Source organism: Polaromonas sp. P5_D5 (assembly GCF_054049435.1).
The window spans coordinates 1-52,161 of record NZ_JBFUMJ010000011.1 but is presented as its reverse complement, the minus strand read 5'-3'; the positions used below and the strand labels follow the sequence as shown (position 1 = coordinate 52,161).

The following is a 52,161-nucleotide window of genomic DNA, read 5'->3' as shown; positions in this document are numbered from 1 at the left end:
GGCGAGTCCTGGTTTCTTCTGGTATTCCGGGTTTTGTCTTCGGTTGTTTGGTATTCCTGCCTCCACCCCCTTCTGTCTGCGCCGAGGAGCGCAGGTTCAGGCGGATCAGGGATCGCGATTGTCTGAGCCGAAGGCGAGTTCGAGCGAGACCCCGCCTGGACCGAGCACCGCAGGTTGCCCGTAGCGAAGCGAAGGGACGTAGACAGCAGGGTCGCCTTTTCTTTTGCTTACTTTTCTTTTGGCGACCCAAAAGAAAAGTGAGTTGCCGCCGGGCAACCCCCGGCCAGCTACCCTCAGCAAAGAGCACGTAGCCGGAGCAAGAACCGGCCACTGTCCTGCCCCGTCTAAGCCGGATAGACCGCCCCCAGCACCCGCAACCCCTTCGCCCCCGTCACGCTTGGCAAATTACCGGGCCGGCGCAACACCGCCTGCTGTGCCAGCCACGCAAAGGCCGCCGCCTCCACCTGCAAAGGTGGCAAACCATGCTGGCCGGAAGTCTCAACCTTTAACTGCGGCAACCCGGCCTGCAGGCGCCCAAGAAGATGGGTATTGAACGCGCCGCCGCCGCAGACGATCAGCAGGCTGCTGGCTTTTCCATGGCTGTTGACGTCCGCCGCGCAGGCGCTGGCCGTGAATTCAGCGAGGGTGTTCTGGACATCTTGCGGCCGCGCCGCAGAAAAGGGCGCGAGTTTGCCGGCCAGCCAGGTCATGCTGAAAAGATCGCGGCCGGTGCTTTTGGGAATCGGTTGCGCAAAGTATGGTTCGTCCAGCAGGCTGGCCAGCAGGTCCGGCAACAGCTTGCCCGTGGCCGCCCAGGCGCCGCCGGCGTCATAAGACTGACCGGTGTGTTGCAGGCACCATGCATCCATCAGGGCGTTGCCCGGTCCGCAGTCAAAACCCAGCACGGGTGACGACGCGCCAGGCGGCAGCACGCTGAGGTTGGAAATGCCACCCAAATTCAGCACCGACACCGTGGCGTCGGCATGGCCGAAAACGCCCTGATGAAATGCCGGCACCAGAGGTGCGCCCTGGCCACCGGCCGCCACATCGCGACTGCGAAGATCAGCCACCACATCGATGCCCGTGAGCTCTGCCAGCAAAGCCGGATTGTTGAGCTGGAGCGTGTAGCCTGCGCCCGCCGGGTCGGGGGATGTTCTGTGCGGCTGGTGCCGCACGGTTTGGCCATGCGCGCCAATGGCGCGAACCTGCGAGGCGACGATCCCCTGTGCAGCAGCCTGGACAAGCAGCGCAGCGACGACTTTGGCATACGCCGCCGCGATGTGATTGGCAGCAACGGCGGCCCGGTGCAGTTCGTTGTCCGTGGGCGAATTCAGCGCCAGCAGCTCCGCGCGAAACACACCATCAAAGGATTCCGTCGCCGCGGCAAGGACGCGCAGCTTTCCACCGGAAAGATCGACCAGCACACCATCGGCACCGTCGAGCGAAGTGCCTGACATCAGGCCAATGTAGTAATCGGACATTTGCCTATTCTGCCGCAAGGCTCCCATCTAGCGGAGCTGCAGACACGGCAACCTTCAAGAGGCAGGAGCTACACGCAGTGGGCAAAGGATTCCGGTTTTTGCCAGCCGGGGCCGCGGGACTGGCTTTGCCAGACCGCAGGCGCAGCGCCCCTCGGGGGGCAGAGAGCTACACGCAGTGAGCGAACGTGGGGGCTCTAGCTACTCAGCGCGGGTCTGGGTGATGGTCGAGGCTGCCAGAAGCTGAGTCTTCACGCCCGCTGAGAGCTCCCTGAATGCCGGCATGGCAGCCGTAGACACGGGAATGGTCTCGCTCTGCTTGGCGATCGTCATTGGGTCCTGCTGGGTGCCGTTGACGCGGAACTCGAAATGCAGGTGTGGGCCGGTGGCCCAGCCGGTGGAGCCGACGAGACCGATGGTCTGGCCCTGGCTGACGTTCTGGCCGCGCTGCACCATGATTTTGCTCAGGTGGGCATAAACAGTTTCATGGCCGTTGCGGTGGCGAACGAACACCACGTTGCCATACCCGTTTTGGACACCCGAGAACTCCACCACGCCATCGCCGACGGTACGTGCAGGTGTTCCCGTAGCCGCTGCGAAGTCGGTGCCCAGGTGGGCGCGCCATTTTTGCAGGATGGGGTGAAAGCGCATTGAAAAGCCGCTGCTGATGCGCGAGAACTCGACGGGCGAGCTCAGGTAGGCGCGGCGCAGGCTCCGGCCGTCGAGCGTGTAATAGCCGCCCCTGTTGGCAGCGCCCGTGGCGTCCACGCCCGGAGGCTGGAACCACATGGCCTGGTAGGCCTTGCCGGCGTTGACAAACTCGGCCGACAGCACGCGACCGGTGCGCAGCGGCTCGCCGTCGGCTTCCAGGCTTTCATAGACCACGTTGAAGCGGTCGCCCTTGCGCAGTGCGCGGCGAAAATCAATGTCACTGGAGAAAATTTCGGCGATCTGCACCGCCACGCCGTCGGGGATGCGGGCGTCGTCGGTGGCGGCGAACAGCGAGGTCTGGATGCTGCCGCTGGACAGGCGCGCAGTAGCCACGTACGGGGCGGTTTCAATGCGCGAGCTGAAACCGGCGGCGCCGCGCTCGACCACCAGGCGCTTGAACATCGTTTCGTCGTCAGTGGGCCAACGCATGCTGAGCTTGAGCAGTTGCTGGCTGTCGCTGGCTTCGGCGGTTACGTTCTTTCCGGCACGGCCCGACAGCAGCAGGCGCGCATTGGCGTCGCTGCGCAAAAAGGCGGCTGCGGCGCTGTCGTCGATGTTCAGGCGCTTGAGCAGGGTGTCGGCGGTATCGCTGCTGCGGGTGCTTTCCGTGCGGAACAGCTTGAAACGGAAATCGGTGAGGGAATCGGTCTGTATCTGCGTGGGCAAAGGCTCGACCGCTTCGAGTATCTGGCGGACCGGCAGGTTGGCCGCATCGGGTGCCAGGGGCGCAACGCCGAATGCGGTGACACCTGTGCCCAGCAGCAGCGCTGCAAGGCTGGCGGTGACCCGTTTGGGATGGCGACGGAGGCTGTCGGCGATCGGCAGCAGTATCTGGGAGGGAGATGGCAGTGGCAAAGCAGTATTCCCAACAAAAGTGCATCGGGCGCTGCGCGAGCACCGGACTGCTGTATAAAAGGTGGAGAGCTTTGGCGGCCAGCCCTGGATGCAGGGGTGGGGCCGGAGCCATCCGGTTATGAGTTTCCTGATCAGCAAATTGCAGGCCAACTAAAATGGCTCCGCCGCTGCAGGAGAGCCGCCAGTATATCTGTCGGACAATTCCCCGACATGTGAAAAACCCTTATGAATCAAGAGCTTGTTACAAAATTCCCCGTCACCGACCGCGTCAGGGAGGCCCTGGCTGTGTCCCTGCGCGGCTGCGATGAGCTGATCCCGGAAAACGATTGGATACAAAAACTGGCCAAATCGGAGGCCACGGGCGTCCCGCTGCGCATCAAACTGGGGCTGGACCCGACGGCGCCTGACATTCATGTCGGACATACCGTGGTGCTGAACAAAATGCGTCAGCTCCAGGATCTGGGCCATACAGTCATTTTTCTTATAGGCGACTTCACCAGCCTGATCGGCGACCCGTCCGGGCGCAACACCACACGACCCCCGCTCACGCCCGAGCAGATCAAGGTCAACGCCGAAACCTACCGCGCCCAGGCCGACAAGATCCTGGACCCCGCCAAAACCGAGCTGCGCTACAACAGCGAATGGAGCGAACCGCTGGGCGCCACCGGCATGATCAAGCTGGCTTCGCATTACACCGTGGCCCGCATGATGGAGCGCAACGACTTCAACGACCGCTTCAAGGCCGGCACCCCTATTAGCGTGCACGAGTTTTTGTACCCGCTGATGCAGGGCTACGACTCGGTCGCGCTCAGGAGCGACCTGGAACTCGGCGGCACCGACCAGAAGTTCAACCTGCTGATGGGCCGGCACCTGCAGCAGGAATACGGCCAGGAGCCGCAGTGCATTTTGACCATGCCGCTGCTCGAAGGCCTGGACGGCATCGAGAAGATGTCCAAGAGCAAGAACAACTACATCGGCATCAGCGAAGACGCCAACACCATGTTCGCCAAGGTGCTGTCGATCTCCGATGTGCTGATGTGGAAGTGGTACACGCTGCTGTCGTTCAAAAGTGAAGCCGACATCGCCGCACTGAAGGCCGAAGTGGACGGCGGACGCAACCCCAAGGACGCCAAGGTCGCGCTGGCCAAGGAAATCACGGCACGCTTTCACTCGGCTGCAGCAGCCGACACCGCCGAGCAGGACTTCATCAACCGCAGCAAGGGCGGCGTGCCGGACGAGATTCCCGAGGTGTCGCTGTCCGGTTCGCCGATGGGGATAGGCGCGCTTCTCAAGGCGGCTGGCCTCGCGCCCTCGGGCAGCGAAGCCACGCGCCTGATTGAAGGCGGCGGCGTGCGGATTGACTCCAGCGTGGTGAGCGACAAGGCGCTCAAGCTGAACAGCGGAACGTATGTGGTGCAGGTGGGCAAACGCAAGTTTGCCCGGGTCACGCTGGCCTGAACTGCGGCACGGGGCGCTTTCCGCAGACTCGGGGCGGCGACCGAGCGCTACAGTTTTAATAGCTGCTTGCGCTTACCCCTATTGGTCTACAGGCATTTAGCCTGAACACCAGTCATCTTGTTACCGAACCTCGATGGCCACGCGCCGGTTGCGCGGCTCTTCCACCTCATCGGCGGTAGGCACGGCCAGGTCGCGTTCACCCCGGCCCGCCGCTTCGATGCGCTCCGCCGGAAACTGGCGGTCAATCAATATCTGGCGCACCTGCTGCGCCCGCTGGGCCGACAGCACGTCGTTGCTGGCCCCGGCGCCCACAGTGTCGGTATGGCCGGTGATCACGATGTCGCCGCCACTTCGGGCCAGCGCATCGACGAGCACGTCTTCCATGATTTTCTGCGACTCGGCCGTCAGCACCGTGCCGCCCGCATCAAAGTACACGGTGTAACGCTTGCCCCTGGGCGGCGCCATGTCATACAGCGCAGCGTTATCGGCGCGAACCTTGGCCGGATCAGCCTGGTCCACCCTGGGGGCACCCGTTGAACCCCGCGCTGCCGTGGCACGCTGGAAAGGCACGGACAGCACAGCTTCGCCGCCTGCGCCTTCCCTGGCGCGCACCACCACGGCAGACGGCGTTCCGTCTTCCTGCGTCAGCAGCACAACACGGGTGCCGGTGGAACAAGCCGCCAGCAGCGTGCTCAGGAGAATGGCGGAGAGAAGGGGGAAATGGATTCTCATGGCTGTGGGTCCGCCTGCACGATGAAGTCGGTGCCGCGAATGCCGATGAAAGCGGTCTTGGTCTCGATGCGCACAGTCTCGGGGTGGGCCTTGCCCACCAGGCCACTCATCATGCGCAGCGAACCCTGCAGCAGGGAGAGCAGCAGGCCGCCCTCTTGTGTGGTGGCATCAAAGCTGAAACCCTTGATGTCCAGCTGCGAAGCCGGACCCACCACCACCGTGGTGCCGTCGCGCAGGACCAGGCTGGCGGCGGAGTCAGCGCCTGTGACGATGCGGCCGGCGGGCAATACAGGGTCTCCGGCCTTTGCCGGCCGCGCTGCGCCGCCGGCCTCCAGCAGCTTGACGTCACCGCGCAGGGTTTTCAGAAAGCCGGCCTGCCCGGGGGCGAGTGGAGGTGGGGGCAAGGGTACAGAAGCGGTTGGGGCCGATGCCTCGGCTGGCGCGGCTGCCGGCGTGGCCGGAACGGCCGCGGCAGGCTCCGGCTGGGTTTGTGCGGCGGCTTGCACGGCTGCAAGCATCAGTCCGGCCAAGGCTGTCAGGTAGCGATGTTTCATGAAGACCTCTTTGGGCGGATTATCCATTACCTTTGGTTACGATTCGCCAGGCAAGTCTTGCCACCCCGCCGCCCTTCTCCGGTTTGTTACCCGGCATGCCCCCATACCTCACAATGCACAGATGAATTTTCCCGCCTGGCAGTCCCTGACGCCGCAGCGGCTGCTGCGCGCTTCCATCGCAGTGGCCGCAGTCACCATCGTCCTCAAGACAGCGGCCTGGTACATCACGGATTCGGTGGGCCTGTTGTCTGACGCCATGGAGTCTTTCGTCAACCTGGCCAGCGCCCTCTTTGGCCTGGCCATGGTCACGATTGCGCAGCGCCCTGCCGACGACGACCACCCTTATGGCCACCACAAGGCCGAGTATTTTTCGTCCGGCTTCGAGGGCGCACTGATCGTCGGTGCGGCTGTGGCCATCATCTGGGCTGCCGCGCACCGCGTGCTGGACCCGCGGCCGCTGCAGCAGCTTGGCTGGGGCCTGGCGTTGTCGGTGGGCAGCTCGGCGCTCAACGGCTTGCTGGCTTGGGCGATGTTCCGTGCGGCCCGGCTGCACCGGTCCATCGCGCTTGAGGCCGACGCCAGACACCTGGTGACCGACGTCTGGACCTCTGTCGGTGTGGTTGTCGGCATAGGCGCTGTCATGTTGACCGGCTGGCTTTGGCTGGACGCCGTGGTGGCGATCGGCGTGGCCCTGAATATCCTGTGGGAGGGCGGCCGGCTGGTCTGGCGCTCGTCACAGGGCCTGATGGACGAGGCGGTGGAGCCCGAAGTGCTGGCCGAGATCCAGAAAACGCTCGCAGGCTTCAGCCACCCCACCATCCGCTTTGACCACCTGAGCACGCGCCGCGCCGGCCAGCGGCGCTTTGTCGACCTGCACATGCACATGCCGGCCAGCTGGTCACTGGGCCGCGCGGCGGCCGTGCGCACCAGCGTTGAGCAGGCCCTGATGAGCGCCGTGCCCGGCCTGCGCGCCAGCATCCAGCTGCTGCCCAGCGATGTGGAAGCCCATTTCGACGACGAGGCCGACCTGATCTGACGGCCTGCCGCCCTCTTCCGGCCACCGATAATTTCCCCGACCTTCCGACCTTCTATCCATGAGTCCAGGAGCCTTGATGAAACGAACCCCTCTTACGTTTGCCGCCCGCGTCCTTGCCTGCGCACTGCTCAGCGCCGCCGCGCAGGCGGCGGAGCTCCAGGTGCTGAGCGCCGGTGCCATCGAGCCCGGCCTCAAGGCGGCCGCGGCCGCTTTTGAAAAGCAGACCGGCCACACCGCCAAAATCACCTTCAACACCGCACCCGAGCTGAAAAAGCGCATGGACAGCAATCCGGCGTTTGACGTGGTGATCGCGCCGCCCGCCGTCATTGGCGAATTTGCCGCGGCTAGCAAGCTGGCGGAAACGCGCGCCAACGTCGGCCGTGTCGGCATGGGTGTGGCGGTGCGCGAAGGCGCGCCTGTGCCCGACATCGCCAATGCCGAGGCACTCAAACGCTCGGTGCTGGCCGCCGACTCGCTGGTGTTCAACCGCGCATCCACCGGCTTGTACCTGGAAGGCCTGCTCAAGAAGATGGATGTGTATGCGCAGGTGGAAAGCAAAACCACGCGTTACCCCGACGGCGCCTCGGTGATGGAGCACGTGCTCAAGGGCAAGGGGCGCGAGATCGGCTTCGGTGCGATGACCGAGATTCTTCTGTACAAGGACAAGGGCCTGAAGTTCGTCGGGCCGGTGCCGGCCGAAGTGCAGAACTACACGTCGTACACCGCCGCGCCGCTGGCTTCCGGCAAACAGCAGGATGTGGCCCAGCAGTTCGTCAGTTTCCTTTCCGGCCCCGTCGGCAAGCCGCTGTTTGTGGCTGCTGGTGTGACTGACTGATGAAGGCCGTGCTGCAGCGCGTGGCCGAGGCCAGCGTGGTGATTGCCGGCGAGACCGTCGGCCAGATTGGCGGCGGGCTGCTGGTGCTGGTGTGCGCTGAGCGCGGTGACGCTGAAGCGCAGGCCGACAAGCTGCTGGCCAAGATTCTCAAGCTGCGGATTTTTTCGGACAGCGCGGGGAAGATGAATTTGAGCGTGCAGGACGTCAAAGGCGGGCTGCTCATCGTCAGCCAGTTCACCCTGGCCGCCGATGCCTCAGGCGGCAACCGGCCCAGCTTCACCGGTGCGGCCCCGCCTGACGAAGGGCGCCGGCTCTACGACTACTTTGCGGCCCAGGCCCGCAGCCTGCATCCGCAGGTCGAAACCGGGCAATTCGCAGCCGACATGCAGGTGCATCTGGTCAATGACGGGCCGGTGACGATTCCCCTGCAGGTCGTACCGGGCACATGAATTTGCTATCAATTCAATAGCTGCTTGCGCTCGTCCCTATTGGGTTACAGCCAAATAATCCTTGAACCTCAGCGGTAAGGATTTTGGATACCCAGGCCGGCCAGGATCTCGATTTCACGCGCTTCCATGGCTTCGGCATCGGCTTCGCCAGTCTCGTGGTCCCAACCCTGCGCGTGCAGCGTGCCGTGCACCAGCAGATGGGCGTAGTGGGCCTGCAGCGTCTTTTTGTTCTCTTTCGCCTCTTTGGCCACCACCGGTGCGCACAGCACCAGGTCGGCGGTCACCACGGGCTCTTGCGTGTAATCAAAGGTCAGCACGTTGGTGGCGTAGTCGCGCTGGCGGTAGTCGCGGTTCAACGCCTGGCCTTCTTCGGCGTCGACGATGCGCACGGTGATCTCACCGTCGTGCGCCAGCGCGTGGCGAATCCATCGGGCCACGCTGTGGCGCGGAAGGGCGGCGCGGTGGCGGGCGGCGTCCTTCAGGTCGCCAAACTGCAGCGACAGGCTGAGCTGCTTAAGAGCCATTGCGGCTCCGGGCGCTGGCGCGGCGGGCTGGGGCGGCAACGGGTTCCGCGTCGGCTTCGCCGGCGGGCCCGGCGGCGCCCGGCGATTTGTCATACGCATCCACAATGCGCGCAACCAGCGGGTGGCGCACCACGTCGGCACTCGTCAGGCGGGTGATCGCAATGCCCTTGACGCGCTTGAGCACGCGCTCCGCGTCTACCAGGCCGCTGAGCTGCGTGCGCGGCAAGTCCACCTGGCTGATATCGCCCGTCACCACAGCCTTGCTGCCAAAGCCGATGCGCGTCAAAAACATCTTCATCTGCTCGGGCGTGGTGTTTTGCGCTTCGTCGAGGATGACGAAGGCGTGGTTCAGCGTGCGGCCGCGCATAAAGGCCAGCGGCGCGATCTCGATCTGCTGGCGCTCGAAAGCTTTCTGGACGCGCTCAAAGCCCATCAGCTCATGCAGCGCGTCATACAGCGGGCGCAGGTAAGGGTCCACCTTCTGGCTCAAGTCACCCGGCAGGAAACCCAGGCGCTCGCCGGCCTCGACCGCCGGGCGGGTCAGCACGATGCGCTGCACCGTGCTGCGCTCCAGCGCATCCACGGCGCAGGCCACCGCCAGGTAGGTCTTGCCGGTGCCAGCCGGGCCGATACCGAAAGTGATGTCGTGGGTGGCGATGTTTTCCAGGTAGGTGCCCTGGTTGGTGGTGCGGGCGCGCAGGTCGGCGCGGCGGGTCGACAGCGCCATGGCGCCGTCGGGTGCGATGCTGAGCGCCGTGTCGCCGGCCAGCATCAGCTGCACGGTTTCAGGTTCTATGGGCCGCTGGGCGATTTCGTACAGGGCCTGCAGGACTTCCAGCGCCTGGTTGGCCTTGACCTTGGTGCCGTCGATCTTGAACTGCTCGAAGCGGTGGGCAATCGTGACATCCAGCGCCACTTCGATGGTGCGGATGTGGCTGTCCATGGGACCGCACAGGTGGCCCATGCGGGTGTTGTTCGGCGGCGTGAAGGTGTGGCGAAGAATCAAGGCGGTGGTTTTCCTGGAAAAGAGGTCCAATACGGGCGATGGCGCCGACTGGAACGTAATTGTCCGCCCAAACAGGCGCCTGCGCCTGACTGATAAGATTTGGCCATGATAGGAAGACTCTCAGGCCAGCTGGCCGAAAAAAATCCCCCGGAAATCCTGGTGGACTGCAACGGCGTCGGCTATGAAGTGCTGGTACCCATGAGCACCTTCTACAACCTGCCCGGCCTGGGCGAAAAAGTCAGCCTGTTGACGCATTTTGTGGTGCGCGAAGACGCACAAATCCTCTACGGTTTCGGCAGCGCCACCGAACGCGCGGCCTTTCGCCAGCTCATCAAGATCTCCGGCGTGGGCCCGCGCACCGCGCTCAGCGTGCTCAGCGGCATGAGTGTTGAAGAGCTTGCCCAAGCCGTCACCCAGCAGGAAGCCGGCCGCATCATCAAGGTGCCCGGCATCGGCAAAAAGACCGCCGAACGCCTGTTGCTGGAACTCAAGGGCAAACTGGGCGCCGACATCGGTATCCAGGTCAGCGTCGCCAACGATGCCCAGTCAGACATCCTGCAGGCCTTGGTGGCGCTGGGCTACAGCGACCGCGATGCGGCGCTGGCACTGAAGGCACTGCCCAAGGACATTGGCGTGAGCGACGGCATCAAGCTGGCATTGAAGGCCTTGGCTAAATAGCCGAAGTAGTCCAGCATGACCATTCAGACTGACGACTTCTCTCCGGGTGATTTTCCGCCCACCAAGCGCGTGATGTCGGCCGCGCCGGCCTCACCCGGTGAGGAGGCGATCGAGCGCGCCTTGCGCCCCAAGCTGTTTGACGAGTACGTCGGCCAGACCAAGGTGCGCGACCAGCTGGAAATTTTCATTGGCGCGGCCAAAAAGCGCAGCGAGGCGCTGGACCACGTGCTGCTGTTCGGCCCGCCCGGCCTGGGCAAGACCACGCTGTCCCACATCATTGCGCACGAACTCGGCGTGAACCTGCGGCAAACATCGGGCCCGGTGCTGGAAAAGCCCAAGGACCTGGCCGCACTGCTGACCAACCTTGAAAAGAACGACGTTCTCTTCATCGACGAAATCCACCGCCTGAGCCCGGTGGTCGAAGAAATCCTCTACCCCGCGCTGGAGGACTACCAGATCGACATCATGATCGGCGAAGGCCCGGCGGCGCGCAGCATCAAACTGGACCTGCAGCCCTTCACGCTGGTGGGCGCCACCACGCGCGCCGGCATGCTGACCAACCCGCTGCGCGACCGCTTCGGCATCGTCGCGAGGCTGGAGTTTTATACGCCCGACGAACTCGCGCGCATCGTGCGGCGCAGCGCCAAGCTGCTCAATGCGCCCATGGATGAAGAAGGCGGTTTTGAAATTGCCCGCCGGTCACGCGGCACACCGCGCATCGCCAACCGCCTGCTCCGCCGCGTGCGCGACTATGCCGACGTGAAGGGCACCGGCCACATCTCGCTGGACATCGCCAACAAGGCGCTTGCCATGCTCGACGTGGACCCGCAGGGCTTTGACGTGATGGACAGAAAGCTGCTGGAGGCTGTCATCCACCGCTTCGACGGCGGCCCGGTGGGGCTGGACAACATCGCCGCCAGCATCGGCGAGGAGCGCGACACGATCGAAGACGTGATCGAACCCTATTTGATCCAGCAGGGCTATCTGCAGCGCACGCCGCGCGGGCGCATCGCCACGCTGGCCGCCTACCGCCACCTGGGCGTGGCGCCGCCGCAGCAGGGACAGGACTTTTTCGGCGCGTAACACCTTTGAAAAACAGGCCCGCTCACCGGGGTGGCAAGGGCAGGAGGGGGAATAATGGAATTTCCGGATACCGTTCCGTCGGCAGAGCTGAATGGCGATGTAGCTGCCGGCGCCACTCTCGATGCTTATGTGCGTGAGTTTTCCCCATCGTGGCGCAGCACGACGGGTACCTTGACGATCCTCTTTTTGTTCCTCGCGGCCATTCCGGCCTTGATGCTCGTGTTTGTCCCGTTCACCGGCTTTCCGGGGTGGCGGGTGTTCTCCCTGGGTGGCCTGCTGTGGTTTGCCTGGCTTCTCGGGCGGCAGCTTGTCAGCAAGCGTCCCGCGCTTCGCGTGGGTCCGGAAGGCATCAGCGCCGCCGTATTGAAAAACAGGTGCATCGCGTGGTCCGAGGTTTCCGACATTGAGTCGCAGACTGTGCAAGGCAACACGTCGATCATCGTGTCGCTCGCGCCGCACGTGAACGAAAAATGGTGGTGGGGCAGCCGTAAAAAGCGCCTCGGTGTTCCATTGAGCAGCATCAAGACCAAAGACCACACCCAGGCAATAGCGGCTGTGACGCAGGCCTTTGCCGCTTACGGCGGGCGCGGCTTCACGCAGGCCATGGCACAACGAACGGCAGAACTCAAGGCGGCCGAGGACTTTGAGGCCCGGCTCAAACAGCTCACGCCCGTGACGTGGGCGCTTTACCTGGTCGTGTGCCTGAATGTTGCCGTTTGGCTGGCCAATCTGGGTTCCGGATTGAACGCATTGAAGCCCTTGCCGTCGGAGCTTCTGGCCTGGGGCGCCAATTCGGCGGCCTCGGTAGTGGAAGACCGGCAATACTGGCGCCTGCTGACGGCCGCTTTCCTGCATGGCGGTTTTTTGCATCTCGCGCTGAACATGCTGGGCCTGTGGGAGGCCGGCAGGCAACTCAACCGGCTTCACGGCAATTTCCAGTTCCTGCTGATTTATCTGGCCAGCGCACTCACCGGTAGTGCGCTCAGCCTGCACTTTTCCGCACAGCAATCGGTTTCAGTGGGCGCTTCCGGCGCGGTGTTCGGTGTCCTGGGGGCCTTGCTGGTCGCGATGCACCAGCACCGCGGGCAGATACCCGGTCTCACCACCAAGAAGGTGATGACCAGCCAGGGGGTTTTTCTGGCCTATGCCCTTGTCCAGGGTTTCAGCCAGCAGGGCATCGACAACGCCGCTCACGTGGGTGGCCTCGTTGCGGGATGTGTACTGGCCTGGCTGCTGACAGAGAAGATCGCTGATGCGGTCACGCCGGCGCGGCGGCTTTCAACGGCAACCATCGGTGCGCTGGTGTCGGCCATGGCGGTGGCCGCACTGGTAGTCACAACACCCACCCCTTCCGTGCACCATCGGCAGCTGTTTGAATTCCAGGCCGGGTTGACCCGCATTTTGCCCGCGATGCAAGCCGCGGAGAAAGCCTTTCAGGCCGACGTCAAAGCTTTTCGGGAAGGCAAGATGCCGGAGCCTGAATTTGTCCAGGCGATAGAAGCACGGCACCTGCCGGGTTACCAGGCCGTCCAGCGCGCCCTGGCCCCGCTGGACATTCCCGCCAATGACAAAATCGGCGCCGGCATGCGCGACGTCAAGCGCGCCAACAATCTGATGGTGGAACTGATGCAAATCCAGCTGGCCACTGCACGTGCCGTGCAGGGCGATGTCACCGCCGCAGCCGGCCAGGCCCGCGTACGGGTGATCAGCGCGGAGCTCAAGGCCATTGATGCGCGGATTTCCGAGCGTGTGAGTGCCGCCAAGCCCAAATCCAAATCCAAATCCAACCCCTGAGAAAAATAGCCATGTCTCGCCGTTCCCTGATTTCGCCGGGCCTGATGTTTTGTTGGGCAATGGCGGTCGGGGGCTGCGCGGTCCCGGCACCGGGACCGCGCACGCCCAATCCAGCCGTGCCTCTCGCTTCCACGTCCAGCCTGCCGGAATTCCCCGAGCTGTTCCGGCAGATGGGAAAACTCTACGCTGATCATCCGCAGGCGCCACAGATGCAGGACGGCGACGGTATGGGGCAAAAAATTTCCATCGCGCGCGTGCGCAAGCCCGGCGCGCTCGACGCCTTGCAGGCTTACCGTGCGCAGGGCATCCATGGCCGCGTCGTCGTGATCACACTGCTGGACGCCGAGGGCAAGCTGCTCGATGCGCGGGTGCTGTCGTCCACACATGCCGAGCTCAATGGGGTCGTGCTGCAGTCGGCACGCGAAGCGGAGTACCGGGGCGGGCGCATCAATGGCGCGCCCTCGCCGATGTATGCAGTCTACGGCGTGAACTTCTAGGCGCGCTGTTTTACGCGCAGGGGAGTCAGGTCAGCGCGCCGCGGGCGTCGACCTGGTAAATGCGCTGCACCGTACCGTGGCGCAGGCCACCGGCCACGCCGATCATGGCGTCGTGCAAATTCACGGTAGGGTCGCAGTGGCCGGGAATCAGCCACAGCATGCTACCCAGGCCCGGCAGGCGCTTGCTGTCGCCCGCGGGCCGCAAGATACCGTGCTCGTCGCCGCCATTGAAATAGGCCAGCTCGCTTTCGCTGTCAAAGGCATGCACCAGCGGCAGGCCGGAATCAATGGCGTGGCTTTTGTGGCCGGCGTCGCACACCGCATGGCTGCCGTGCGTGCTGATCACCTGGGTTTTGACGAACAGTGCGTGTTCGAACTGCGGCTGCGACGGGTCCCGTTCGTTTTGGGCGTAGTCGGCGTCCATGAACATGAAAGAGCCGGCCTGCAGTTCGCCGTAGACGCCGCTGGCGGCCTCCAGCATCAGGCTACCGGTGCCCGCACCCGTAACCAGGTCTACCGTGATGCCCTGGGCTTCTACCAGTTTGCGCGTCAGGAGCACGGCCTCCACCGCCCTGGCAATGGCGTCGCGCCTTTCCTGGGCGCTGCGCATGTGCTGGGCCTTGCCGTGGTAGGCCTGCAAGCCGGCAAAACGCAGCGCAGGGTGTTTGCGGATTTCCAGCACCAGCGTGACGGCGGCGGCGCCGGGCTCGACACCGCAGCGCCCCTGGCCGACGTCGATTTCCACAAACACGTCGATCACGGTGGCACCCGCATTCTTGTTGTTGATGCGGGCCTCCGTCATGGCCTGCGCCAGACGGATCACACCCTCGGTGCTGTCCACCGCAATAGCAAGGTGGCCGCCTTGGGCCGCGACTTTTTGGGTGAGCGCCGCCACACGGGCCAGCTTGGCCGGGGCGATGACCTCATTGCTGATGTAGACGTTGTACACACCGCCAGCCACCATAATTTCGGCTTCGGACGTTTTTTGCACGCACACGCCAATGGCGCCGGCCCGCATCTGCGCCTTGGCCAGCGCGACGCTTTTGTGCAGCTTGGCATGGGGACGCCAGCGGACATTGTGCTTCTTGGCAAATTCAGCCATGCGCGCAAGGTTGCGCTTCATTGCGTCCAGGTCGATGACCAGGGCGGGCGTGTCGATGTCGTTGACCGGTTTCCCGATCAGTTCGGCCAGGCGGGGCGGCTGTGTGCTCATGAGTGCGTTGATGTTTATTCTGCGCTTATTGTGCGCTGAGACGGGCGCCGGCATCGCCGCCGGAAAATCCGTTGTCGTCCAGTGCGTCGTTTTCCAGGTGCTGCGTGTCGGCCCAGCCCACCAGGGAAAAGCCCTGGGGCGTCCAGAGCAGGCGGTTGATGGCCGTGTTGCCCAGCGCCCAGGTGCGCGGGGCCTGGATGTCCAGCCGCGTGGCGGCGCGGTAAAGCACATCCATCACCCCTCCGTGGCCGACCATGGCGATCAGCTCGCCCGGGTGCGCGGCCGCCAGACGCTCGGCGGTGGCCACCACCCGGCTGCGCAAATCCAGCAGCGACTCGCCGCCGGCAGGCGCAAACTCCGGATCCCGCTTGCGCCATCGCATCGACTGCTCGGGCAGCAGGGCCTCGATCTCCGAAAAGGTTTTCCCTTCAAAGTCGCCGAAGCCGCGCTCCCGCAGGCCTTCCTCACGCGTCACCTCGATGCCCAGCACACGGCCCAGGTACTCCGCGGTTTCCCAGGCGCGTGTCAGGTCGCTGGCGTAGATGGCAGTGATCGGTTCGTCGGCCAGCGCGAGCGCCATGCGTTCGGCCTGCCGGCGGCCGGTGTCGTTGAGGGGGATGTCCAGGTGGCCCTGAATGCGGGTATCCACATTCCAGGTGGTTTCACCGTGACGTATGGCAATGACGCGCGTTGATTCCATTGTTATCGGGGAATCTCGACATTGATGCGGCGCGTACCCGGCGGCGGCTGCGGGAAGCCGCGCAGAGCCGAGTCCAGCATGGCGGGCAGCACAGCCGGGGTATCCGACCAGACGCCGTCGTGCAGCGCCCGTGTTTCATAGGCGACCTGGTTGGTGCGAAGGTCGCGCATCACGATGCTCAGCTCGCGCTTGAAATAGGTCGGCTCCGAGATTCCGCCGCCGATTGGGAACGACAGGCCGACCCCGACGCCGCGGCTGCCGCCGCCCATGAACACACCGCTTCCAAACCCAAAACCGCCGTAGGGGCTGTAGCCATAGGGGCCGCGGTCGATGATCTGGGTGGTGGCCACAATCTGCACGCTGTAGCGTGCGACGGGCGGGTTGAGCTCCATTCCCACCTTGGCCAGGGCGCTGCGTGCCATGCCTTCAACGGCATCCTGCGGCGAGCCGGCGGCCTGCTGGGAAGGCAGGCGCTCAAAGCGATACGGTGTGCCAGGCGCAGGCGGCGGGCCGTTCCAGTTGTAGAAGGCAGTGACATCACTGTCGACCAGGCGCACGGTGGAACAACCCGCCATGACAAGGGCCATGGCTGCCATGAAGAAAATCGCCAGTGCACGTCTCATGGGGCCTCCAGGGTAATGCGTTGAAAACGAAGAACGTTGAAAAAGTCAATCAGCCCGAATGCACGCCGATCACGGACAATCCCGGAGGCACCGGCTCCCGGAACTCTTCTGCGTCAAAAGCCTTGTCGCCTTCCGGGTCGGCAATGCCCGTTGTCTTGATGCCCCTGAAATCGTGGCGCTTGTTGTCCATCAGGTGCGACGGCACGATGTTTTGCAGCGAGGCGAACATGTTCTCCAGCCGTCCGGGGAATTTTTTCTCCCATTCGCGCAGCATGTTGCCGACCTGCTTGCGCTGCAGGTTTTCCTGGCTGCCGCACAGCGTGCACGGGATGATGGGAAATTCGCGCACCTGCGCCCAGCGCGTCAGGTCTTTCTCGGTCACGTAGGCCATGGGGCGGATAACGATGTTCTTGCCGTCGTCGCTCACCAGCTTGGGCGGCATGCCCTTGAGCTTGGCCGCAAAAAACATGTTGAGGAAAAACGTCTGCAGCATGTCGTCGCGGTGATGGCCCAGCGCAACCTTGGTACAGCCCAATTCGCCCGCCACGCGGTACAAAATGCCGCGGCGCAGGCGCGAGCACAGCGAGCACAGTGTTTTGCCTTCAGGGATCACGCGCTTGACGATGCTGTAGGTGTCCTGGTTTTCGATGTGAAAGGGTACGCCCAGCTTGCCGAGATAGTCCGGCAGGATGTGCTCCGGGAAACCGGGCTGTTTCTGGTCGAGATTGACGGCCACCAGTTCGAAGTTGATGGGCGCTCGCTTTTGCAGCTTCAGCAAAATGTCGAGCATGGCGTAGCTGTCTTTGCCGCCCGAGACGCACACCATGACCTTGTCGCCTTCTTCAATCATGTTGAAGTCGACAATGGCGCGGCCGACTTCGCGGCACAGGCGTTTTTCAAGCTTGTGGTCTTCGCGCTCGATCTTCATGCTGTTTTGCACGCGCGCGGAGCTTTCCTGCTGCTCGTGTTCCGCGACAGCATCTTCCCAAACAGCACTCATATCATTCACTCCCATATCGTTCACCACTGTCCCGTCTCGATGCGAATGGCTACTTCGCAGTCGTCAAAAATTTCAAGTTTGGCGATCTTCACCCGCACGCCCAGCACGCCGGGCAACTTCATCAGCCGGTGCGCCAGCTTGCCGATCAGGCTTTCCAGCAAGTTGACGTGTTCCGAGGTGCATTCGGTGATGATGATCTGCCGCACCTTGCGGTAATCCAGCACATGGTGGATGTCGTCGTCATGGGGCAGCAGCGGCTGTGTGCCCAGGTTCAGTTCGGCATCGACCTGGATCGGTTGCGGCGCGGTTTTTTCGTGATCCAGAATGCCCAGGTTGGCGTCAAAGCGCAAACCGGTGAGGTTCAGGATCTGGGTGCCCCGGGAATTGAACATGGTGCCAGTCTGTAGTGGGTCAGTTGTGGTGATGTGTAAGCCGTTGCCGATGGCTTACATCAGCGAAAAATCGCGCTCGAACTTCATCAGGTGCTGGCCGCCATCCACCAGCAGCGTGGTGCCGGTGATGGAGCTGTTCTCCAGTGCAAACTTCACCGCGGCCGCCACGTCGGCGGGGGTGGACGACCGGCCCAGCGGCGACAGTTTGTGACGGGCCTCGAATTGTTCGTCGGTGAGCAGGTGGCTGGTCAGCGTCAGCCCCGGCGCAACGCCGACCACACGAACCTGCGGCGCCAGCGCCAGCGCCAGCATGGTGCCGGCCGCTTCCAGCGCGGCCTTGGAAAGCGTGTAGCTGAAAAAGTCGGGGTTCTGGTTCCAGAGCTTCTGGTCCAGCAGGTTGACGACGGCCCCCCTGGCACCGCGCGAGGCCACATGCGCATGCAGGGCCTGGGCCAGCACGATGGCGGCGCCGGTGTTGCTGTGCAGATGCCGGTCCATGGCGGCGAAACCGAAGCTGGCGGCACTGTCTTGCTCAAAGGTCGAGGCGTTGTTCACCACGGCATCGACCTGGCCCATGCGCTCCACCACGGCCGGCAACAGGCCGCGCACCGCCGTTTCGTCGTTTAAATCTGCATGAAAAGCGGCTGCAGCGCCCGACAGTTGTGCGCAAGCAGCTACTGTTTTAATAGCATCTTCTTCGGAGCTGCGGTAATGCACCGCCACCTGCCAGCCGCCGGCCGCGAGCGCCAGCGCGATGTCGCGGCCCAGCCGCCTGGCGGCGCCGGTCACGAGGACAACGGGTCGGGATGATGGCGGGGTTGGGGTCATGGGTGGTGAGGGTTGGCAAAAAGGTCAGGGACGTATCGCCGACAATTGCAGGCGGTGACAAACATGACCCAGACGACCAATCCCCCCATTTTACCGACCAGCCTTGCCGACCACATCGCCAAGGCCATTGACGCTGCCGGCGGCTGGATCGGGTTTGACCGTTTCATGGACATGGCGCTTTACACGCCCGGCTGGGGTTATTACGCCAATACCTCGCGCAAATTCGGCCTGATGCCGCAGTCGGGCAGCGATTTTGCGACGGCCCCAGAGATGTCCGCCCACTTTGGCCGCGCGCTGTCCCGGCAGGTGAAAGAAGCCCTGGCGGCAACCGGCACCACGGAAATCTGGGAATTCGGCGCCGGCTCGGGCGCCCTGGCGCACCAGTTGCTGGATGCGCTGGGCGACTCGGTCACGCAGTACCGCATCGTCGATTTGTCGGGCAGCCTGCGCGAGCGCCAGCAGGAACGGTTGCAGGCTTTTGCCGGCAAGGTGGACTGGGTAGCGGAGCTCCCGGCGCAGATGCGGGGCGTGGTGGTGGGCAACGAAGTGCTGGACGCCATGCCGGTGAAGCTGCTCGCGCGGCTCAACAACATCTGGCACGAGCGCGGCGTGGCCCGCCTTGAGGGAGGATTTGTCCATGCCGACAGCCCGACCGATCTCCGGCCTCCCATTGAAGTGGAAGGCGAACACGATTACGTCACAGAAATCCATCCGCAGGCGGAAGGCTTCATGCGGACACTGGCCGACCGGCTGGACGCCGGCGCCGTGTTCCTGCTCGACTACGGCTTCCCCGAACACGAGTACTACCATCCGCAACGCAGCATGGGCACGCTGATGTGCCACCGCGGCCACCTGGCCGATGCCGATACGCTGGCGGATGTGGGCAACAAGGACATCACGGCGCATGTCAACTTCACCGGCGTTGCCCTGGCAGGGCAGGAAGCCGGCCTGCAGGTGCTGGGCTATACCAGCCAGGGGCGGTTTTTGCTCAATTGCGGCTTGCTGGACGGCATGGAAAACGCCAGCCTGCAGGACCGGGCGATGCTGCAAAAGCTGGTGAACGAACATGAAATGGGTGAGCTGTTCAAGGTGATCGGGTTTGCGGTGGATTCTCCGGACGCTCCTAATTCAGGATGGGAAGCATCGGGGTTTTCTCAGGGCGACAGAAGCCACACCCTGTAGAGCCCCACGCCACAATGCCCCACATGAAAGCACCTCCATGATTCGCTGGATGATCGTGATTTTCCTGGTCCTGGTAGTCATCAGCGGCCTCACGCCCTGGCTGCACAAGCTGGGCTTCGGCAGGCTGCCTGGCGATTTCCGCTTCAGGCTGTTTGGCCGGGAATGGTTTATTCCATTGGCGACCACGGTGTTGCTGAGCCTGATCGCCACGCTGGTTGCCAAACTCATATGAAACAAATCACGCCAAAAGACTACGCGCACCCCCTCTGATGACAGATAGCATCTATCCTCAATGCGCATTGACTGATCCATCCATCGGCCCACCTCTGGAGACCCGGCCTTGAACGCAAACTCCCCCTTCCCGACACCCGTTCAGATTCCCGTGCTGCCCAAAGGCTCCGCACCCTTGCTGTGCGTTGACGTAGGCGGAACCAAGGTGGCCGTCAGCGTGGCCGATGAGCACGGCGTGCGGGGCCGGGTGACCGAAGCCACCGTCAAACAGGGCAGCCGCGACGCACTGGGCCAGCAGGTTCTGGTGTTGATGGCACGCAGCTGCGCCGAGGCGGGCATCGATCCCTCAGCCGTTTCGGCAGTGGGCGTCGCATCGTGCGGACCGTTTGCGCTGCACGACGGTCTGATCGAGCTGACAACCCCAAACATCTGCGGCGGCATGGCCGGCAAGGCGCGTGGCCTGCCCAACGACTGGCTCAGCGTGCCGCTGGAAGCACCGCTGCGCCAGGCCTTTCCCAACGTACGCGTAGAAAACGACGGCATCGCCGCACTCGAGGCCGAGCGCCGCTGGGGCGCCCTGCAGGGTCTGGAGCACTGCGCCTATGTGACCTGGAGCACCGGCGTCGGCGTTGGCCTGTGTGTTGATGGCCGGGTGCTGCACGGCAAGCACGGCAATGCGGGCCACGCCGGCCACATGTTTGTGAGCGACAGCCATGACGCGCTGTGCGGCTGCGGCAATATCGGCGACCTGGAAGCCTTGGTGGCCGGCAATGCGATAGAGCGGCGGTTTGCCGGCGCGGGCCACGCCGGCGCGATCAACCTCTTTGCCGCCGCGCGCGCGGGCGATGCCAGCGCAACGGTGATGGTCGACGAGCTTTGCCGGGTGATGGGTCGCGCCCTTTACAACCTTGTGGTCACGCTGGATCTCCAGCGCATCAGCCTCGGAGGGAGCGTGTTCCTGAATCACCACGACTATCTTTTGCCGCGCCTTCGGGCCCAGATACAGGGCAAGCTGCCCGCCCTGACGGATGGCGTTGAACTGGTGACGGCCGGGCTGGGCGAACGGGTCGGGGACTTTGCAGCCTTGGCACTGGTGAGTTGACGCGGCTGCCGGCAGATAAAACTAGCCCTGCCCCGAAGCCTCGGTCGCTTCAGCCTTCTTCACCACCCTCACCTGCGGCGACAGCTGCCAGAAAATCCCCGCCGACGCCAGCGTGATCAGCCCCATCGCGGCGAACGTTGCCTGGAAGGAATGCAGCGTCTGCACAGCCTCGCCCGCGCCGAAGAAGCCGGTGAAAGCGGCCAGCACCGCGCCCGCGGCGGCCACGCCCATGCTCATCGCCAGCATCTGCACCATCGACAGCAAACTGTTGCCGCTGCTGGCCATGCTGCTGTCCAGGTCACGCAGGGTCACGGTGTTCATCGCCGTGAATTGCATCGAGTTGACCGCGCCAAAACACGCCAGCTGGAGGATGTGCAGCCACAGCGGCTGCGCCGGCGTCACGAAAGCAAAACTCGCCATCGTCAGGCCCACCAGCGCGGTGTTGCTCACCAACACCCTGCGATAGCCGTAGCGCGTGATCAGCGGTGTGGTGACGCGCTTGACCAGCATGCTCGCCACGGCAACCGGCACCATCATCATCCCCGCCTGCAACGGCGAATAGTCCAGGCTGACCTGCAGCAGGAGTGGCACCAGGAAAGGCATGCACGAGCTGCCCAGGCGTGAGAACAAATTGCCCAGCAGTCCGATGCTGAGTGTGGGAATCGAGAACAGCCGCGGCGAAAACAACGGGTCAGGCCGTTTGGCGGCATGCAGCCAGTACGCGGTAAGGCTGGCCATGCCAAACACCAGCAGCACCAGCACGCTGGCCTGTTTCAGGCCCAGGCCCGACAGCCCATCCACCGCCAGCGACACGGCCACCATGCCGAAGGCCAGCAAAAGGTAGCCCGGCAAGTCGAAACGCGGCATTTGAAGCCGTGGGTTGTCCTCCATGTAGAAAAGCGTCGCCACGCAGCCCAGTACCCCCACCGGAATGTTGATGAGGAACACCCAGTGCCAGGAAGCCACCTGGACCAGCCAGCCGCCCAGCGTGGGCCCGATCAGCGGGCCAACCAGGCCCGGAATGGCAATGAAGCTCATGGCCTGTAAAAAGCGCTCACGCGGAAAGGCGCGCAGCACCGCCAGCCGGCCCACCGGCAGCAGCAGCGCCCCGCCCATCCCCTGCACCACCCGCGCCGCCACCAGCTGCATCAGGTTGCCGGACAGCGCGCAGGCGATGGAGCCAATGACGAACAGCGAGATCGCCCCCACATACACCCGCCGCGTGCCAAAGCGGTCGGCGATCCAGCCGGACGCGGGGATCAGCATGGCCATGGTGAGGGAATAGGCCACCACCACCGACTGCATGCGCAAAGGGCTTTCGCCAAAGCTGCGGGCCATGGCCGGCAAGGTGGTGTTGACGATGGTAGCGTCCAGCGTCTGCATGAAAAAGCCGATGGCTACGAGCCAAAGCAGCATGCGCAATGATTTTTCTTCTGCCTGCATGGATGAGAGATGCGAAAGGGCGAACTTGGTTCACCGCATGGGGAATCAAGAAGACAAGAGGATGGCCGGACAGCAAAAAGCCGCCTCGAAGGCGGCTTTTAAAGCGAAGGCGTTGAGTTCCGCCTCAGGCCGAGAAGCTGGATCCGCAACCGCAGGTGCTGGTGGCGTTGGGGTTCTTGATGACGAATTGCGCGCCTTCAAGGTCGTCCTTGTAGTCGATTTCGGCGCCCACCAGGTACTGGTAGCTCATGGCGTCGATCAGCAGGGACACGCCATTTTTGGTCATGGTGGTGTCGTCTTCATTGGTGATTTCATCGAAGGTGAAACCGTACTGGAAACCGGAGCAACCGCCGCCCTGCACAAAGACGCGCAGCTTCAGATCCGGGTTGCCTTCTTCGGCAATCAGCTCAGCCACTTTGGACGCGGCGCTGTCGGTGAAGACAAAGGGCGCGGGCATTTCGGTCTGGATATTTTCGGCAACGGCACTCATGGGGGCTCCAATACATAAAGCGAATCAGGGTTCGCGATTCAAGGCTTTCAGGCCTCTGGCGACACTTATGGGCAAATAGTACAGCAATTCAATCAACCATAACGCCCATGCGTGTTAGGCCGTGCCGTCTATTTGTGAGCGCTTACTCGCTCAATTCACCCCAATCAATCAGATGTTGTTGGCGGCCAGCTTGAGCGTGGGTTTTTCTTCCAGCTCCGCGTGGCTGGTAGCGCGCAACTGTCCAAATATGACGGCACCCTGGTGCATTTCAAGCGCCTTGTAAGACACATCGCCCTCGATTTTGGCTTTGGGCTGCAATTCAAGCAGCTCGGATGCGTGGACAGGGCCCATCACCCGGCCATTGATGATCACATGGTCGGCATGAATATGGCCGGTCACAGTGGCGGACTCGCTGATCACCAGAATGCTGGAGCTGCCTTCGGCGGCGCGGATGTCGCCGATCACTTCACCGTCGATCCGCAGGCCGTCGGTGAATTTCAGGTTGCCCTCAATGCAGCTGCCTTGGGCGATCAGGCTTTTGATGGGCGGCTGCTTCTTTTTTCCAAACATACAAAGATTCCTGTGCTGGGGTGTCGCGGTGGAAGGGGAAATCGGGGAGAAATTCTTAAAGCTTGAAGGTCTGGGCAGATCTGACCGCTGTGCCCTCAATGACTTTAGCTGTAACTGTTTGTACCATGGCTTGGGGGGGCAAGTCGAGGACACCTTCCACACGAAGGTACTGTTTGAACTGTAAAGTTTGCGGTCCGCCGGGCAAAGTCATCGTCCAGGGTTTTCCGTCCTGCGTGCCATGAACCGTCAGGTCAAGTTTCCCGTTGAAGTTCGGCGCACCCTTGACGGGTTGGATCACCAGGACCTGCCATTTGAGCTGGGTTCCCGACAATACCTCTGCCTGCAGGCTGCGGATGGCGACAACCTCGGCGCTACCAGCCGGCAAAAGCTTCTGAAAGAATCCCAGGTCGTCACGCAGGCTGCGGTTGTCGCTTTCCAGCTGCCGGATCTGGCTCATCATTTTTTCCTGCACCGCTTTTTCGGCCGTGAGCAGGCTGCCTGAAGTATTGGCAATCGATTGCGCCCTGTCGCGGTCTGCACGCAAAGTGACCACTTCCTGACGCAACACGCTGATCTCTTCCCTGGTATCGGTATCCACGCCCGCAATCCCCTTGCCGAACTCGAAGGCCCAGAGGGCGACCGCTGCGGAAAACCCCAGCATCAGGGCGCCGGCAATCCACCGCAGGGGCCAGGGGAGCGAACTGCGAACCGACATGCGCGGGGAACTGATCGTCAGGCGGCGGCGAAACAGGCGAAATTTCAAATCGGAGGCCCTGCAGTTTTCGGTTCAAGGAGGTGCATTGTGCACGCACTCACCTTCGATATCAGCCAATCCAGCCGTAAAGCCGGGTAAGGCTTTGCATCAGGAAAACTAAACGCTTACAAAGCATTGACAGGGCGTTGTGGGCATCACACAAATGCCCCGCCCATGAAAAAAGCCGCCGGGTGAACCAGGCGGCTTTTCGGGGACAGCGAAAGCGGCTAAATGTCGATTTAGCGCTTGCTGAACTGCTTGCGGCGGCGAGCTGAACGGAAACCGACTTTTTTACGTTCGACTTCACGTGCATCGCGGGTCACAAAGCCAGCCTGGCTCAGGGCCGGCTTGAGCGTTGCGTCGTAATCGATCAGCGCACGGGTGATACCGTGGCGCACTGCGCCGGCCTGGCCGGACTCGCCGCCGCCGTGGACGTTGACCATGATGTCAAACGTCTCGACGTGGTTCGTCAGAAACAGGGGTTGGCGGCAGATCATGATCGAGGTTTCACGACCGAAGAACACCTGGATGTCACGGTCATTGATCGTGATCTTGCCGGTGCCTTTTTTGATAAACACACGGGCGACGCTGGATTTGCGACGGCCGGTGCCATTGTTCCATTCACCAATCATCAATGGCTCCTTAGATGTCCAGCACTTTAGGCTGTTGGGCGGTATGCGGGTGCTCTGCACCACCGTACACCTTGAGTTTCTTGATCATGGCGTAGCCGAGCGGGCCCTTGGGCAGCATGCCCTTGACGGCTTTTTCCAAAGCGCGGCCAGGGTGCTTGGCTTGCATGTCGCGGAAATTGGTGGCAGTGATGCCGCCTGGATAACCGGAATGGCGATAGTAGATCTTGTCGGTCGACTTGGCGCCGGTGACGCGCAGCTGGGCTGCATTGATGATGACGATGAAGTCACCGGTATCGACGTGAGGCGTATAAATGGCCTTGTGTTTGCCGCGCAAACGGAGAGCAACTTCGCTGGCTACTCGTCCGAGGACCTTGTCGGTCGCGTCAATCACAAACCACTCGTGCGTCACGTCAGCGGGTTTTGCGCTGAACGTTTTCATGAGTTTTCTTTCGAAAAAATGGTTTGTCGGGTTCTTTTCTGCGGTCGGTGTTCTTCTGATGAGAACCTCTTAGGCAGTATTTCAAGCTCTGCCGCGGAACCACTAGGCGCTGCAGAGCCCACGATTATATGAAAAATCAAGGACTTGCGTCAATATTCAGCCGGCTTTAAGGCATTTCTCCCCGGCAAGAAGGTAGGATAGACCCATGTTTTCCTATCGCCACGCCTTCCACGCAGGCAACCACGCCGACGTGCTCAAGCACACCACGCTGATCGCGTTGATGAAGTATTTGACCCAGAAAGACGCGGCGCTGACCGTGATCGACACGCATGCGGGCGCGGGCCTGTACCGGCTTGACGGAGATTACACCGAAACCAGCGGGGAAGCTCAAGAGGGCATTTTCAGACTGCTTTCCCAACCTGTTTCCCAGACAAAGCCGGCTCCAGCCCAAGTACAGCGTGCGCAAGCAGCTCCTAAAACCATAGCAAAACCCGCCACCACCAAACCAGCCGCAGGCGGCTGGGCGCCTGCCCTGCAGGACTACATCGACCTGCTGCGCGGCCTGAACCCGCAATTCGCCGAAAGCGGCGACATCGCGCACCTGAAGATCTATCCGGGCTCCCCTTTCATCGAGCAGCAATTCCTGAGCGGGCGCGACAAGCTCAAGTTGTTTGAATTGCATCCCACCGATTTCAAGTCGCTTTCCGGCAACATTGAACAGTTGGGTGTCGGCCGCCAGGTGGCGGTTTCGCGCGAAGACGGCTTTGAAGCGCTGAAAACCTTTTTGCCGCCACCCGCCCGCCGGGCGATGGTGCTGTGTGACCCCAGCTATGAAATGAAAAGCGACTATGCGCGTGTGTCGGCCTGCATGGCAGACGCCGTCAAGCGCTTCGCCACTGGCACCTATGTCGTCTGGTACCCCATCATTCCGCGGCCGGAAGCCCATGACTTGCCCCGCAAGCTCAAGACGCTGGCCGTGAAAGCCAGCCGAAGCTGGCTGAATGCCGCTTTAACGGTGAAATCGAGCAAATTAACAACAGATACCGCCGGTGACGTGGTGCGGCCAGGCCTTCCTGCCAGCGGCATGTTTGTCATCAACCCGCCCCACACCCTCAAGGCAGAGCTGCAAGCGGCCTTGCCGCAAATGGTGGCCCTGCTGGGGCAAGACCGCAATGCCGGCTTCACGCTGGAGCATGGCGGCTAGGGCTTTCAGGACGACGCCCTGCAAGGGGAGCATGGCAGCCGGCACCGCCAGCCGGTTATGCCAGGTTGGCTGTGTTGTGCGCCCAGACTTTCCTGTCTTTACCGCCGCAGTGAGTTGTGGCAAGGTTGCCCCGTAAACTTTCCCAAAGTCTGCGCCTCCATTGTCCCGCCGTGTTTCCCCTGCTTCCTGTGTCCTGATTTCCGCTTTCTTTTCTTCCTTTCCTCTTGGCTCTCCCCGCTCCCTCGGTGCTCCACCACTAACATGCCCGTCCAGGCTCAAGCTCTCCCATCCGCCGCCCCGGATACGCCGGGCCGTGGACCGCGCGTGCGTGGGAAAACGGCCAGACCGGCGGAAAAGGGAGTCAACGCCGACTCAGCAAGCGGGATGGCGATGGGCACGCCAGAGGACATGGAAAGTGAAATCGAGCGCCGGGTTGCGCTTCGCACCCAGGAGCTTCGTGCATCGCTGGCGCGCTACCAGACGATGGTGGACCTCGCAACCGAAAACATCTGCGTCGGGCAGGAAGGCCTGCTGCGCTTTGCCAATCCGCCGTGCCTGGCCTTGCTGGGTACAGAGGTCGGCACCATGGCCGACCGGCCCATGATCGAGTTCATCCATCCGGAAGACCGCAACTTTGTTTCCGGCAAGCACAAGCTGCGCGCCGCCGGCAACGTCGTCCCGGCTTTTGAGGCGAGATTCCAGCGCGACGACGGCACGATTTCCTGGGTGGAAATCAATGGCGTGCTGGTGGACTGGGAAGGTGCGCCGGCGGACCTTTTTTTCCTGAAAGATGTCACCGAGCGCAAAAGACTCGAGGCCCTGACCCGATCAGCCGCCGAGCGCTACCGGGCGGTCGTGGAAAACGTCAACGACGTGATCCTGGTGGTGCAAAAAGGCATCGTGCGCTTTTCCAATACCAGCGCCCAGTCCATGTTCGGCCTGACGCTCACCGGGCTGCCGTCCATGCACCTGATCCATCCCGACGACCGCGGCATGGTGCAACGCCAGCGCGAGCTCATGCAGTCAGGCACCATGGTCAGCGCCTACGAGGCCCGCTTCATCACGCCACCGCGCGAGACCATGGCGCCGGACCTGCGCACCGGATGGGCCAGCATCTACGGCACGCGCATTGAATGGGACGGCGAACCTGCCCTGCTCGTGCTCATGTCCGACATCAGCGAGCGCCGCCGGCTGGACGAAGAACTCAAGACCGCGCTGACGCAGCGCGAAGCCATCCTCGAAACCACCGCCGTCGGCGTCACCTTCCTCAAAAGCCGGCGCCACCAGTGGCTGAACCGCACGCTGGCCGCCATGCTCGGCTACAGCCCGGCCGAGCTGCTGGGCAAGGAGACGCGCGTTCACTATCCCAGTGACGAGGATTTCGAACGTACCGGCGAACTCGCCTACGCGCAGATCGCGCAAACCGGATCGTTCTCGCTGGAAACGCGCATGCGCCGCAAAAGCGGTGAGCTGATCTGGGTTCAGCTTGACGGCTCGGCGCTCGACCGCAACCGCCCGCAGGAAGGCTCGGTGTGGACTTACGTGGACATCACCCGGCGCAAGGTAGCCGACGAAGAAGCCCGGCGGGCCCTGGCGCGCGAACGCGAGCTGGGTGAGCTCAAGACGCGCTTTGTGTCGATGGCCTCGCATGAATTCCGCACGCCGCTTGCCACGATCCTGTCGTCCGCAGAGTTGATCGAACACTACGGCGAAAAAATCACGCACCGCGAGCGCCAGGACATCATGGCCGACCTGGTGATCGCGGTCAAACGCATGCAGGGCATGCTTGAAGACATGCTCACCGTCGGGCAGGCCGACGCCGGCAAACTCAAGCTCAACCTGAAACCGCTGGATATCGCGGCGCTGTGCCGCAAGCTCGTGACCGAAATGCACACCAGCGACGCCGGCCAGCATGCGATTGAATTTGAAGCCCCTATCGGCCACGACGCTTTTTCACAGCTGGTCATGCTCGACGAACGGCTGGTCCGGCACATTGCCAGCAACCTGCTGGCCAACGCCTGCAAATATTCGCCCGCCGGCAGTGTGGTGGTGCTCACGCTGGACCGCCGGCAGGACGAGTCCGGGGACCACCTGATCCTGCGCGTCAGTGACGAAGGCATCGGCATTCCGCCCTCGGACCTGCCGCGCCTGTTCGAGAGCTTTCACCGCGGCTCCAATGTAGGCAACCGCCAGGGTTCCGGACTGGGCCTGGCCATTGTCAAACACGCCGTTGACCTGCATCACGGCAAAATCGAGGTGGCAAGCATGCCGGGAACGGGCACACAGTTCACGATCAGCCTGCCCATTTCTCAAGGAACCCCATGACCCTGATCCTGATCGTTGAGGACGACGACGCCATCCGCAGCAACATCGTGCGGCTGCTCAAACTTGAAGGTTTTGAAACGGCCGCGGCCGCAGATGGCCGGCAAGGCCTGGAGCAGGCCCGCGCAAGCCGCCCCGACCTGATCGTCTCCGACGTCGGCATGCCCGGCATGAACGGCTTTGAACTGCTGGCAGCCGTGCGCGCCGACCCGCTGCTGGTCAACACCCCCTTCATGTTGCTGACCGCGCTGGACGACCGCGAGAGCATGCGCCGCGGCATGACGGCCGGCGCCGACGATTATTTGTCAAAACCCTTCAGCCGCGCAGAACTGCTCGACGCCGTCAATGCACAGCTGAAGAAAAAAGCACGGGTGCGTGAAGCCATCGACTCGGGTGTTGCCGCCGGCGAAGAACGCCTGCGTGCAGCTTTTGCCAGCCGCATCAGCGGCAGCCGTCCCGACAGCGTACCGGTTGATATTCCGGCCAGCGCGCAAACCGAAGAACTGGCCAATGCCACTGTGCTGGTGGCCAGCATCCGCAATTTCACCTCGCTGGCTGAAAAACTCAATGCTGCGGAAGTGTCGCAACTGCTCACCGAATATTTTGAACGTATCTCCGAACCGGTACTGAAAAACAGTGGTCGGCACATCAAGTTTGTCGGCGATGGGCTGATGGCGGTGTTTGTCGACACCCTCACCGGTTCGCCGCTGCCGGCCCCGCGCCGCGCTATTTCTGCAGCCCTTGCCATGGCACTGGCCACGCACGAATTCCGCGACTGGCTGGAGCAGCGCTTCGGCGGCCGCGCGCTGCCGCCGTTTGCCATGGGCATCGGCATCCACAGCGGCGCCGTCACGCTGTGCCAGCTCGGCACGCAGCAGACCAAGGAACTCACGCCCGTGGGCGAAACCGTAACCCTGGCCTCGCGGCTGGAAGACGCCACCGAAGAAAAGGGCTGGACAGTGATGGCCAGCGAGCAGACGCTCGGCGAAGCCGGCACCGGCATCCAGACCGGCATCCACACCTCGCTCTCGCTGCCCGGGCGCAACCTCGCCATCGATGTGGCCGAGGTCACAGGCCTCATCACCACCATGGACGACAAGATCCATGGCATGGCCAGCCTGACCGAGCGCGCCAGCGAGATCAGCGACGCCGTGCGCGCCAATTCGGACATCACCGCACGCGCGGTCAAGGGCGCGCTGGACGCCAAGCTCTCGGCGCTGAAAGACCTGCGCTTTGACGCCAGCAGCGAGGCGGTACGCCTCAAAGGCTACCGCATCACGCGCAAGATCGGCGCCGGCGGCATGACCGAGGTCTACCTGAGCGAACGTGAATCCGACGGCCTGCCGATCGTGCTCAAAGTGCTGGACTCTCGGGGCAAGGAAGCCTCGGAACACCTGGTGCGCTTCATCCAGGAATACGCCCTGCTCTGCAAGATCGACCATCCGCACGTGATCAAGATCTACGACCAGGGATTCACCGACGAGCACGCCTACATCGCGATGGAGTACTTCGAACGCGGTGACCTGCGCAGCCTGTTCGGGCCCGACCTGGCCCGCTCGCAGGCGCTGACGGTGGCGCGCGAGGTCGCCCAGGCGCTGTCGGCCATCCATGCGCACGGCATTGTCCACCGCGACATCAAGCCTGAAAACGTCATGCTGCGCGCCGACGGCAGCGTGGCGCTGGCCGACTTCGGCATCGCCAAATCCATGCTGCAGGCCCCCAGCATGGGCCTGACCCAAACCCACCACGGCGACGTCGTGGGAACGCCCTACTACATGAGCCCCGAGCAGGCCACCGGTCGCAAAGTGACGGCGCAGTCCGACCTCTACAGCCTGGGTGTGATGCTGTTCGAAATGCTGGCCAACCGCCGGCCCTACGTTGCCGAATCGCTCGAGCTGCTGCTGGCCAAACACCTGAATGCCGATACCCCCGCACTTCCCGAAGTGCATGCGGAATTGCAAGGCGTCGTCAACAAGCTGATGGCCAAAAGCCCCGAGCACCGCTACGAATCAGCCGAAGCCTTTCTGCTCGAACTCGAATCCATCGCGCCCGCGCCTGAGATCAGTTTGTAACCCCCGTCCAGGCTCACTTCGTGTAGCCCGTTCCCCCCTTTCAGGGGGCGGCGCCTGGGGCCGGCAAAGCCGGACCCTCGGCCCCCACTGGTAATGCCCAAAGAACTCTTTAACTCAGCAGGGGCCGCGGAACCGGCTTTGCCGGGCCGCAGGCACTGTCCCCTGCAAGGGGAAAAGGGCTACACGCAGTGAGCCCGATAGGGGTGTGCCCATTTTTCGGCTTTGCCGGGCCGCAGGCGCAGCGGCCCCTTGGGGGCAGGGAGCTACACGCAGTGAGCGACCGTGGGGCTAGTACTTCAATGCAGTGCTCTTGCCCCAGAACACACGGTAAGCGAACACGGTGTAGCCGATGATCATCGGCAGCACCACCGCTGCGCCGGCCAGGATCACGCCCATGGCCTCGGGCGCGCTGGCCGACTGCCAGATCGTCAGCTTGTCGATCACCAGCCACGGGAAGAGGCTGTAAGCCAGGCCGTAGAAGGCCAGCAAAAACACGCCCACCGTCGCACCAAAAGGTACCCATGCGCCGTATTCATTGCCTTGTGCCAGCCGCACCGGCAGGCGCTGCAGGCTGCGGAAAATCACGCCAAACAGTACCGCCGTGGCCGCCGGGATTGGCAGCAGCAGCACGATGTTCGGAAACGAAAACCATTTGTCGAAAATGCTCTGGCTCACCAGCGGTGTGGCCACCGAGATGGCGCCGATACCGATCACGGTGAACAGGAGGCTGCGCCTGGCCCAGCGCACGGCTTGCAGTTGCAATTCGCCTTCGGATTTGATGATGAGCCAGCCGGCGCCGAGCAGGCAATACGCCGCGACCAGCGCCGCGCCGATGACCGCGTTGAAGACGATGGTCCACCAGGTCGCCGCAAAACCGGTGATCAGCGAGCCCAGCATGTAACCTTGTGACCAGCTTGCCAGCAGCGAGCCGGTGTAGAACATGCGGTTCCACAGCGGCTTGTGGCTGGCGCGCGCCTTCACGCGGAAGTCAAAGGCCACACCGCGCAGCGTGAGGCCGATGAGCATGAACGCCACAGGCAAATACAGCGCACCCAGGATGACGCCATGCGCCAACGGAAACACCGTGAGCAAGATGCCTACGCCCAGCACCAGCCAGGTTTCGTTGGCATCCCAGAAGGGGCCGATGCTGGCGATCATGGTGTCCTTGTCGTCATCGCCGGCGGTGCGCATCAACACGCCCACGCCCAGGTCGTAGCCGTCAAGAATCACATAGGCCAGCATGGCCAGGCCCATCACCACCAGGAAGACGATGGGCATCCAGCCGGCGGCTTGCGTCAGGTCAGGGGCAAGGTCAAGCATGGGGAGCTCCTTCTTTTTCGGGGTAGTTCACAACGTTGAGGTCCTTCTCGGTCGCACCGGCGGTGCTGTCATCGCCGAACGGTTTGTCCGCATGTTTCCTGTGCCGCGCGAGGTAGAAGACCACCGACACATAAGACACCAGCAGCACCGCATACAGCGCGAGGTAGAGCGTCAGCGTCAACGCGATGCGCGGCGCCGGCACTTTTGAAGCCGCCTCAGCCGCCGTCAGCACACCCGTCACCAGCCAGGGCTGCCGGCCGATTTCGGTCACATACCAGCCGGCGATGAGCGCAATCCAGCCGGCGAATGTCATGGCGACCAGCACGCGGGCATGCCACACCGTGAGCGTGCGCGCCGGGTCCTTCTTCCATGGGGCCAGTTGCAACACACTGGCCCAGCTCACGGCCAACATCAGCATGCCCACGCCTACCATGATGCGAAACGCCCAGAACACCGGCGCAACCGGCGGATGTTTTCCCTCGAACTCGTTCAAGCCCTTGACCTCGCCGTCCAGGCTGTGCGTGAGGTAGAGCGAGGCCAGCTTGGGAATTGCGATTTCGTAGTGGTTGGCCTTGGCCTTTTCGTCCGGCAATGCGAACAGAATCGCGGGCACGCCTTTTTCGGTCTTCCAGATGCCTTCCATGGCGGCCAGCTTGGCCGGCTGGTGTTCCATCGTGTTCAGGCCGTGCTGATCGCCCGCGACGATCTGCAGCGGAATCAGCATCGCAGCCATGTAGATGCCCGTCTTCAGGCCGGCCATGACTTCTGCCCCGCGATCGTTGCGCAGCCAGCGGTAGGCCGAAACACCCGCCACCAGAAATGCCACCGTCAGCCCCGACGCCAGCAGCATGTGCGTGAGGCGGTAAGGAAAGGACGGGTTGAAGATCACCTCGAACCAGCTCGTCACATGCGCCTGGCCGTTGATCATTTCAAAACCCGCCGGCGTCTGCATCCAGGAGTTGAGCGCCAATATCCAGAAAGCCGACAGCGTGGTGCCGCCCGCCACCAGCAGCGTGGCGATGGTGTGCATGGTTTCGCTCACGCGTTCACGCGCAAACAGCATCACGCCCAGCATGGTGGCCTCCAGAAAGAAGGCCGTCAGCACTTCGTAGGCCAGCAGCGGCCCGGCGATGTTGCCCACTTTCTGCATGTAGCCCGGCCAGTTGGTGCCGAACTGGAAGCTCATGGTGATGCCGCTGACCACACCGAGGGCAAAGGTCAGCGCGAAAATTTTCACCCAGAACTGGTAGGCGTCCATCCAGTATTGCGCTTTGGTTTTCACGAAGCGCAGCTTGAAGTACAGCAGCACCCAGCCCAGCGAAATGCTGATGGTGGGAAACAGAATGTGGAAGGTGATGTTGGCCGCGAACTGGATGCGGGCCAACAGGAATGCGTCTAAACCGTCCATCATCAACTCCTGTTTTCGTCGGGAAGGTTGGCAGCAGCTGCTGCTGGGCCGGGAAGCTCGCCGGAAGGCTTCGCCGCCACTTTGCTGGATGCGGTGCGGCCTGTCAAACCGGCCTTCATGCTGCTGGCGACCTTGTCTTTGACCTCCAGCAGCTTCTGCACCTTGGCGCCCATCTTCATCAGGCTCATCAGCGTGGCCGAGTCCATCTTCTGCACATCGGCCAGCCAGCCCGTCATCAGCTCGATCAAATCGTGCATCTGCTTCATGCGCGCCTGGGCGTGAATGTCGTCCTGGTTGGCCGGGTGTTCCATCAGCGCATCGCGCAGCATGGAAAGCGTCGGGTCAATCTCGCGCTTGCGGCGTTCCTCGGCCAGTGTGCGGAAGATGGCCCAGACGTCTTCCGGCGCACTGAAATACTCGCGCCTGTCGTTCGGCAGGTGCTGCAGCCGCACCAGGTTCCACGACTGCAATTCCTTCAGCCCCATGCTGACGTTGGAGCGCGAAAACGCCAGCGCCTCGCCGATTTCGTCGGCATTCAGGGCCCGTGGCGAGACGTACAGCAAGGCATAAATCTGCCCAACAGTCCGGTTAATGCCCCAACGGCTGCCCATTTCACCGAAATGGAGGACAAATCGCTGGGTTAAGGGGGCAAGGTTCATGGCGCGGGGCCTCTTTGGTTTATTGAATTTTCAGGAATTACTGAAATTCTAATAAATTGAAGCAGTTTGCGCTGGCGGCTGGATTGACCTTGTGTGCAGCCGGGTGAAATCGGGTGTAGCCGTCGAACGCTGACCTGACCCGACACCAGTTTGTGCCGGCAGGTTGCTATCGAATTCGTAGCTGCTTGCGCTTGTATCTATTGGGCTAGAGGCCAATCTCATGCGTGAAAAAGCCCCAAAACAGCGTCAAAAGCGGCCCCGCAAACGTTCATGTGCGAGCTAAAGCTGTTTTTCGCCGGTTTCAAGGCTATTTTCAGCATGAAAACAGCCTTCAGGCCAATACAGACAAGCGCAATAAGCTATCAAATATATAGCACCCCAACATACAACCCAAGCTGTGCCAGCGGGATTTGCGCTGAAACGAAACGACCGGTTGCCGGGTCGGGTCACCGCTATTGGCAAGCCCGTCGCAACATGGGCATACTGGCCCGCCCATACACAACACCCCACAAAAAGGATTCCATGCGCCACACCACCACCGTCCTCGGCTTTTCCGTCACCGTTGCCTTTGTGGCCGGGATTGCGCTGTCGCCGCTGGCCCAGCACGCCCTGCCCGATGCGCATGCGCAGGCCGTGCCCCTGGCGCCGGCGATGATTGACCTTGCGGCGCTCAAGCACGGCGACATTCCCGGCACCCCAAACCCTGAAATGAATGCGAAAGGGCTGGTCATCACCGACAACGCCACCATCGGCATTCAGTCCGGCAATGTGGCCAAACACATTCACCCGAAAACCGACGAGATCCAGTACATCATCGAAGGCAGCGGTGCCATGTGGCTGGGCGGCGAGCGCAAGGAGTTCAAGCCGGGCACGCTGATCATCATTCCCAAAGGCACGGCACACGGCGGCACGCTGGTGACCAGCGGGCCCGTCAAGGCGCTGGCCATCAAGATCCCGCCGCAGGCCAGGGACGACGTGACTTTTGTGAATTGAGCGAGCGCGCCTCGTCAGCGGGGCGATTCAGCGCGGCGTACGCGGCGCCGCTGGGCGCCGCCTTGCAGGCGGGCGCTTCCGGACCGCAGGCGCGGGTGTCGTCGCGACCTCCGGTGTGGACTCCGGCACCAGCAGCACAACTTCCTTCAGCCCCATGCCCAACATGCCGAGCTCTTCCGCCGCGGCGCGGCTCAGGTCGATGATGCGGTTGCCGCTGTAGGGTCCGCGGTCGGTGATGCGGACGTCCACATCACGGCCGTTGACCAGGCTGTGCACACGCACCATGGTGCCAAAAGGCAGCGTGCGGTGCGCAGCGGTGAACTCCTGCATGTCAAAGCGTTCTCCGCTGGCGGTGCGCCGGCCGTTAAAACGCGGGCCGTACCAGGAAGCCTGGCCGCGCTGGAATTCGCGGGGCACTTCGCCGGCCAGCAGCGACGGCCTGGGTGCAGCGGCGGAAGGCGGCACCTCGTCGGTTCTATCGCTGGGAGCGGGCGATGCATCGGTGGCGGGACGTGAAGGACGCGGCGCCGGTGCAGCAGCACCCGGCACGGTGGATGGCTTGTTGGGTGGCGGCGTGGTGCATGCGGCCAGCAAGGCCAGCAGCACCGCAGCACTGAGGGTGACGGCAGACCGGCGTGCACCCTGCTGCATGGCGTGTAGCCTCAGGCGCGCTGCAGTCGCCCGATGATTTCGGTCGTCGCTGCGGCCTGGTTCATCGTGTAGAAATGAATGCCGGGCACGCCTGCGGCGTAGAGCTGCTCGCACAGGCCGGTGATTACGTCCAGGCCGAAGCTCTTGATGGACGCGGTGTCGTCGCCAAAGCCCTGCAGGCGCAGGCGGATCCAGCGCGGAATCTCGGCGCCGCAGGCATCGGAAAAGCGCATGAGTTGCGTAGAGCTGGTGATGGGCATGATGCCGGGCACAATGGGCACGTCCACACCCAGAGCCTGCGCGTCGTCGACAAAACGGTAGTAGGCGTCGGCGTTGAAAAAATACTGTGTGATGGCCGAGTTGGCGCCGGCCTTGACCTTTTGCACAAAGGCCTGCAAGTCGGCATCGGCCGATCTGGCCTGGGGATGGATTTCCGGGTAAGCGGCCACTTCGATGTGGAAAGTGTCGCCGGTTTCAGCGCGGATGAAGGCCACCAGGTCGCTGGCGTAGTGGAACTCACCGCCCGCGCCGTAGCCGCTGGGCAGGTCACCGCGCAGGGCGACCAGGCGTTTCACACCCATGATTTGCAAGGTGGTGAGCTGCTGGCGCACCGTGGCCTTGGTGGCGCCCACGCACGAGAAATGGCAGGCCGCCGCCACGCCTTCGGCCAGGATTTCGTTCACCGTGCCGAAAGTGCCGTCTTGCGTGGAACCACCCGCGCCAAACGTCACCGAGCAAAACTCGGGCTTGTGCGCATAGAGCGCCTGGCGCGCCACACGCAGCTTCTCGGCGCCTTCAGGTGTCTTGGGCGGGAAGAATTCAAAACTGAGGGGAAGATTCAGGCTCATCACGGATCTCACTCGTCGTTATTTGTCGTGTCGGTTTTGCTGTCACGCCGCTTGCCACGCGCAGGGCCAGGCTGGCCGGCATGCGCAAGTTCGGAGTCTTCGTGCGGCGCGCGGGAGGCGCGCATTTCGCTGCGTGGCACGCGCTTGGCAATCTTGCGCTGCGGTGCGGCCGGCAGTGGCTGGTCTTCGCCCGCCACGTCCTGGCCCTTGACAGCCTGGATAAAAAATTCGCGGTTGCCGTCGCCGCCTTCAATCGGCGACGCCAGCCAGGCTTTCACTTCCAGTCCCAGCGCTGCGCAGGCATCGCGCAAGCGCTTTTCGACAAACTCGAAATGCGCCGGGTCACGCACGATGCCGCCCTTGCCGATCTGGCCGGGCTGCAATTCAAACTGCGGCTTGACCAGCATGAGCAGGTCGCCGCCCGGCTTGAGCAGGCGAACCACGGCGGGCAACACCAGCGTGAGCGAGATGAAGGACAAATCACCCGTCAGGAAGTCGAAGTTGGCTTCTGCGGCTGGGCTCGCTTCATCCAGGTCGGCGTCATCCCCATCGCCATCGAAGTCATCCGGAAAATCCATGTCGCCGCTGTCGCCCGCATGGCCGGCCACCAGGTCGGCCGCGGTCATGGAACGGGCATTGAGGCCCTCGACGCAAACCACACGCGGGTCTTCACGCAGGCTGGCGTGCAGCTGGCCGTGGCCCACATCGACGCCCACCACCTGCAATGCGCCATGCTGCAGCAGGCAGTCGGTAAAGCCGCCGGTGGACTGGCCCACGTCAAGGCAGCGCAAGCCATCCACCTTCAGGCCGGTAGCTTTCAGCGCGCCTTCGAGCTTGAGCCCGCCGCGCGAGATGTACTTGGCTTCGGTGGTGTCCAGCAACTGCAGCTCAGCGCCGGGCGGAATCTCGTCGCCGTTCTTGGCGACCTTCTTCCAGGCAGCGTCGGCTTCAGGACGCCACTGCACCCCCGAAGCGATCAGGCGCTGGGCCTGCGAGCGGGTGGCGGCATGGCCGTGTTCGACGAGGAATAGGTCAGCGCGCATGTAGTGTCTTCCGGTATTCCAGCAACAGCCTTAAGGGCGTAGCGAGCGGCCCGAGAGCAAGGCGCGGGCGTCAGGCAACCGGAATGCACTTGAGGTGCATGAGGATTGCCTGATCGGGACCCGCAACGCCGCTATCGGGTCGCGCAGTAGCCAGGAAAAATCAGTAGCGATAGGTGTTGGCCTTGTACGGGCCGGCTTTAGAGACACCGATGTACGCAGCCTGCTCGTCGCTCAGTTCAGTCAGCACAGCGCCAACCTTCTTCAGGTGCAAACGGGCAACCTTTTCGTCAAGATGCTTGGGCAACACATAAACCTTGCCCACTTCGTACGCATCTTTCTTGGTGAAGAGCTCGATCTGCGCGATGGTCTGGTTCGCAAAGCTCGACGACATCACGAAGCTCGGGTGGCCGGTGCCGCAACCGAGGTTGACCAGGCGGCCCTTGGCCAGCAGGATGATGCGCTTGCCGTCCGGGAAGATCACGTGGTCGACTTGCGGCTTGATCTCTTCCCAGGTGCATTTTTCGAGCGATGCGACGTCGATCTCGTTGTCGAAATGGCCGATGTTGCAGACGATGGCCTGGTCTTTCATCTTCGCCATGTGCTCATAGGTGATGACGTTCTTGTTGCCGGTGGCGGACACAAAAATGTCAGCCTTGTCGGCAGCGTATTCCATGGTCACGACCTTGTAACCTTCCATCGCGGCCTGCAGGGCGTTGATGGGGTCGATCTCGGTCACCCACACCTGGGCGCTCAGTGCGCGCAAGGCTTGTGCGGAGCCCTTGCCCACGTCGCCGTAACCGGCCACGAGTGCGACCTTGCCGGCGACCATCACGTCGGTGGCGCGCTTGATCGCGTCAACCAGGGATTCGCGGCAGCCGTACAGGTTGTCGAACTTGCTCTTGGTGACGGAATCGTTCACGTTGATGGCGCGCAGGGCCAGCGTGCCCTTGGCCGACATTTCATTCAAACGCAACACGCCGGTGGTGGTTTCTTCAGTCACGCCGATGATGTTTTTCAGGCGGCGGCTGTACCAGGTCGGGTCTTGCGCCAGCTTGGCCTTGATCGAATTGAACAGGCAGATTTCTTCTTCGCTGCCGGGCTTGGAAATGAGGCTCGCGTCTTTTTCGGCCTTGGTGCCCAGGTGCATCAGCAGCGTCGCGTCGCCGCCGTCGTCCAGGATCATGTTGGGACCTTCTTCAGGCGTGCCCTTGGCGCCGCTGAATTCGAAGATCTTGTGGGTGTAGTCCCAGTAGTCGGCCAGGGTCTCGCCTTTGATGGCGAACACCGGCGTGCCGGCGGCGGCAATCGCGGCGGCGGCGTGGTCTTGTGTCGAGAAAATATTGCACGAAGCCCAGCGCACTTCAGCGCCCAGGGCTTGCAGGGTTTCGATCAGCACGCCGGTCTGGATCGTCATGTGCAGCGAACCGGTGATGCGCGCGCCCTTCAGCGGCTGCGCCTTCGCGAATTCTTCGCGGATGGCCATCAGGCCGGGCATTTCGGTTTGCGCGATGTTCAGTTCCTTGCGGCCCCAGGCGGCAAGCGAAATATCGGCAATGGTGTAGTCGGTGGAAGGTTTCAGGACGGCGCTCATACGGTTCTCCAAATTCAAACGTCAACTGGGCAAAATCGCCACGGGCAAGGCGCTTTCGAAACAGCGGGGGAATTCAGTCATTCACCCGGCTTGAGAGAGCACTTGCGGGTGAGCGTGGTTGCAATGAAGTCCTGAGCCTGGTCCACATGGTGTGGCTTGCAACGCTCCTCAGGAAGCCACGATTATACCGAACTCCCCCGTTCAGGCTCACTTCGTGTAGCCTGCTCCCCCCTCAAGGGGGCGGCGCCTGGGGCCGGCGAAGCCGGACCCTCGGCCCCCGCTGGTGAAATACGCCATCACCGATCGCGCCCAAAGAACGCTTCAACCCGCATGGGCCGCGGAACCGGCTTTGCCGGGCCGCAGGCTCAGTCCCCTGCAAGGGGAAAAGGGCTACACGCAGTGAGCCCGATAGGGGTGTGCCAATTTTTCGGCTTTGCCGGGCCGCAGGCGGGCGGCCCCCTCGAGGGGGCAGGGAGCTACACGCAGTGAGCGACCGTGGGGGCCCACACCATGCGAGAATTTCACCATGCAAGAGTCCGCAGCCCGCCACTTTCGCCCCTCTTCCGTAGGGCATCCAGGTTTCGGGGCGGCCTGATGTACCCCCGTCTGGCGCCCGTCTACTGTGCCTTGTTCCTGATCATGGGTGCGGGAATGAGCGCCAGCTTCGCATCAAAGGCATACCGGGCCTTGCAAACCCTCGATTGGGAAACAGGCAGCGCGCAAATACTTTCGTCCAGCGTAAAGGCCACGTCCGACAAGCGAGCCAGTTGCTATGAGCAGCTTGCCACCTATAGCTACAAGGTGCAGGGCCGAACCTTCACCGGCCAACGTGTGCGCGCGGCGGACAGCTGCCTTTCGAAGGAAGAGTCCGAGCTATTCGAGGCTGCGTTCAAGAAAGGCGACACGGTGGCCGTGCGCTACGATCCCGAAAATGCCTCCGAAGCGGTGCTCGAGCCCGGGGAACTGTGGTTCAACGATTGGATCCAGGGGATCGCGGGCTTGTTGATCACAGGCATTGCCGTTCTGATGGGCATCGAGATACTGAGAAAGCAACGATGAAGGACCTCACATCCTGGGCGCTCACCGAGCGCGCACAGATCACCGGCGTCTTCACCGACATCGACGACACACTGACCACCGAGGGAGCGATCACCGCCGATGCGCTGGAGGCTTTGGGTGCGTTGAATGCCGCCGGGCTCAAGGTGGTAGCCATCACCGGGCGGMCCGTAGGCTGGAGTGAGCCCTTCGCGGCAAGCTGGCCGGTCGATGCCATCGTGGCGGAGAACGGTGCGGTGGCGCTGCTGCCGGCGCAGGTTTTAGACAAAAAAGCCCCGCAAGCCGCACCAGTCTTGCGCAATCAGCTATCAAAAATATACCAACAGGATTCCGCGACACGCGCTGCCAACTTCGCCCGCATGCGGGCCGTGCTGGCGCGCATCGAGCGCGAGATGCCGGGCGTCACCCGCGCCACCGACTCGCCGGGCCGTGAAACCGACATCGCCATCGATCACAGTGAGTTTGTGCAACTGAGCGACGCGCAAATCGCGGCGGTGGTGGCACTGATGAAAAGCGAGGGCATGCACGCCACCGTCAGCAGCATCCACATCAACGGCTGGTATGGCAGCCACAACAAGCTCGAAGGCGCGCGCTGGATCGTCCGGCAGCTCTGGCAGCGCGACCTGGACGCCGAGATGGATCAATGGGTCTATGTGGGCGATTCGACCAACGACCAGCTGATGTTCAAGACCTTTGCCAACAGCGTGGGTGTGGCCAACATCGCGCGCTTTGTGCCGCAGCTGGCGCACCTGCCGCGCTATGTCACCCAGGGCGAGCGCGGCGCAGGTTTCACCGAAATGGCGCGCGCTTTACTGGATTAACAACCGCGGCTGCCCCGCGTTACCTCAGCGGGTGCCGCGGATCGGGCTTTGCCCGGCCGCAGGCACCGTCCCCTGAAGGGGAAGGGACGCTACACGAAGTGAGCGTCAGCAGGGGTTAGCTATATTGGCGGCGCACTGAGCCCCAGCGCAACCAGGCGCCGAGAGCCGCTACCGCCAGAACCAGCGCGGCATAACCCTCTACCGTAGCGGGCAGGCCCAACGGTGCGATCAAGCGGCCTGCCAGCATGGCGGGCACGCTGAAGGCCAGGTAGCTGATGGCGTACAGCGCAGAAAACAACTCCGCCCGCTGGTGCGGCTGTGCCATCGGCGCCAGCGTCTGCACCTGCGCGGAGAAAGCCGAGCCGCCGCCGAAACCGGCTAGCGCCGTCCCCGCGAAAAACAGCGCCACGGAACGGGTGGCCAGCGACAGGACCACCAGACCTGCACCCACGGCAAGCAAGCTCATGCCGATGGCGCTCATGCGCACGGGCGAAAAGCGCCTCAACAAAGTCGGCGAAGCAGCGCCCAGGCCGAAGAAGGCCGCAATGGCCAGGCCGTTAACGATGCCGTCGTGGATGCCAAAGATTTGCTGCAGCACGGAAGGCACCAGCGACAGGTACAGGCCCGCAAGCGACCACACCGCCAGCATTGTCGGCACGCCGCGCACAAATTCGGCGCGCGCCTGCACCGGCACCGAGATGCGCGGCACCAGCGAAGCCAGCGCGCCGGGGCGCGGCGTGACGCTTTCGGGCAGGAACAGCGTGGCCACCGCACCCACCACGCAGATGGCGACCAGCACGCCAAACACCAGCGGCACCGGGTGCAAGGTGAACTTGACGGCGATACCGGTGAGCAGCGCGCCCACGGCCAAGCCCGCCAGCGGCGAGACGCTGCCGATCATCGCGCCCAGGCGTTTTTGCGCAGCGGGGGCGGCCTCCACCACCGCCGCCGTCAGCGCGCCGCCGACCATGCCGGTGGCGATGCCCTGCACGATGCGCGCAGCAATGATGCCGTTGATGCTCCCGGCCAGCAAAAAAGTCAGCATCGCGCCGGCCTGCAGCAGCAAGGCGGTAAACACCACAGGCCGCCGGCCGATGTGGTCAGACAGTGAGCCAGCCACCAGCAGCGAGGCCAGCAGCGCAATCGCGTAAATCGCAAACGCCACCGTCAGCAGCGCAGGGGAAAAACCCCACTGCTGCTGGAAGACGACGAACAGCGGCGACGGCGCACTGCCCGCCACGAAGAACGCGAACAACAGGATCGCCAGCAGGGGGAAGGCGGCTGCGGGCGGCAGTTGCCAGTGGGCCGCCGTCGGGCGGGATGGTTGCAATGAGGGATCGGCGGGAGCAGCAGGGGTAGCCATGGGGAACGCTCAACTTTCTTAAAGCTAATTTATTCGCGTTTGCAAATTCTATACCCGTTCAAAAATTAACGCAAACATCGTTGCTTTTAGGCTAGAATTCGCCCTGATGAGCACCCTCCAAACGCCCCAGAACAAACGCCCCGGCGGACGCAGCGCCCAGGTGCAAATCGTGGTGCGCAAGGCGCTGGAAGAACTGATTGCCCAGGAGGGCCGCGACAAAGTCACCGTGCCGGCCGTGGCCGAGCGCGCCGGCGTGAGTGCTTCCAGCATTTACCGGCGCTGGGGCGACGTGAACGGCCTGCTCGGCGAAACCGCCCAGCAGCGGCTGGACCCGAACCGCCCCCTGCCTGAGACGGGCGACCTGAAAGCCGAACTCACGGCCTGGGCCAAGGAACTGATCAACCACCTCAACAAGCCAGGCAATGCCTCACTGCTGAAGGCCGCTGCCGCGCTGGCGGGATCAGAAGAAACCAATTGCCTGAAAAACCGCCGCAACGAAGCCACGGTTCTGGTCAAACGCGCCCAGGCCCGCGGCGACGCCACACCCACCGTACAGCAGGTGCTGGACCACATGATGGCCCCCATCATCTACCGTTTGATTTTTGGCGCCGGCGTTGAGCCGGCCTTGGCCGAACAACTGGCCGGCGAAGTGTTCGTGCTGGCTGGTATCCACGAAACTGGACGCTGAGCCCAAATCAGTGGGGCCGCGGAACCGGCTTTGCCGGGCCGCAGGCGCCGTCCCCTGCAAGGGGAAAAGGGCTACACGCAGTGAGTCCGATAGGGGTGTGCTTAATTAGGCTTAGCTAACCCAAGCTTGTCTATCAGCACTTTTTCGCGCCCAACTGTGTCTTGCGCAAACTTGGTGTAGTCGGCCGAGCTCAGGTAGTTGGGCAGCATGTCGTAGCGGCCCAGCGCCGCGACGTAGCTGGGTTCTTCCATTGCTTTCTTGAAGGCGTCGTGCAGGCGCTTGACCACTTCGGGCGGCGTGCCTTTGGGCGCGCCTATCCCGAAGGGCGAGTTCTGCACGATGTCATAGCCCAGCTCTTTCAGGGTGGGTGCGTTCGGGAATTTGTCGAGCCGCTTCTCGCCCCAGGTATTGAGCACGCGCAGCTTGCCCGCCTCGACCTGCGGCGCAAAACCGGTGCTGTCGGCGCCTGCCATCAGCTGGCCGCTGACCAGCGCCAGCATCAGGTCGGCGCTGCCTTTGTAGGGCACGTGCTGCAATGTGATGCCCGCTTTTTGCGCGATGAGTTCGGTCGTCAGGTGCGGGCTGGTGAGTGTGCCCGTCGAGCCGTAGGTCAGCTTGCCGGGGTTGGCCTTCGCATAGGCGACAAAGTCGGCCCAGGTCTTGAAAGGGCTGTCGGCCGGCACCACGATGCCGAAGGCGTAGCCGGTCACGTTGATCACGTAGCTGATGTCCTTGACCGGGTCCCAGTTGATCTTGGTGGTGTAGCCAAGGCGGAACACGCCCAGCGGAATCTGCGCCAGCGTGTAGCCGTCGGCCTGCGCGCTTTGCAGTTGCTGGGCCGGCAGGGTGCCGCCCGCGCCGGGCTTGTTCTCAACGATCACCGTCTGGCCCAGAATCTTCGAGGCATTGTCGGCAAGCGAACGCATGGTGATGTCGGTGGGCCCGCCCGCCGGGAAGGCGATGATCAGCTTGATCGGTTTGACCGGGAAATTTTGCGCATGGGCCGCACCCCACGCGCCGGCGAGTGAAATGGCCAGGGCGGCGGTGATCTGCAGTAAAGGGCGGCGTTGCATCGGTGTATCTCCTGATCCTGAAAGTATGGCGGCTTGAGCCCATATCATGCGTGCAGCAAGCCGCCATCGCATCAGGGCAACACCTGAAAGGTTGTCACGTCGGTGTCAGCACTTTCTTCGGCGTTTTGGGTGTTTTAAGCGTTTCAACCATACAGGACCAGCGCAAGCAGCTATTAATTCAATAGCAAAGCCTGCCGCAGCGTTGACTCCATCTCTGCCAGCAGGGGCCGCGGAACTGGCTTAGCCAGGCCGCAGGCGCCGCCCCCTCGAGGGGGGAAGGTGCTACGCGAAGCGAGCATCCGACGGGGGTGCTATCTGTTCAATACGCTTCCCAAGGCTTTCCCGGTATGCGTGCCGAGCTTGACGACAGCCTCGGGCGGAGCCGAAGCCACCACGCGTCCACCCGCATTGCCGCCGTCCGGCCCCAGGTCAATCACCCAGTCGGCTTCGGCGATCACATCCAGGTCATGTTCGATCACCACCACGCTGTGGCCGCCGTTGACCAGGCGGTGCAACACATGGATCAGCTTTTCCACATCGGCCATGTGCAGACCCACCGTGGGCTCGTCCAGCACGTAGAGCGTGTGCGGCGCCTTCTGGCCGCGGCGCGTGATGTCGTCGCGCACCTTGCTGAGCTCGGTCACCAGCTTGATGCGCTGCGCCTCGCCGCCCGAGAGCGTCGGCGACGGCTGCCCCAGGGTGAGGTAGCCCAGGCCCACGTCTTTCAGCAACTGCAACGGGTGGCTGATGTTGGGCATGGAAGAGAAGAAATCCACCGCCTCGTCCACTTCCATCTTCAGCACGTCGCCGATGTTTTTGCCGCGCCAGGTCACGGCCTGCGTTTCGGGGTTGAAGCGCGCGCCGTGGCAGGTTTCGCACAGCACCTTCACGTCGGGCAGAAAGCTCATGCCGATGGTCCGCACCCCCGCGCCTTCGCAGGTGGGGCAGCGGCCTTCGCCGGTGTTGAACGAAAAGCGCCCGGCACTATAGCCGCGTGCGCGGGCTTCCAGCGTGTCGGCAAAGAGCTTGCGTATCGTGTCCCAGAAACCGATGTAGGTAGCCGGGCAGGAGCGCGGCGTCTTGCCGATGGGCGTCTGGTCGACTTCCAGCACGCGGTCTACCACCGCATAGCCCTCGATGCGTTCGCAGCCGGTCCAGTCGGGCGTCTTGCCCTTGTCGTCGGCGTCGCGCCCAGATTTGGTCGAGCGCTGCATGACGCCCGCGTGCACATTGGTCAGCAGCACATCGCGCGCCAGCGTTGATTTGCCGGAGCCCGATACACCCGTCACCGCCACCAGGCGGTACAGCGGCACGGTGACCGACACATCCCTGAGGTTGTGCAGATCGGCATTGACCACGGTGAGCCAGGAGGTGAAAGGCCCGGCCGCCGCCGGCGCCGCATTGTGCAGTGCGCTGGCATTGGCGGCGGCGGCTTTGAGTGCGGCTGCCTTGAGCGTGGCCGCCTTCTGCTTGCTCACCGGCTTGGCGCTCACGTCAACGGGCGCTTCTTTCACCGCGGCCAGGGGTGCCACGCCCTTGCGTGTTTCGCGCCGGATCTGTAGCGGGTGAATAAGCGGGTTGGCAAGGTAGCGTCCCGTCAGAGATTCCGGCACAGCCGACAATTGCGCCGCCGTGCCTTGTGCGACCAACGTGCCGCCGCGCTTGCCTGCGCCGGGGCCGATGTCGATGATGTTGTCGGCGCGGCGAATGGTGTCTTCGTCATGCTCGACCACCACCAGCGTGTTGCCGCGGTCGCTGAGTTTGCCCAGCGCGCTCAGCAAAATCTGGTTGTCGCGCGGATGCAGGCCGATCGTCGGCTCGTCCAGCACATAACAAACGCCTTGCAGGTTGGAGCCGAGTTGCGCCGCCAGGCGGATGCGCTGCGCCTCGCCGCCCGAGAGCGTGGGCGCGCCACGGTCCAGCGTGAGGTAGCCCAGGCCCACGTCTTCGAGAAACTCGAGGCGGCTTTTGATTTCGGGAATCAGGTCGCGCGCGATGCCAGCCTCACGGCCCAGCAGCGCGAGTTTTTCGACCCAGCCCCGCACGTCCGTCACCGACAGCGCTGCGATGTCGGCAATGCCGACACCCGCGAACTTCACCGCGCGGGCCTTGGCATTGAGGCGCGTGCCTTCGCAGGTCGGGCAGGCGGTGCCGGCCACGTCTTCCACCTCGGGCTCGGCAAAACTTTGCTCGCGGCCCTTGTTGTCGTCGTCCATCACCGAGTCATCAAACACCTTGCGCTGTTCTTTGGTGAGCTTCACGCCCGTGCCCACGCAGTCGGGGCACCAGCCGTGCTTGCTGTTGTAGCTGAAGAGGCGCGGGTCCAGTTCGGCATACGAGGTGGCGCAAATCGGGCAGGCGCGCTTGGTCGAAAACGCGATCAGCTTGCCGATGTTTTTGGCGCTGGCGCCGGCCATCATCGCGCCGCGCAGGCCGTCGAGCGGGGCCAGCACGTGGACCACGCCCTTGCCGTGTTCCAGCGCGGTCGCCAGCGCGGCGCGCAAGGCGGCTTCGTTGTCGGGCGACACATGGATATCGGCAATCGGCAACTCGACCGTGTGTTCCTTGAATCGGTCAATGCGCGGAAAGCCCGTGGTCGGCAAAAATTCGCCGTCGATGCGCAGATGCGTGTAGCCGCGTGGGCGCGCCCAGTCGGCCAGCTCGGTGTAGACGCCCTTGCGGGCAATCACCAGCGGAGCCAGCAGGCCGATATGCTGGCCGCGGTAGGTCTTGATCAGCTGTGCGGCAATGCTCTCCGGGCTTTGCGGCATCACGGCTGCGCCGTCTTTGGTGCAATGCTGGATGCCCAGCTTCACATACAGGAGGCGCAGGAAATGCCACACCTCGGTCGTCGTACCCACGGTGGACTTGCGGCCGCCGCGCGAGAGGCGCTGCTCGATCGCCACGGTGGGGGGAATGCCGTAGACCGCATCCACTTCAGGCCGGCCGGCCGGCTGCACGATGCTGCGTGCGTAGGCGTTCAGCGACTCAAGATACCGCCGCTGCCCTTCGTTGAACAGGATGTCAAAGGCCAGCGTGGACTTGCCCGAGCCCGACACGCCGGTCACCACATTGAACTTGCCGCGCGGAATGTCGACCGACAGGCTCTTGAGGTTGTTCTCTTTGGCGTTGACGATCTGGATCAGGTTGGAAAACGCCGGCCGTGTGGCCCAGACCTTGGGACGCGACTCTTCAACGCCGTGCACCTTGCCCATGGCCTGCTCGTATTCGCGCAGGGCGAGCGCCGTGTGTGAAGTCGGGTGCTGACGCACCTCCTCAGGCGTTCCCTGGGCCACCAGCAGGCCACCGCCCTCCCCGCCTTCGGGGCCCAGGTCAATCAGCCAGTCGGCCGAGCGGATCACGTCGAGGTTGTGCTCGATGACGATCAGCGAATGGCCGGCTTCGAGCAGCTTGCGCAGCGCGCGCATCAGCTTGGCGATGTCGTCAAAGTGCAGGCCGGTGGTCGGCTCGTCGAACAAAAACAGCGTGCCGCGGCCCGGTTGCCTGAGCGCCAGCGCCTGCTTGCTGGCGCTGGTAGTTTTGCTGGCGTTGGCGAGGAAACCCGCGAGCTTGAGGCGCTGCGCCTCACCGCCCGACAGCGTGGGCACGGGCTGGCCCAGCTTCACGTATTCCAGGCCCACGTCGACGATGGGCTGCAGCGCGCGCACCACTTCGCGGTCTTGCGCAAAGAGGGCAATCGCCTCGCTCACCGTGAGGTCCAGCACGTCAGAGACATTGAGCAGGCGCGGCTTGACGTCGCCAATCGCCTTGCGCTCAATCGTCACTTCAAGGATCTCGGCGCGGTAGCGCTTGCCGTCGCAGTCGGGGCAGCGCAGGTAGACGTCGCTCAAAAACTGCATCTCGACATGCTCGAAACCTGAACCGCCGCAGGTCGGGCAGCGCCCGTCACCGTTGTTGAAGCTGAACTTGGTGGCGGTGTAGCTGCGCTGTTTGGCCAAGGGCGCCAGGGCGAAGAGGTCGCGCACCGCATCCCACGCCCCCACATAGCTGGCCGGGTTGGAGCGCGCCGTCTTGCCGATGGGCGACTGGTCAACAAACACCACGTCGGTCAGGTGGTCGGCGCCCATCAGGCGGTCATGCAGGCCTGGCGTTTCAGTCGCCTTGCCGAACTGGCGCAGCAAGGCCGGCGCCAGGATGTCCTGCATCAGCGTGGACTTGCCCGAGCCGCTGACGCCGGTGACGCACACCAGGCGCTGCAGCGGAAAATCGACGGTCAGGTTCTTCAGGTTGTGGTCACGCGCGCCTTCGAGGATGAGGCGCGGGGTGTTGTCGGTCACCGCGCGCTTGAAGCCCATGCCCACCTGCTTGCGCGAGCCGAGGTAGGCGCCGGTCAGCGTGTCGGCATGTTTGATGTCGTCGGGCGTACCATCAAACACGATCTGGCCGCCCTTCTCGCCCGGGCCCGGGCCCATGTCGATCAGGCGGTCGGCCGCCAGCATGACAGCCGGGTCGTGCTCGACCACCACCAGCGTGTTGCCGGCGTCACGCAGGCGGTGCATGGCCTGGGTGATGCGGTTCATGTCGCGCGGGTGCAGGCCTATGGAGGGCTCATCGAGCACAAACAGCGTGTTCACCAGCGAGGTGCCCAGCGCAGTCGTGAGGTTGATGCGCTGCACCTCTCCGCCTGAGAGCGTGCGGCTTTGCCGGTCGAGCGTGAGGTAGCCGATGCCGACGTCGCAGAGGTATTTGACGCGGGTCTGGATTTCTTCGAACAGCGACTTCAGCGCCTGCAGCTCGGCGTCGTCGCCCATCACGTCGAGTGACAGGCCGCTGAAGAACTGTCGCAGCCTGTCGATCGGCAGGCGCATCAGGTCGTGCAGCGCCAGGCCCGGCAGGGCTTCGAGCTGTTCACGGCTCCAGTGCACGCCCACCGGCATGAAGCGCTGGCTGGGCGGCAGCACCGCATCGGCGGCTTCTTTGGAACCGAGGCGCCAGAGCAAAGACTCGAGCTTCAGACGCGCGCCGCCGCAGGTTTCGCACTGCGTATAGCTGCGGTATTTGGACAGCAGCACGCGGATATGCATCTTGTAGGCCTTGCTTTCAAGGTATTCGAAGAAGCGCTTGATGCCGTACCACTGCTTGTTCCAGTTGCCGTCCTTATAGCCCGGTGTGCCGTTGATGACCCAGCCCTGCTGCTCGGGCGTGAGCTTGTACCAGGGCGTGTCGCGCGGAACGCCCGCCGCTTCGGCGTGGCGCAGCAGGTCGTCCTGCGCTTCTTTCCAGGCCGGGGTCTGGATGGTCTTGATGGCGCCGGCGCGCAGGGTCAGTTTGTCGTTGGGAATCACCAGGCCGTAGTCGACACCGATGACACGGCCAAAGCCGCGGCAGGTTTCGCACGCGCCCATGGCCGAGTTGAAGGAGAACAGCGAAGGCGTGGGGTTGGTGTAGCGCAAGTCGCTGTCGGGGCAATGCAGGCCGGTGGAGAAACGCCACATGACATCGGGCTGACCGTCCTCAGCGTGCTGCACATAGATATTGAGCCTGCCGCCGCGTTTAAGCGCGGTCTCGATGGCTTCCATGACCCGGGCTTTTTCCACTGCGTGCGTGCGAAAGCGGTCTGCCACCACATCCAGCAACTTGTGCGGACCGGCGGGCGTGGCGACGTCGCGCTGGGCATGAACGCGTGTAAAGCCGCTGACAGAGAGCCACTGCTCGACCTGTTCGGCACTGGTGTTGCCGGGCAGTTCGACCGGGAAGGTCAGCACGACGCGTGGGTCGCCCTCTTTGGTGCGTGCCATCAGTTCGGCGTAAATCGATTCGGGTGTGTCGTGGCGCACGTTCTGCGCAGTCTGCTTGTCGAAGAGCTGCGCGGCGCGCGCGTAGAGCAGCTTCAGGTGGTCGTTGAGCTCCGTCATGGTGCCCACGGTGGAGCGCGAGCTGCGCACCGGGTTGGTCTGGTCGATGGCGATGGCGGGCGGCACGCCTTCCACCTTGTCGACGGCCGGCTTGTCCATGCGATCCAGGAACTGCCGCGCATAGGCAGAGAAGGTTTCCACATAACGGCGCTGGCCTTCGGCAAACAAGGTATCGAACACCAGGGAAGATTTGCCCGAGCCGCTGGGGCCGGTGACGACCGTCATTTCACCGGTGCGAATATCCAGATCGAGGTTTTTGAGGTTGTGCTGGCGCGCGCCGCGAATGCGGATGATTCCCTGGGACATGAGTGCAGTCTTTCCTGAAGAGGTCAAACATTCTAGACAGGGCAACCGGCTGTGCAGGGCGTAGGGATTAATGTCCTTTTTGCACACTTTTTGCTACGCCAATTAGGGCGGCTTCTGGTTTTCCTGATCGCATTTTTTGCGCTTTCATGCTTCACTTATGGATACATCATTTCACCCCGGATGGAAACACTGTGAACAACATGACAAAACTCAGCAGATGGTGCGCCGCCATCGCGATGGTGGCCGTGGCCCAGGCCAGCCATGCGCAACTCCTTGTCGGGCAAACCGCGGGGTTCACCGGTGCCGTGGGCGCCGGCGTCAAGGAAACCACGGAAGGCGCCAAGCTCTACATCGACGCCGTCAATGCCAAGGGCGGTGTGGGCGGGCAAAAGATTGAACTGGTGTCACTCGACGACAAGTTCGATCCCAAGCTGGCAGTCGAAAACGCACGCAAGCTGATTGAAGAACAAAACGTGCTGGCCATGTTCCTGACCCGCGGCACACCCCATACCGAAGCCATCATCCCGCTGCTCGACAAGAACGGCGTGCCGCTGGTTGGCCCCTCCACCGGAGCCATGGTGCTGCACCAGCCCGTCAAAAAACATGTGTTCAACGTACGCGCCACCTACCAGCGTGAAGCCGAGAAGGCGGTCACCCACCTGCATTCCATGGGCATCACGCGTATCGGCATCGTGTATGCCGACGACAGCTTCGGCGCTGACGGCGTGACGGGTGCGCAAAAAGGGCTGACGACTGCCAAGCTGCAGCCCGCTGTACTGGAAAAATTCGACCGCTCCAAACCCGACTTCGGACCCATCGCACCCAAGGTTTACCAGTCCAATGCGCAGGCCGTCATCATGGTGGCCTCAGGGCAGGCTGTGGTCGACGGCATCAAGGCCTTCCGCGCGGGTGGCTCTACGGCACAAATCGTGACGCTTTCGAACAATGCCTCAGGCGGCTTTGTGAAAAGCCTGGGCGACAACGCCCGCGGCGTGATCGTCACGCAGGTGTTTCCGTATGAGCGCTCCATCGCCTTTCCCATGGTGAAGGAGGCACAGGAGCTGGCCAAGGCCAAGGGGCAAGCCGACGTGAGCCCCGCGATGCTGGAAGGTTTTGCCGCCGCAAAGGTGTTGGTGGAGGGCTTGCGCCGGGCAGGCGCCAAACCCACGCGCGAGAAACTCCAGGCCGCGCTGGAAGGCATGCGCAAGCTGGATATCGGCGGGCTTGAGGTGAGCTACAGCCCCGAGGACCATACCGGGCTGGACTTTGCCGATCTGTCCATCATCGGCACCGATGGAAAATTCAAGAGATAAATAGCACCCCACTGCCGACGCTCACTTCGTGTAGCGTCACCTCCCCCCAAGGGGGACAGGCGCCTTGCGCCCGGTATAGCCGGATCGCGGCCCCTGCCTGGAAAGAGAATCCCCCCTGCCGACGCTCACTTCGTGTAGCGTCACCTCCCCCAGGGGGACAGGCGCCTTGCGCCCGGCATAGCCGGATCGCGGCCCCTGCTTGCGAATTCGCAGACCCGCGGCCAAGCCATGCAGGTTTGAAGATACCCCCTGCCGACGCTCACTT

General features: G+C 63.1%; 47 protein-coding genes and 1 riboswitch. Of the genes, 19 read left to right on the top strand and 28 right to left on the bottom strand.

Features of this window, described 5'->3' with window-relative positions:
* Window positions 1-344: 344 nt before the first annotated feature.
* Both ACXJKE_RS23065 and ACXJKE_RS23060 read right to left on the bottom strand, forming a co-directional pair.
* On the bottom strand, window positions 345-1,481 hold the full coding sequence (locus ACXJKE_RS23065) for an anhydro-N-acetylmuramic acid kinase (protein WP_457282920.1): 1,137 nt from the start codon (window positions 1,479-1,481) through the stop codon (window positions 345-347).
* Between the two features lie 198 nt (window positions 1,482-1,679).
* Window positions 1,680-3,044, bottom strand: a complete 1,365-nt coding sequence (locus ACXJKE_RS23060) for a M23 family metallopeptidase (protein WP_457282919.1) — start codon at window positions 3,042-3,044, stop codon at window positions 1,680-1,682.
* Window positions 3,045-3,269: 225 nt separating this feature from the next.
* Here ACXJKE_RS23060 and tyrS point away from each other — a divergent pair, with 225 nt between their 5' ends.
* Entirely contained in the window at window positions 3,270-4,502 is a 1,233-nt protein-coding gene (gene tyrS / locus ACXJKE_RS23055; RefSeq protein ID WP_457282918.1) for a tyrosine--tRNA ligase, read from the top strand.
* Window positions 4,503-4,622: 120 nt separating this feature from the next.
* Here the strand turns inward: tyrS and ACXJKE_RS23050 are convergent, their stop codons facing one another.
* Together ACXJKE_RS23050 and ACXJKE_RS23045 are read right to left on the bottom strand one after the other, a co-directional pair.
* Window positions 4,623-5,234, bottom strand: a complete 612-nt coding sequence (locus tag ACXJKE_RS23050) for an OmpA family protein (protein ID WP_457282917.1) — start codon at window positions 5,232-5,234, stop codon at window positions 4,623-4,625.
* Entirely contained in the window at window positions 5,231-5,788 is a 558-nt protein-coding gene (locus tag ACXJKE_RS23045) for a FecR family protein (RefSeq protein ID WP_457282916.1), read from the bottom strand. The genes ACXJKE_RS23050 and ACXJKE_RS23045 overlap by 4 nt, the downstream gene beginning before the upstream one ends.
* A gap of 121 nt (window positions 5,789-5,909) precedes the next feature.
* On the opposite strand from ACXJKE_RS23045, the gene ACXJKE_RS23040 reads away from it, so the two are divergent.
* From ACXJKE_RS23040 to dtd, 3 genes are all read left to right on the top strand, one after another.
* Window positions 5,910-6,824, top strand: coding sequence for a cation diffusion facilitator family transporter (locus ACXJKE_RS23040; protein ID WP_457282915.1), 915 nt, complete (start codon window positions 5,910-5,912; stop codon window positions 6,822-6,824).
* 76 nt (window positions 6,825-6,900) lie between these two features.
* Window positions 6,901-7,659 (top strand): substrate-binding domain-containing protein, encoded by a 759-nt coding sequence (locus tag ACXJKE_RS23035; RefSeq protein WP_457282914.1) that lies wholly within the window; start codon window positions 6,901-6,903, stop codon window positions 7,657-7,659.
* Window positions 7,659-8,108, top strand: coding sequence for a D-aminoacyl-tRNA deacylase (gene dtd, locus ACXJKE_RS23030; protein ID WP_457282913.1), 450 nt, complete (start codon window positions 7,659-7,661; stop codon window positions 8,106-8,108). Before ACXJKE_RS23035 ends, dtd begins: the two co-directional genes overlap by 1 nt.
* Window positions 8,109-8,176: 68 nt before the next feature.
* Here the strand turns inward: dtd and ybeY are convergent, their stop codons facing one another.
* Both ybeY and ACXJKE_RS23020 read right to left on the bottom strand, forming a co-directional pair.
* Entirely contained in the window at window positions 8,177-8,632 is a 456-nt protein-coding gene (ybeY, locus tag ACXJKE_RS23025; RefSeq protein WP_457282912.1) for an rRNA maturation RNase YbeY, read from the bottom strand.
* Window positions 8,622-9,638, bottom strand: a complete 1,017-nt coding sequence (locus ACXJKE_RS23020; protein WP_457282911.1) for a PhoH family protein — start codon at window positions 9,636-9,638, stop codon at window positions 8,622-8,624. Before ACXJKE_RS23020 ends, ybeY begins: the two co-directional genes overlap by 11 nt.
* Window positions 9,639-9,743: 105 nt before the next feature.
* Between ACXJKE_RS23020 and ruvA the strand changes: the two genes are divergently transcribed.
* From ruvA to ACXJKE_RS23000, 4 genes are read left to right on the top strand one after another with little or no spacing between them, the layout of a single operon-like run.
* Window positions 9,744-10,316, top strand: a complete 573-nt coding sequence (gene ruvA / locus ACXJKE_RS23015; protein ID WP_457282910.1) for a Holliday junction branch migration protein RuvA — start codon at window positions 9,744-9,746, stop codon at window positions 10,314-10,316.
* A 15-nt stretch (window positions 10,317-10,331) separates the two neighbouring features.
* On the top strand, window positions 10,332-11,399 hold the full coding sequence (ruvB, locus tag ACXJKE_RS23010) for a Holliday junction branch migration DNA helicase RuvB (RefSeq protein ID WP_457282909.1): 1,068 nt from the start codon (window positions 10,332-10,334) through the stop codon (window positions 11,397-11,399).
* Between the two features lie 54 nt (window positions 11,400-11,453).
* Window positions 11,454-13,193, top strand: coding sequence for a rhomboid family intramembrane serine protease (locus ACXJKE_RS23005; RefSeq protein ID WP_457282908.1), 1,740 nt, complete (start codon window positions 11,454-11,456; stop codon window positions 13,191-13,193).
* 11 nt (window positions 13,194-13,204) lie between these two features.
* Window positions 13,205-13,690, top strand: coding sequence for an energy transducer TonB (locus tag ACXJKE_RS23000; protein WP_457282907.1), 486 nt, complete (start codon window positions 13,205-13,207; stop codon window positions 13,688-13,690).
* A 25-nt stretch (window positions 13,691-13,715) separates the two neighbouring features.
* Here the strand turns inward: ACXJKE_RS23000 and ACXJKE_RS22995 are convergent, their stop codons facing one another.
* The 6 genes from ACXJKE_RS22995 to ACXJKE_RS22970 are packed head-to-tail and all read right to left on the bottom strand — an operon-like array spanning window position 13,716 to window position 18,446.
* On the bottom strand, window positions 13,716-14,903 hold the full coding sequence (locus ACXJKE_RS22995; protein ID WP_457282906.1) for a DSD1 family PLP-dependent enzyme: 1,188 nt from the start codon (window positions 14,901-14,903) through the stop codon (window positions 13,716-13,718).
* A gap of 25 nt (window positions 14,904-14,928) precedes the next feature.
* Window positions 14,929-15,603 carry a histidine phosphatase family protein gene (locus tag ACXJKE_RS22990; RefSeq protein WP_457282905.1) on the bottom strand — a complete coding sequence of 225 codons (675 nt, stop codon included), beginning with the start codon at window positions 15,601-15,603 and terminating at the stop codon, window positions 14,929-14,931.
* A 2-nt stretch (window positions 15,604-15,605) separates the two neighbouring features.
* Window positions 15,606-16,226 (bottom strand): DUF4136 domain-containing protein, encoded by a 621-nt coding sequence (locus ACXJKE_RS22985; RefSeq protein WP_457282904.1) that lies wholly within the window; start codon window positions 16,224-16,226, stop codon window positions 15,606-15,608.
* Window positions 16,227-16,275: 49 nt separating this feature from the next.
* Window positions 16,276-17,226 carry a tRNA 2-thiocytidine(32) synthetase TtcA gene (gene ttcA / locus ACXJKE_RS22980; RefSeq protein ID WP_457282903.1) on the bottom strand — a complete coding sequence of 317 codons (951 nt, stop codon included), beginning with the start codon at window positions 17,224-17,226 and terminating at the stop codon, window positions 16,276-16,278.
* Window positions 17,227-17,246: 20 nt separating this feature from the next.
* Window positions 17,247-17,618: a dihydroneopterin aldolase gene (locus ACXJKE_RS22975; protein ID WP_431094939.1), complete on the bottom strand. Its 372-nt coding sequence runs from the start codon at window positions 17,616-17,618 to the stop codon at window positions 17,247-17,249.
* Window positions 17,619-17,672: 54 nt separating this feature from the next.
* Window positions 17,673-18,446, bottom strand: coding sequence for an SDR family oxidoreductase (locus tag ACXJKE_RS22970; protein ID WP_457282902.1), 774 nt, complete (start codon window positions 18,444-18,446; stop codon window positions 17,673-17,675).
* Between the two features lie 63 nt (window positions 18,447-18,509).
* Here ACXJKE_RS22970 and ACXJKE_RS22965 point away from each other — a divergent pair, with 63 nt between their 5' ends.
* The 3 genes from ACXJKE_RS22965 (at window position 18,510) to ACXJKE_RS22955 (ending at window position 20,961) form a co-directional block, all read left to right on the top strand.
* Window positions 18,510-19,628 (top strand): class I SAM-dependent methyltransferase, encoded by a 1,119-nt coding sequence (locus ACXJKE_RS22965; protein ID WP_457282901.1) that lies wholly within the window; start codon window positions 18,510-18,512, stop codon window positions 19,626-19,628.
* 37 nt (window positions 19,629-19,665) lie between these two features.
* Window positions 19,666-19,860 carry a DUF2905 domain-containing protein gene (locus ACXJKE_RS22960; RefSeq protein WP_457282900.1) on the top strand — a complete coding sequence of 65 codons (195 nt, stop codon included), beginning with the start codon at window positions 19,666-19,668 and terminating at the stop codon, window positions 19,858-19,860.
* Window positions 19,861-20,004: 144 nt separating this feature from the next.
* On the top strand, window positions 20,005-20,961 hold the full coding sequence (locus ACXJKE_RS22955; protein ID WP_457282921.1) for an ROK family protein: 957 nt from the start codon (window positions 20,005-20,007) through the stop codon (window positions 20,959-20,961).
* Between the two features lie 21 nt (window positions 20,962-20,982).
* On the opposite strand, the gene mdtD is transcribed toward ACXJKE_RS22955, so the two are convergent.
* From mdtD to rplM, 6 genes are all read right to left on the bottom strand, one after another.
* Window positions 20,983-22,404: a multidrug transporter subunit MdtD gene (gene mdtD / locus ACXJKE_RS22950; protein ID WP_457282899.1), complete on the bottom strand. Its 1,422-nt coding sequence runs from the start codon at window positions 22,402-22,404 to the stop codon at window positions 20,983-20,985.
* A 124-nt stretch (window positions 22,405-22,528) separates the two neighbouring features.
* The gene (erpA, locus tag ACXJKE_RS22945; protein ID WP_122955163.1) at window positions 22,529-22,894 is read right to left on the bottom strand and encodes an iron-sulfur cluster insertion protein ErpA; all 366 of its coding nucleotides are present in this window, start codon (window positions 22,892-22,894) and stop codon (window positions 22,529-22,531) included.
* A 168-nt stretch (window positions 22,895-23,062) separates the two neighbouring features.
* Window positions 23,063-23,464: a bactofilin family protein gene (locus ACXJKE_RS22940; RefSeq protein WP_457282898.1), complete on the bottom strand. Its 402-nt coding sequence runs from the start codon at window positions 23,462-23,464 to the stop codon at window positions 23,063-23,065.
* A 55-nt stretch (window positions 23,465-23,519) separates the two neighbouring features.
* Complete coding sequence (locus ACXJKE_RS22935; RefSeq protein WP_457282897.1) at window positions 23,520-24,227, bottom strand: DUF6776 family protein; 708 nt, start codon at window positions 24,225-24,227, stop codon at window positions 23,520-23,522.
* 230 nt (window positions 24,228-24,457) lie between these two features.
* Window positions 24,458-24,850: a 30S ribosomal protein S9 gene (rpsI, locus tag ACXJKE_RS22930; protein ID WP_007867568.1), complete on the bottom strand. Its 393-nt coding sequence runs from the start codon at window positions 24,848-24,850 to the stop codon at window positions 24,458-24,460.
* 10 nt (window positions 24,851-24,860) lie between these two features.
* Complete coding sequence (rplM, locus tag ACXJKE_RS22925; protein WP_007867557.1) at window positions 24,861-25,289, bottom strand: 50S ribosomal protein L13; 429 nt, start codon at window positions 25,287-25,289, stop codon at window positions 24,861-24,863.
* Window positions 25,290-25,494: 205 nt separating this feature from the next.
* Here rplM and ACXJKE_RS22920 point away from each other — a divergent pair, with 205 nt between their 5' ends.
* The 3 genes from ACXJKE_RS22920 to ACXJKE_RS22910 all read left to right on the top strand — a co-directional run bounded on the left by ACXJKE_RS22920 (window position 25,495) and on the right by ACXJKE_RS22910 (window position 30,887).
* The gene (locus ACXJKE_RS22920; protein ID WP_457282896.1) at window positions 25,495-26,493 is read left to right on the top strand and encodes a 23S rRNA (adenine(2030)-N(6))-methyltransferase RlmJ; all 999 of its coding nucleotides are present in this window, start codon (window positions 25,495-25,497) and stop codon (window positions 26,491-26,493) included.
* A 408-nt stretch (window positions 26,494-26,901) separates the two neighbouring features.
* On the top strand, window positions 26,902-28,818 hold the full coding sequence (locus tag ACXJKE_RS22915; RefSeq protein WP_457282895.1) for a PAS domain-containing sensor histidine kinase: 1,917 nt from the start codon (window positions 26,902-26,904) through the stop codon (window positions 28,816-28,818).
* Window positions 28,815-30,887: a protein kinase domain-containing protein gene (locus ACXJKE_RS22910; RefSeq protein ID WP_457282894.1), complete on the top strand. Its 2,073-nt coding sequence runs from the start codon at window positions 28,815-28,817 to the stop codon at window positions 30,885-30,887. Before ACXJKE_RS22915 ends, ACXJKE_RS22910 begins: the two co-directional genes overlap by 4 nt.
* Window positions 30,888-31,175: 288 nt before the next feature.
* Here ACXJKE_RS22910 and ACXJKE_RS22905 read toward each other — a convergent pair whose 3' ends face one another.
* The 3 genes from ACXJKE_RS22905 to ACXJKE_RS22895 are packed head-to-tail and all read right to left on the bottom strand — an operon-like array spanning window position 31,176 to window position 34,274.
* Entirely contained in the window at window positions 31,176-32,207 is a 1,032-nt protein-coding gene (locus tag ACXJKE_RS22905; RefSeq protein WP_457282893.1) for a cytochrome d ubiquinol oxidase subunit II, read from the bottom strand.
* Window positions 32,200-33,615 carry a cytochrome ubiquinol oxidase subunit I gene (locus ACXJKE_RS22900; protein ID WP_457282892.1) on the bottom strand — a complete coding sequence of 472 codons (1,416 nt, stop codon included), beginning with the start codon at window positions 33,613-33,615 and terminating at the stop codon, window positions 32,200-32,202. Before ACXJKE_RS22900 ends, ACXJKE_RS22905 begins: the two co-directional genes overlap by 8 nt.
* Window positions 33,616-33,617: 2 nt before the next feature.
* Window positions 33,618-34,274 (bottom strand): GbsR/MarR family transcriptional regulator, encoded by a 657-nt coding sequence (locus tag ACXJKE_RS22895; protein ID WP_457282891.1) that lies wholly within the window; start codon window positions 34,272-34,274, stop codon window positions 33,618-33,620.
* Window positions 34,275-34,796: 522 nt separating this feature from the next.
* Here ACXJKE_RS22895 and ACXJKE_RS22890 point away from each other — a divergent pair.
* Window positions 34,797-35,267, top strand: coding sequence for a cupin domain-containing protein (locus ACXJKE_RS22890; protein ID WP_457282890.1), 471 nt, complete (start codon window positions 34,797-34,799; stop codon window positions 35,265-35,267).
* A gap of 27 nt (window positions 35,268-35,294) precedes the next feature.
* Here ACXJKE_RS22890 and ACXJKE_RS22885 read toward each other — a convergent pair whose 3' ends face one another.
* The 4 genes from ACXJKE_RS22885 to ahcY all read right to left on the bottom strand — a co-directional run bounded on the left by ACXJKE_RS22885 (window position 35,295) and on the right by ahcY (window position 39,400).
* A complete protein-coding gene (locus ACXJKE_RS22885; RefSeq protein ID WP_457282889.1) occupies window positions 35,295-35,918 on the bottom strand; it encodes a septal ring lytic transglycosylase RlpA family protein in 624 nt (207 codons plus the stop codon).
* Window positions 35,919-35,929: 11 nt separating this feature from the next.
* Window positions 35,930-36,766, bottom strand: coding sequence for a methylenetetrahydrofolate reductase [NAD(P)H] (gene metF, locus ACXJKE_RS22880; RefSeq protein ID WP_457282888.1), 837 nt, complete (start codon window positions 36,764-36,766; stop codon window positions 35,930-35,932).
* Between the two features lie 8 nt (window positions 36,767-36,774).
* Window positions 36,775-37,809, bottom strand: coding sequence for a TlyA family RNA methyltransferase (locus ACXJKE_RS22875; RefSeq protein WP_457282887.1), 1,035 nt, complete (start codon window positions 37,807-37,809; stop codon window positions 36,775-36,777).
* Window positions 37,810-37,969: 160 nt separating this feature from the next.
* On the bottom strand, window positions 37,970-39,400 hold the full coding sequence (ahcY, locus tag ACXJKE_RS22870; RefSeq protein WP_457282886.1) for an adenosylhomocysteinase: 1,431 nt from the start codon (window positions 39,398-39,400) through the stop codon (window positions 37,970-37,972).
* Window positions 39,401-39,503: 103 nt separating this feature from the next.
* Window positions 39,504-39,576: riboswitch (S-adenosyl-L-homocysteine riboswitch) on the bottom strand.
* A gap of 475 nt (window positions 39,577-40,051) precedes the next feature.
* Here ahcY and ACXJKE_RS22865 point away from each other — a divergent pair.
* Together ACXJKE_RS22865 and ACXJKE_RS22860 are read left to right on the top strand one after the other, a co-directional pair.
* Window positions 40,052-40,459: a DUF3592 domain-containing protein gene (locus ACXJKE_RS22865; RefSeq protein WP_457282885.1), complete on the top strand. Its 408-nt coding sequence runs from the start codon at window positions 40,052-40,054 to the stop codon at window positions 40,457-40,459.
* Complete coding sequence (locus ACXJKE_RS22860; protein ID WP_457282884.1) at window positions 40,456-41,277, top strand: HAD-IIB family hydrolase; 822 nt, start codon at window positions 40,456-40,458, stop codon at window positions 41,275-41,277. The genes ACXJKE_RS22865 and ACXJKE_RS22860 overlap by 4 nt, the downstream gene beginning before the upstream one ends.
* A 115-nt stretch (window positions 41,278-41,392) precedes the next feature.
* On the opposite strand, the gene ACXJKE_RS22855 is transcribed toward ACXJKE_RS22860, so the two are convergent.
* Window positions 41,393-42,640 (bottom strand): MFS transporter, encoded by a 1,248-nt coding sequence (locus ACXJKE_RS22855; RefSeq protein WP_457282883.1) that lies wholly within the window; start codon window positions 42,638-42,640, stop codon window positions 41,393-41,395.
* A 106-nt stretch (window positions 42,641-42,746) separates the two neighbouring features.
* Here ACXJKE_RS22855 and ACXJKE_RS22850 point away from each other — a divergent pair, with 106 nt between their 5' ends.
* Complete coding sequence (locus ACXJKE_RS22850; protein WP_457282882.1) at window positions 42,747-43,328, top strand: TetR/AcrR family transcriptional regulator; 582 nt, start codon at window positions 42,747-42,749, stop codon at window positions 43,326-43,328.
* A gap of 101 nt (window positions 43,329-43,429) precedes the next feature.
* On the opposite strand, the gene ACXJKE_RS22845 is transcribed toward ACXJKE_RS22850, so the two are convergent.
* On the bottom strand, window positions 43,430-44,401 hold the full coding sequence (locus ACXJKE_RS22845; protein ID WP_457282881.1) for a Bug family tripartite tricarboxylate transporter substrate binding protein: 972 nt from the start codon (window positions 44,399-44,401) through the stop codon (window positions 43,430-43,432).
* 311 nt (window positions 44,402-44,712) lie between these two features.
* Entirely contained in the window at window positions 44,713-50,583 is a 5,871-nt protein-coding gene (uvrA, locus tag ACXJKE_RS22840; protein ID WP_457282880.1) for an excinuclease ABC subunit UvrA, read from the bottom strand.
* Between the two features lie 200 nt (window positions 50,584-50,783).
* Between uvrA and ACXJKE_RS22835 the strand changes: the two genes are divergently transcribed.
* On the top strand, window positions 50,784-51,896 hold the full coding sequence (locus tag ACXJKE_RS22835) for an ABC transporter substrate-binding protein (RefSeq protein WP_457282879.1): 1,113 nt from the start codon (window positions 50,784-50,786) through the stop codon (window positions 51,894-51,896).
* Window positions 51,897-52,161: the final 265 nt, after the last annotated feature.

Bases quoted from the DNA above. Each gene is read 5' to 3' on its own strand.
- ACXJKE_RS23065 (WP_457282920.1), bottom strand. From the start codon at position 1,481: ATGTCCGATTACTACATTGGCCTGATGTCAGGCACTTCGCTCGACGGT.
- tyrS (WP_457282918.1), top strand. From the start codon at position 3,270: ATGAATCAAGAGCTTGTTACAAAATTCCCCGTCACCGACCGCGTCAGG.
- ACXJKE_RS23050 (WP_457282917.1), bottom strand. From the start codon at position 5,234: ATGAGAATCCATTTCCCCCTTCTCTCCGCCATTCTCCTGAGCACGCTG.
- ACXJKE_RS23045 (WP_457282916.1), bottom strand. From the start codon at position 5,788: ATGAAACATCGCTACCTGACAGCCTTGGCCGGACTGATGCTTGCAGCC.
- ACXJKE_RS23040 (WP_457282915.1), top strand. From the start codon at position 5,910: ATGAATTTTCCCGCCTGGCAGTCCCTGACGCCGCAGCGGCTGCTGCGC.
- ACXJKE_RS23035 (WP_457282914.1), top strand. From the start codon at position 6,901: ATGAAACGAACCCCTCTTACGTTTGCCGCCCGCGTCCTTGCCTGCGCA.
- dtd (WP_457282913.1), top strand. From the start codon at position 7,659: ATGAAGGCCGTGCTGCAGCGCGTGGCCGAGGCCAGCGTGGTGATTGCC.
- ybeY (WP_457282912.1), bottom strand. From the start codon at position 8,632: ATGGCTCTTAAGCAGCTCAGCCTGTCGCTGCAGTTTGGCGACCTGAAG.
- ruvA (WP_457282910.1), top strand. From the start codon at position 9,744: ATGATAGGAAGACTCTCAGGCCAGCTGGCCGAAAAAAATCCCCCGGAA.
- ruvB (WP_457282909.1), top strand. From the start codon at position 10,332: ATGACCATTCAGACTGACGACTTCTCTCCGGGTGATTTTCCGCCCACC.
- ACXJKE_RS23005 (WP_457282908.1), top strand. From the start codon at position 11,454: ATGGAATTTCCGGATACCGTTCCGTCGGCAGAGCTGAATGGCGATGTA.
- ACXJKE_RS23000 (WP_457282907.1), top strand. From the start codon at position 13,205: ATGTCTCGCCGTTCCCTGATTTCGCCGGGCCTGATGTTTTGTTGGGCA.
- ACXJKE_RS22995 (WP_457282906.1), bottom strand. From the start codon at position 14,903: ATGAGCACACAGCCGCCCCGCCTGGCCGAACTGATCGGGAAACCGGTC.
- ACXJKE_RS22990 (WP_457282905.1), bottom strand. From the start codon at position 15,603: ATGGAATCAACGCGCGTCATTGCCATACGTCACGGTGAAACCACCTGG.
- ACXJKE_RS22985 (WP_457282904.1), bottom strand. From the start codon at position 16,226: ATGAGACGTGCACTGGCGATTTTCTTCATGGCAGCCATGGCCCTTGTC.
- ttcA (WP_457282903.1), bottom strand. From the start codon at position 17,226: ATGAGTGCTGTTTGGGAAGATGCTGTCGCGGAACACGAGCAGCAGGAA.
- ACXJKE_RS22975 (WP_431094939.1), bottom strand. From the start codon at position 17,618: ATGTTCAATTCCCGGGGCACCCAGATCCTGAACCTCACCGGTTTGCGC.
- ACXJKE_RS22970 (WP_457282902.1), bottom strand. From the start codon at position 18,446: ATGACCCCAACCCCGCCATCATCCCGACCCGTTGTCCTCGTGACCGGC.
- ACXJKE_RS22965 (WP_457282901.1), top strand. From the start codon at position 18,510: ATGACCCAGACGACCAATCCCCCCATTTTACCGACCAGCCTTGCCGAC.
- ACXJKE_RS22960 (WP_457282900.1), top strand. From the start codon at position 19,666: ATGATTCGCTGGATGATCGTGATTTTCCTGGTCCTGGTAGTCATCAGC.
- mdtD (WP_457282899.1), bottom strand. From the start codon at position 22,404: ATGCAGGCAGAAGAAAAATCATTGCGCATGCTGCTTTGGCTCGTAGCC.
- erpA (WP_122955163.1), bottom strand. From the start codon at position 22,894: ATGAGTGCCGTTGCCGAAAATATCCAGACCGAAATGCCCGCGCCCTTT.
- ACXJKE_RS22940 (WP_457282898.1), bottom strand. From the start codon at position 23,464: ATGTTTGGAAAAAAGAAGCAGCCGCCCATCAAAAGCCTGATCGCCCAA.
- rpsI (WP_007867568.1), bottom strand. From the start codon at position 24,850: ATGATTGGTGAATGGAACAATGGCACCGGCCGTCGCAAATCCAGCGTC.
- rplM (WP_007867557.1), bottom strand. From the start codon at position 25,289: ATGAAAACGTTCAGCGCAAAACCCGCTGACGTGACGCACGAGTGGTTT.
- ACXJKE_RS22920 (WP_457282896.1), top strand. From the start codon at position 25,495: ATGTTTTCCTATCGCCACGCCTTCCACGCAGGCAACCACGCCGACGTG.
- ACXJKE_RS22915 (WP_457282895.1), top strand. From the start codon at position 26,902: ATGGAAAGTGAAATCGAGCGCCGGGTTGCGCTTCGCACCCAGGAGCTT.
- ACXJKE_RS22910 (WP_457282894.1), top strand. From the start codon at position 28,815: ATGACCCTGATCCTGATCGTTGAGGACGACGACGCCATCCGCAGCAAC.
- ACXJKE_RS22905 (WP_457282893.1), bottom strand. From the start codon at position 32,207: ATGCTTGACCTTGCCCCTGACCTGACGCAAGCCGCCGGCTGGATGCCC.
- ACXJKE_RS22900 (WP_457282892.1), bottom strand. From the start codon at position 33,615: ATGGACGGTTTAGACGCATTCCTGTTGGCCCGCATCCAGTTCGCGGCC.
- ACXJKE_RS22895 (WP_457282891.1), bottom strand. From the start codon at position 34,274: ATGAACCTTGCCCCCTTAACCCAGCGATTTGTCCTCCATTTCGGTGAA.
- ACXJKE_RS22890 (WP_457282890.1), top strand. From the start codon at position 34,797: ATGCGCCACACCACCACCGTCCTCGGCTTTTCCGTCACCGTTGCCTTT.
- ACXJKE_RS22885 (WP_457282889.1), bottom strand. From the start codon at position 35,918: ATGCAGCAGGGTGCACGCCGGTCTGCCGTCACCCTCAGTGCTGCGGTG.
- metF (WP_457282888.1), bottom strand. From the start codon at position 36,766: ATGAGCCTGAATCTTCCCCTCAGTTTTGAATTCTTCCCGCCCAAGACA.
- ACXJKE_RS22875 (WP_457282887.1), bottom strand. From the start codon at position 37,809: ATGCGCGCTGACCTATTCCTCGTCGAACACGGCCATGCCGCCACCCGC.
- ahcY (WP_457282886.1), bottom strand. From the start codon at position 39,400: ATGAGCGCCGTCCTGAAACCTTCCACCGACTACACCATTGCCGATATT.
- ACXJKE_RS22865 (WP_457282885.1), top strand. From the start codon at position 40,052: ATGAGCGCCAGCTTCGCATCAAAGGCATACCGGGCCTTGCAAACCCTC.
- ACXJKE_RS22855 (WP_457282883.1), bottom strand. From the start codon at position 42,640: ATGGCTACCCCTGCTGCTCCCGCCGATCCCTCATTGCAACCATCCCGC.
- ACXJKE_RS22850 (WP_457282882.1), top strand. From the start codon at position 42,747: ATGAGCACCCTCCAAACGCCCCAGAACAAACGCCCCGGCGGACGCAGC.
- ACXJKE_RS22845 (WP_457282881.1), bottom strand. From the start codon at position 44,401: ATGCAACGCCGCCCTTTACTGCAGATCACCGCCGCCCTGGCCATTTCA.
- uvrA (WP_457282880.1), bottom strand. From the start codon at position 50,583: ATGTCCCAGGGAATCATCCGCATTCGCGGCGCGCGCCAGCACAACCTC.
- ACXJKE_RS22835 (WP_457282879.1), top strand. From the start codon at position 50,784: ATGACAAAACTCAGCAGATGGTGCGCCGCCATCGCGATGGTGGCCGTG.